The organism is Nonomuraea sp. AD125B (genome assembly GCF_041402765.1).
Lineage (GTDB): Bacteria > Actinomycetota > Actinomycetes > Streptosporangiales > Streptosporangiaceae > Nonomuraea > Nonomuraea bangladeshensis.
Map to the genome: position 1 here is coordinate 1 of NZ_JBGLOU010000027.1, position 55,195 is coordinate 55,195.

55 protein-coding genes (1 of these 55 cut by a window edge) are annotated in these 55,195 nt (G+C 71.5%); 29 read left to right on the plus strand and 26 right to left on the minus strand.

All coding sequences use genetic code 11. The features are described 5' to 3' along the window. Positions 1-351 precede the first annotated feature (351 nt). Positions 352-2,442, plus strand: coding sequence for a S9 family peptidase (locus tag ACBR40_RS44080; RefSeq protein ID WP_371252577.1), 2,091 nt, complete (start codon positions 352-354; stop codon positions 2,440-2,442). Next, a complete protein-coding gene (gene mgrA, locus ACBR40_RS44085; RefSeq protein WP_371252578.1) occupies positions 2,439-3,434 on the plus strand; it encodes an L-glyceraldehyde 3-phosphate reductase in 996 nt (331 codons plus the stop codon). The genes ACBR40_RS44080 and mgrA overlap by 4 nt, the downstream gene beginning before the upstream one ends. 31 nt (positions 3,435-3,465) lie before the next feature. Here mgrA and ACBR40_RS44090 read toward each other — a convergent pair whose 3' ends face one another. Then, complete coding sequence (locus tag ACBR40_RS44090; RefSeq protein WP_344212830.1) at positions 3,466-5,841, minus strand: lysylphosphatidylglycerol synthase transmembrane domain-containing protein; 2,376 nt, start codon at positions 5,839-5,841, stop codon at positions 3,466-3,468. A 234-nt stretch (positions 5,842-6,075) separates the two neighbouring features. On the opposite strand from ACBR40_RS44090, the gene ACBR40_RS44095 reads away from it, so the two are divergent. After that, positions 6,076-8,091: a molybdopterin-dependent oxidoreductase gene (locus ACBR40_RS44095; RefSeq protein ID WP_371252579.1), complete on the plus strand. Its 2,016-nt coding sequence runs from the start codon at positions 6,076-6,078 to the stop codon at positions 8,089-8,091. On the opposite strand, the gene ACBR40_RS44100 is transcribed toward ACBR40_RS44095, so the two are convergent. Continuing rightward, positions 8,069-8,824: an alpha/beta fold hydrolase gene (locus ACBR40_RS44100; protein ID WP_371252625.1), complete on the minus strand. Its 756-nt coding sequence runs from the start codon at positions 8,822-8,824 to the stop codon at positions 8,069-8,071. The two genes, ACBR40_RS44095 and ACBR40_RS44100, sit on opposite strands and share 23 nt — an antisense overlap. Before the next feature lie 82 nt (positions 8,825-8,906). Between ACBR40_RS44100 and ACBR40_RS44105 the strand changes: the two genes are divergently transcribed. Beyond that, positions 8,907-9,452 (plus strand): helix-turn-helix transcriptional regulator, encoded by a 546-nt coding sequence (locus ACBR40_RS44105; protein ID WP_344212836.1) that lies wholly within the window; start codon positions 8,907-8,909, stop codon positions 9,450-9,452. Here the strand turns inward: ACBR40_RS44105 and ACBR40_RS44110 are convergent. After that, positions 9,433-9,903: a GNAT family N-acetyltransferase gene (locus ACBR40_RS44110; RefSeq protein ID WP_364463872.1), complete on the minus strand. Its 471-nt coding sequence runs from the start codon at positions 9,901-9,903 to the stop codon at positions 9,433-9,435. The two genes, ACBR40_RS44105 and ACBR40_RS44110, sit on opposite strands and share 20 nt — an antisense overlap. Before the next feature lie 76 nt (positions 9,904-9,979). Between ACBR40_RS44110 and ACBR40_RS44115 the strand changes: the two genes are divergently transcribed. After that, on the plus strand, positions 9,980-10,429 hold the full coding sequence (locus ACBR40_RS44115; protein ID WP_344212840.1) for a hypothetical protein: 450 nt from the start codon (positions 9,980-9,982) through the stop codon (positions 10,427-10,429). A gap of 13 nt (positions 10,430-10,442) precedes the next feature. Here the strand turns inward: ACBR40_RS44115 and ACBR40_RS44120 are convergent, their stop codons facing one another. Both ACBR40_RS44120 and ACBR40_RS44125 read right to left on the minus strand, forming a co-directional pair. Next, positions 10,443-10,820: a VOC family protein gene (locus tag ACBR40_RS44120; RefSeq protein ID WP_344212842.1), complete on the minus strand. Its 378-nt coding sequence runs from the start codon at positions 10,818-10,820 to the stop codon at positions 10,443-10,445. Between the two features lie 42 nt (positions 10,821-10,862). Then, positions 10,863-11,660 (minus strand): class I SAM-dependent methyltransferase, encoded by a 798-nt coding sequence (locus tag ACBR40_RS44125; RefSeq protein WP_371252580.1) that lies wholly within the window; start codon positions 11,658-11,660, stop codon positions 10,863-10,865. A gap of 103 nt (positions 11,661-11,763) precedes the next feature. Here ACBR40_RS44125 and ACBR40_RS44130 point away from each other — a divergent pair, with 103 nt between their 5' ends. Together ACBR40_RS44130 and ACBR40_RS44135 are read left to right on the plus strand one after the other, a co-directional pair. Continuing rightward, on the plus strand, positions 11,764-13,569 hold the full coding sequence (locus tag ACBR40_RS44130) for an acyl-CoA dehydrogenase (RefSeq protein ID WP_344212846.1): 1,806 nt from the start codon (positions 11,764-11,766) through the stop codon (positions 13,567-13,569). Positions 13,570-13,696: 127 nt separating this feature from the next. Next, positions 13,697-13,921: a hypothetical protein gene (locus ACBR40_RS44135; protein ID WP_344212848.1), complete on the plus strand. Its 225-nt coding sequence runs from the start codon at positions 13,697-13,699 to the stop codon at positions 13,919-13,921. A 3-nt stretch (positions 13,922-13,924) separates the two neighbouring features. On the opposite strand, the gene ACBR40_RS44140 is transcribed toward ACBR40_RS44135, so the two are convergent. The 7 genes from ACBR40_RS44140 to pdhA form a co-directional block, all read right to left on the minus strand. Next, positions 13,925-14,218, minus strand: coding sequence for a Dabb family protein (locus tag ACBR40_RS44140; RefSeq protein WP_344212850.1), 294 nt, complete (start codon positions 14,216-14,218; stop codon positions 13,925-13,927). Between the two features lie 23 nt (positions 14,219-14,241). Then, on the minus strand, positions 14,242-14,886 hold the full coding sequence (locus ACBR40_RS44145; protein ID WP_344212852.1) for a response regulator transcription factor: 645 nt from the start codon (positions 14,884-14,886) through the stop codon (positions 14,242-14,244). Next, positions 14,877-15,962 (minus strand): sensor histidine kinase, encoded by a 1,086-nt coding sequence (locus ACBR40_RS44150; RefSeq protein ID WP_371252581.1) that lies wholly within the window; start codon positions 15,960-15,962, stop codon positions 14,877-14,879. Before ACBR40_RS44150 ends, ACBR40_RS44145 begins: the two co-directional genes overlap by 10 nt. Next, on the minus strand, positions 15,946-16,563 hold the full coding sequence (locus ACBR40_RS44155; RefSeq protein WP_371252582.1) for a DedA family protein: 618 nt from the start codon (positions 16,561-16,563) through the stop codon (positions 15,946-15,948). Before ACBR40_RS44155 ends, ACBR40_RS44150 begins: the two co-directional genes overlap by 17 nt. A gap of 191 nt (positions 16,564-16,754) precedes the next feature. Further along, entirely contained in the window at positions 16,755-18,230 is a 1,476-nt protein-coding gene (locus ACBR40_RS44160) for a dihydrolipoamide acetyltransferase family protein (RefSeq protein ID WP_371252583.1), read from the minus strand. An 11-nt stretch (positions 18,231-18,241) separates the two neighbouring features. Next, complete coding sequence (locus ACBR40_RS44165; protein ID WP_371252584.1) at positions 18,242-19,222, minus strand: alpha-ketoacid dehydrogenase subunit beta; 981 nt, start codon at positions 19,220-19,222, stop codon at positions 18,242-18,244. Further along, positions 19,219-20,316: a pyruvate dehydrogenase (acetyl-transferring) E1 component subunit alpha gene (pdhA, locus tag ACBR40_RS44170; RefSeq protein ID WP_371252585.1), complete on the minus strand. Its 1,098-nt coding sequence runs from the start codon at positions 20,314-20,316 to the stop codon at positions 19,219-19,221. The genes ACBR40_RS44165 and pdhA overlap by 4 nt, the downstream gene beginning before the upstream one ends. 225 nt (positions 20,317-20,541) lie before the next feature. On the opposite strand from pdhA, the gene purS reads away from it, so the two are divergent. The 4 genes from purS to purL all read left to right on the plus strand — a co-directional run bounded on the left by purS (position 20,542) and on the right by purL (position 24,436). Further along, a complete protein-coding gene (purS, locus tag ACBR40_RS44175; RefSeq protein WP_020544216.1) occupies positions 20,542-20,790 on the plus strand; it encodes a phosphoribosylformylglycinamidine synthase subunit PurS in 249 nt (82 codons plus the stop codon). Between the two features lie 218 nt (positions 20,791-21,008). Further along, positions 21,009-21,395, plus strand: coding sequence for an ATP-binding protein (locus ACBR40_RS44180; protein ID WP_344214053.1), 387 nt, complete (start codon positions 21,009-21,011; stop codon positions 21,393-21,395). A gap of 114 nt (positions 21,396-21,509) precedes the next feature. Continuing rightward, a complete protein-coding gene (purQ, locus tag ACBR40_RS44185) occupies positions 21,510-22,190 on the plus strand; it encodes a phosphoribosylformylglycinamidine synthase subunit PurQ (protein ID WP_344212865.1) in 681 nt (226 codons plus the stop codon). Continuing rightward, entirely contained in the window at positions 22,187-24,436 is a 2,250-nt protein-coding gene (gene purL, locus ACBR40_RS44190) for a phosphoribosylformylglycinamidine synthase subunit PurL (protein ID WP_371252586.1), read from the plus strand. Before purQ ends, purL begins: the two co-directional genes overlap by 4 nt. A gap of 63 nt (positions 24,437-24,499) precedes the next feature. On the opposite strand, the gene ACBR40_RS44195 is transcribed toward purL, so the two are convergent. Then, positions 24,500-25,381, minus strand: coding sequence for a hypothetical protein (locus tag ACBR40_RS44195; RefSeq protein ID WP_344212869.1), 882 nt, complete (start codon positions 25,379-25,381; stop codon positions 24,500-24,502). 195 nt (positions 25,382-25,576) lie between these two features. Between ACBR40_RS44195 and ACBR40_RS44200 the strand changes: the two genes are divergently transcribed. The 3 genes from ACBR40_RS44200 to ACBR40_RS44210 are packed head-to-tail and all read left to right on the plus strand — an operon-like array spanning position 25,577 to position 29,823. Beyond that, entirely contained in the window at positions 25,577-27,601 is a 2,025-nt protein-coding gene (locus ACBR40_RS44200; RefSeq protein WP_371252587.1) for an adenylate/guanylate cyclase domain-containing protein, read from the plus strand. 33 nt (positions 27,602-27,634) lie between these two features. Beyond that, on the plus strand, positions 27,635-28,297 hold the full coding sequence (locus tag ACBR40_RS44205) for a Crp/Fnr family transcriptional regulator (protein ID WP_344212873.1): 663 nt from the start codon (positions 27,635-27,637) through the stop codon (positions 28,295-28,297). 44 nt (positions 28,298-28,341) lie between these two features. After that, positions 28,342-29,823: an MFS transporter gene (locus ACBR40_RS44210; protein ID WP_371252588.1), complete on the plus strand. Its 1,482-nt coding sequence runs from the start codon at positions 28,342-28,344 to the stop codon at positions 29,821-29,823. On the opposite strand, the gene ACBR40_RS44215 is transcribed toward ACBR40_RS44210, so the two are convergent. Continuing rightward, positions 29,775-30,530 carry a methylenetetrahydrofolate reductase gene (locus tag ACBR40_RS44215; protein ID WP_371252589.1) on the minus strand — a complete coding sequence of 252 codons (756 nt, stop codon included), beginning with the start codon at positions 30,528-30,530 and terminating at the stop codon, positions 29,775-29,777. The genes ACBR40_RS44210 and ACBR40_RS44215 overlap by 49 nt on opposite strands. Then, complete coding sequence (locus ACBR40_RS44220; protein WP_371252626.1) at positions 30,527-31,186, minus strand: TetR/AcrR family transcriptional regulator; 660 nt, start codon at positions 31,184-31,186, stop codon at positions 30,527-30,529. Before ACBR40_RS44220 ends, ACBR40_RS44215 begins: the two co-directional genes overlap by 4 nt. Positions 31,187-31,259: 73 nt before the next feature. On the opposite strand from ACBR40_RS44220, the gene ACBR40_RS44225 reads away from it, so the two are divergent. Then, positions 31,260-32,681 carry an MFS transporter gene (locus tag ACBR40_RS44225; RefSeq protein ID WP_371252590.1) on the plus strand — a complete coding sequence of 474 codons (1,422 nt, stop codon included), beginning with the start codon at positions 31,260-31,262 and terminating at the stop codon, positions 32,679-32,681. Here ACBR40_RS44225 and ACBR40_RS44230 read toward each other — a convergent pair. Further along, positions 32,678-34,558: an ABC transporter ATP-binding protein gene (locus ACBR40_RS44230; RefSeq protein WP_344212881.1), complete on the minus strand. Its 1,881-nt coding sequence runs from the start codon at positions 34,556-34,558 to the stop codon at positions 32,678-32,680. The two genes, ACBR40_RS44225 and ACBR40_RS44230, sit on opposite strands and share 4 nt — an antisense overlap. Positions 34,559-34,593: 35 nt before the next feature. Beyond that, the gene (locus ACBR40_RS44235; protein ID WP_344214057.1) at positions 34,594-36,642 is read right to left on the minus strand and encodes a PhoX family phosphatase; all 2,049 of its coding nucleotides are present in this window, start codon (positions 36,640-36,642) and stop codon (positions 34,594-34,596) included. A gap of 150 nt (positions 36,643-36,792) precedes the next feature. On the opposite strand from ACBR40_RS44235, the gene ACBR40_RS44240 reads away from it, so the two are divergent. Continuing rightward, complete coding sequence (locus ACBR40_RS44240; protein WP_371252591.1) at positions 36,793-37,236, plus strand: sterol carrier family protein; 444 nt, start codon at positions 36,793-36,795, stop codon at positions 37,234-37,236. Here ACBR40_RS44240 and ACBR40_RS44245 read toward each other — a convergent pair. Continuing rightward, positions 37,233-38,105, minus strand: coding sequence for a hypothetical protein (locus ACBR40_RS44245; protein ID WP_371252592.1), 873 nt, complete (start codon positions 38,103-38,105; stop codon positions 37,233-37,235). The two genes, ACBR40_RS44240 and ACBR40_RS44245, sit on opposite strands and share 4 nt — an antisense overlap. Before the next feature lie 142 nt (positions 38,106-38,247). Between ACBR40_RS44245 and ACBR40_RS44250 the strand changes: the two genes are divergently transcribed. After that, entirely contained in the window at positions 38,248-38,673 is a 426-nt protein-coding gene (locus ACBR40_RS44250; protein WP_371252593.1) for a MarR family winged helix-turn-helix transcriptional regulator, read from the plus strand. Between the two features lie 9 nt (positions 38,674-38,682). On the opposite strand, the gene ACBR40_RS44255 is transcribed toward ACBR40_RS44250, so the two are convergent. Then, entirely contained in the window at positions 38,683-39,354 is a 672-nt protein-coding gene (locus ACBR40_RS44255; RefSeq protein ID WP_371252594.1) for an alpha/beta fold hydrolase, read from the minus strand. Between the two features lie 102 nt (positions 39,355-39,456). Here ACBR40_RS44255 and ACBR40_RS44260 point away from each other — a divergent pair, with 102 nt between their 5' ends. From ACBR40_RS44260 to purM, 3 genes are read left to right on the plus strand one after another with little or no spacing between them, the layout of a single operon-like run. After that, complete coding sequence (locus tag ACBR40_RS44260; RefSeq protein WP_371252595.1) at positions 39,457-40,203, plus strand: SDR family NAD(P)-dependent oxidoreductase; 747 nt, start codon at positions 39,457-39,459, stop codon at positions 40,201-40,203. Positions 40,204-40,254: 51 nt separating this feature from the next. Beyond that, a complete protein-coding gene (gene purF / locus ACBR40_RS44265; RefSeq protein ID WP_371252596.1) occupies positions 40,255-41,691 on the plus strand; it encodes an amidophosphoribosyltransferase in 1,437 nt (478 codons plus the stop codon). Beyond that, complete coding sequence (gene purM / locus ACBR40_RS44270) at positions 41,688-42,728, plus strand: phosphoribosylformylglycinamidine cyclo-ligase (protein ID WP_371252597.1); 1,041 nt, start codon at positions 41,688-41,690, stop codon at positions 42,726-42,728. The genes purF and purM overlap by 4 nt, the downstream gene beginning before the upstream one ends. Positions 42,729-42,811: 83 nt before the next feature. Here purM and ACBR40_RS44275 read toward each other — a convergent pair whose 3' ends face one another. Continuing rightward, positions 42,812-43,357 (minus strand): ABATE domain-containing protein, encoded by a 546-nt coding sequence (locus ACBR40_RS44275; protein WP_371252598.1) that lies wholly within the window; start codon positions 43,355-43,357, stop codon positions 42,812-42,814. An 85-nt stretch (positions 43,358-43,442) separates the two neighbouring features. On the opposite strand from ACBR40_RS44275, the gene ACBR40_RS44280 reads away from it, so the two are divergent. Continuing rightward, a complete protein-coding gene (locus ACBR40_RS44280; protein ID WP_344212899.1) occupies positions 43,443-44,321 on the plus strand; it encodes an alpha/beta hydrolase in 879 nt (292 codons plus the stop codon). A gap of 95 nt (positions 44,322-44,416) precedes the next feature. Here ACBR40_RS44280 and ACBR40_RS44285 read toward each other — a convergent pair whose 3' ends face one another. Next, positions 44,417-44,638, minus strand: a complete 222-nt coding sequence (locus ACBR40_RS44285; protein ID WP_329589128.1) for a DUF3073 domain-containing protein — start codon at positions 44,636-44,638, stop codon at positions 44,417-44,419. A 150-nt stretch (positions 44,639-44,788) separates the two neighbouring features. After that, positions 44,789-45,868: a Leu/Phe/Val dehydrogenase gene (locus tag ACBR40_RS44290; RefSeq protein WP_371252627.1), complete on the minus strand. Its 1,080-nt coding sequence runs from the start codon at positions 45,866-45,868 to the stop codon at positions 44,789-44,791. 110 nt (positions 45,869-45,978) lie between these two features. On the opposite strand from ACBR40_RS44290, the gene ACBR40_RS44295 reads away from it, so the two are divergent. Further along, the gene (locus ACBR40_RS44295) at positions 45,979-46,845 is read left to right on the plus strand and encodes a hypothetical protein (protein WP_344212904.1); all 867 of its coding nucleotides are present in this window, start codon (positions 45,979-45,981) and stop codon (positions 46,843-46,845) included. A 323-nt stretch (positions 46,846-47,168) separates the two neighbouring features. Further along, on the plus strand, positions 47,169-47,372 hold the full coding sequence (gene bldC, locus ACBR40_RS44300) for a developmental transcriptional regulator BldC (protein WP_013133571.1): 204 nt from the start codon (positions 47,169-47,171) through the stop codon (positions 47,370-47,372). 133 nt (positions 47,373-47,505) lie between these two features. Here the strand turns inward: bldC and ACBR40_RS44305 are convergent, their stop codons facing one another. Continuing rightward, the gene (locus ACBR40_RS44305; RefSeq protein ID WP_364463956.1) at positions 47,506-48,102 is read right to left on the minus strand and encodes a TetR/AcrR family transcriptional regulator; all 597 of its coding nucleotides are present in this window, start codon (positions 48,100-48,102) and stop codon (positions 47,506-47,508) included. A gap of 199 nt (positions 48,103-48,301) precedes the next feature. Here ACBR40_RS44305 and ACBR40_RS44310 point away from each other — a divergent pair, with 199 nt between their 5' ends. From ACBR40_RS44310 to ACBR40_RS44325, 4 genes are all read left to right on the plus strand, one after another. Further along, positions 48,302-49,351, plus strand: a complete 1,050-nt coding sequence (locus tag ACBR40_RS44310; RefSeq protein ID WP_344212908.1) for a LacI family DNA-binding transcriptional regulator — start codon at positions 48,302-48,304, stop codon at positions 49,349-49,351. Between the two features lie 119 nt (positions 49,352-49,470). Then, entirely contained in the window at positions 49,471-49,719 is a 249-nt protein-coding gene (locus tag ACBR40_RS44315) for a hypothetical protein (RefSeq protein WP_091081786.1), read from the plus strand. Between the two features lie 58 nt (positions 49,720-49,777). Continuing rightward, positions 49,778-50,629 carry an N-acetylmuramoyl-L-alanine amidase gene (locus ACBR40_RS44320; protein ID WP_371252599.1) on the plus strand — a complete coding sequence of 284 codons (852 nt, stop codon included), beginning with the start codon at positions 49,778-49,780 and terminating at the stop codon, positions 50,627-50,629. Beyond that, on the plus strand, positions 50,626-52,221 hold the full coding sequence (locus tag ACBR40_RS44325; RefSeq protein WP_371252600.1) for a beta-N-acetylhexosaminidase: 1,596 nt from the start codon (positions 50,626-50,628) through the stop codon (positions 52,219-52,221). The genes ACBR40_RS44320 and ACBR40_RS44325 overlap by 4 nt, the downstream gene beginning before the upstream one ends. Positions 52,222-52,227: 6 nt before the next feature. On the opposite strand, the gene ACBR40_RS44330 is transcribed toward ACBR40_RS44325, so the two are convergent. The 3 genes from ACBR40_RS44330 to ACBR40_RS44340 all read right to left on the minus strand — a co-directional run bounded on the left by ACBR40_RS44330 (position 52,228) and on the right by ACBR40_RS44340 (position 54,648). Continuing rightward, entirely contained in the window at positions 52,228-52,788 is a 561-nt protein-coding gene (locus ACBR40_RS44330) for a GNAT family N-acetyltransferase (RefSeq protein ID WP_371252601.1), read from the minus strand. A gap of 150 nt (positions 52,789-52,938) precedes the next feature. Beyond that, positions 52,939-53,991 carry a quinone-dependent dihydroorotate dehydrogenase gene (locus tag ACBR40_RS44335; RefSeq protein ID WP_344212917.1) on the minus strand — a complete coding sequence of 351 codons (1,053 nt, stop codon included), beginning with the start codon at positions 53,989-53,991 and terminating at the stop codon, positions 52,939-52,941. A gap of 6 nt (positions 53,992-53,997) precedes the next feature. Further along, positions 53,998-54,648, minus strand: coding sequence for a response regulator (locus ACBR40_RS44340; protein ID WP_371252602.1), 651 nt, complete (start codon positions 54,646-54,648; stop codon positions 53,998-54,000). Between the two features lie 19 nt (positions 54,649-54,667). Here ACBR40_RS44340 and ACBR40_RS44345 point away from each other — a divergent pair, with 19 nt between their 5' ends. Continuing rightward, entirely contained in the window at positions 54,668-55,042 is a 375-nt protein-coding gene (locus ACBR40_RS44345; protein WP_371252603.1) for a tautomerase family protein, read from the plus strand. 39 nt (positions 55,043-55,081) lie between these two features. Continuing rightward, a protein-coding gene (gene lpdA, locus ACBR40_RS44350) for a dihydrolipoyl dehydrogenase (protein ID WP_329589107.1) crosses the window boundary here: on the plus strand, positions 55,082-55,195 show its beginning. The gene runs 1,266 nt beyond the window's last position; only the first 114 of its 1,380 coding nucleotides appear in the window; its start codon is at positions 55,082-55,084; its stop codon lies off the right edge, out of view.

A 55,195-nucleotide genomic window follows, 5' to 3' on the forward strand; every position in this document is an offset into this window, starting at 1 on the left:
GGAGGCGTTCATTTCGTCTTCGTTGTGTCTTAATTCTTTCAGCCGTTCAAGTCTCTGTCAAATTGACCGGACTTGCTCGACCTGCTGGAATTAATCCGCGCCCCGTTTCCGGGGCAACCCCTCTAACTTACCAGCCCTTCGACCGACTAGCGAATCGATCACCGGACAGGTGAGGCACAAGGGATTACCGGCACTGGCGACACAACGCACACCAAAGTCATCTGAGTGATGAAGGAGGGTTGCGCCGCACCGCGTCGGCTTCTAAAGATTAGCAGCGCCTCCACGCTGCTCGTGCCGATTCGCCTGTCTCTCCGGCCACAGAACGATCACGGCCGACCATAGACTCCCCACGTGAGCAGCAACATGCCGCCTGTGGCGAAGAAGATCCCGGCCGAGCGTACGCATCACGGCGACACCTTCATCGACGAGTACGCCTGGCTGGCCAACAAGGACGATCCCGACACCACCGCCTATCTGGAGGCGGAGAACGCGTTCCTCAAGGAGCAGACCGCTCATCTGGCGGACCTCCAGGAGCAGGTGTTCCAGGAGATCAAGGGGCGCACCCAGGAGACCGACCTGTCGGTGCCGAGCCGCAAGGGCGCCTGGTGGTACTTCAGCCGCACCGAGGAGGGCAAACAGTACGCCGTCTCGTGCCGCGTCCCCGCCGACAGCGACGCGCCCCCGCTGATCACCCCCGGCGAGCGCCTCGACCTGGAGCAGGTGGTCCTCGACGGCAACGAGCTGGCCGGCGACAGCCCGTTCTTCTCCGTCGGCACCAGCGCGGTCAGCCCCGACGGGACGATGCTGGCCTTCTCCACCGACTACAAGGGCGACGAGCGTTTCATCCTGCGCTTCAAGAACCTGGAGACGGGCGAGGTGCTGCCCGACGAGATCGCCGACATCTTCTACGGCGGCGCCTGGTCGCCCGACGGCTCGGCGTTCTTCTACACGCGCGTGGACGACGCCTGGCGTCCCTACCAGGTCTACCGGCACACCCTCGGCACCCAGGAGGACGTCCTGGTGTACGAGGAGGCCGACGAGCGTTACTGGGTGGGCATCGGGCTGACCCGCAGCGAGCGCTACCTGGTGCTGGCCGCCGGCAGCAAGATCACCAGCGAGGTCCGCATCCTCGACTCGGCCGACCACTCCGGCGAGTTCCGGGTCGTCCGGCCGCGTACGACCGGCGTGGAGTACAGCGTGGAGCACGCCGGCGACTTCTTCTACATCCTGCACAACGAGAACGCCGAGAACTTCGAGCTGGCCACGGCGCCGCTCGACGCCCCCGCCGAGTGGACGCCGCTGATCCCCCACCGGGAGGACACCCGGCTGCTGGGCATCGACGCCTTCGCCGACCACGCGGTGGTGTACTTCCGCCGCGACGGGCTGACCGGGCTGCGGGTGCTGCCGTACCCGGACGGGGGACAGGGCTGGCGTGAGCGCGTCGAGGCGGCCGAGCGGAACGCGTACGAGATCGACTTCCCCGAGCCGCTGTACGACGTCGGCCCGGCCGGCAACCCCGAGTTCACGACGAGGCGGCTGCGGCTGACGTACACGAGCATGGTGACGCCGCCCAGCGTGTACGACTACGAGCTCGACTCCCACGAGCTGATCCTGCTGAAGCGGCGCCCGGTGCTGGGCGGCTACGACCCGGCCGAGTACGAGCAGTTCCGCGAGTGGGCCACGGCGGAGGACGGCACGCGGGTGCCGATCTCGATCGTCAAGCGGAAGGACGCGGCCACGCCGGCTCCGACCCTGCTCTACGGCTACGGCAGCTACGAGACCTCGATCGACCCGGGCTTCTCGGTGGCGCGGCTGTCGCTGCTCGACCGCGGGTTCGTCTTCGCGGTCGCGCACGTGCGGGGCGGCGGCGAGATGGGCCGGCGCTGGTACGAGGACGGCAAGCTGACCAGGAAGCGCAACACGTTCACGGACTTCGTGGCGGCGGCCAGGCACATGAAGGCGTCCGGCTGGAGCGAGCGGATCATCGCGCGGGGCGGCTCGGCGGGCGGTCTGCTGATGGGCGCGGTGACGAACCTGGCGCCGGAGGAGTTCGCGGGCGTGGTGGCCGAGGTGCCGTTCGTGGACGCGCTCAACACGATCCTCGATCCGTCGCTGCCGCTGACCGTGATCGAATGGGACGAGTGGGGCGATCCGCTGCACGATCCCGACGTGTACGCCTACATGAAGAGCTACACGCCGTACGAGAACGTGGACGGGCGGACGTACCCGCCTGTTCTGGCGATCACCAGCCTCAACGACACGCGCGTCCTCTACCACGAGCCGGCCAAGTGGATCGCCCGGCTGCGGGCGAGCGCCCAGGGCGGCCCGTTCCTGCTGAAGACGGAGATGGGGGCCGGTCACGGCGGGCGCAGCGGGCGCTACGACGCCTGGCGCGAGGAGGCGTTCGCGCTCTCCTGGATCATCGAGAGGGGCACGGCATGAGTTACCGGGCGGACGACGAGCGCTACGAGCGGCAGCCGTACAACCGGAGCGGGCGCAGCGGGCTGAGGCTGCCGGCGGTGTCGCTCGGCCTGTGGCACAACTTCGGCGACGACCGGCCGGTCGAGAACTCGCGGGCGATCCTGCGGCGGGCGTTCGACCTCGGGGTGACGCACTTCGACCTGGCCAACAACTACGGGGTGCCGTACGGGTCCGCGGAGCGCACGTTCGGCCGGATCCTGCGCGAGGACTTCCTCCCCTACCGGGACGAGCTGATCATCTCGACCAAGGCCGGGTACGACATGTGGCCCGGCCCGTACGGCGAGTGGGGCTCGCGCAAATATCTGCTGGCGAGCCTCGACCAGTCGCTCGGCCGGATGGGCCTCGACTACGTGGACATCTTCTACAGCCACCGGCCCGACCCGGACACGCCGCTGGAGGAGACCATGGGGGCGCTGGACCGGGCGGTGCGCTCGGGCAAGGCGCTGTACGCGGGCATCTCCAACTACTCGCCCGAGCAGACCGCGCAGGCGGCGCGGATCATGCGCGAGCTGGGCACGCCGCTGCTCATCCACCAGCCGTCGTACTCGATGATCAACCGGTGGATCGAGGACGGGCTGCTGGACACGCTGGAGGAGGCGGGCATGGGCTGCATCGTGTTCTCGCCGCTGGCGCAGGGGGTGCTGACCGACCGCTACCTGAAGGGGGTGCCGGCCGACTCGCGGGCGGCCACCAGCCGGTTCCTCACCCCGGACCGGATCGACAGGGAGCTCGCCCGCGACCTCGACGAGATCGCCCGCTTGCGGGGTCAGACGCTGGCGCAGATGGCGCTGTCGTGGACGCTCAGGGATCCGCGGGTGACCAGCGTGCTCATCGGCGCGAGCAGCGTCGGGCAGCTTGAGGACAACGTGGCCTGCGTGGACGGCCCCGCCTTCACCGAGGACGAGCTGCAGGCCATCGACAAGATCACCGTTCCGACTTCGTCGGCCCGGTGATCAAGATGCTGCGTCTGATGGTTCGCTTCGCTCACAGGGCCTCGTGCCGCTGGAGGTAGGTGAAGGAGGCCCAGCCGGGCAGCACCGGCAGCCAGAACGTGAGCAGCCGGTGCAGCAGCACGGCCGAGGTCGCGAGCTCGGCCGGCAGCCCGGCCACGGTGAGGCCCAGGGCCAGCGCGCCCTCGACGGCGCCCAGCCCGCCGGGGGTGGGCGCGGCCGAGCCGATGGCGTTGGCCGTGAGGTAGACGACGGCGACGGCGGTGAAGCTGAGCTCGCCGCCGAACGCCGCCACGCAGGCGTCCAGGCACACCACGAACGCCATCGTGATCATCAGGGTGCCGGCGCACGCCTCGATCATCTTGCGCGGCGACTGGAGCACGTCGAGCAGGCGCGGCAGCACGTTGCTGAACAGCCGGCGCATCCGCGAGGTGATCAGCCTGCGCAGCGGCGGCACGCCCAGCACCCCGACGACCGCCACCGCCACGGCCAGCAGCGCCAGCACCAGGCCGCGCGACGGGGTGAAGGACGTCGCGGTGTTGGAGCCGGTGATGTAGGCGAACAGCAGCAGCAGCGCGATGTGGAAGACCAGCATGATGAGCTGGGAGGCGCCGACGCTGGCGACCGCGCTGCCCGGCGGGATGCCGCGCTTCTGCAGGTAGCGCGTGTTGATCGCGACGCCGCCGACGGCCGCGGGCGCGACCAGCTTGACGAACGACGACGCGAACTGCACCAGCACGGTCCGCCAGAGCGGCAGCGGCTCGGGCACGAAGCCGCGCAGCATGAGCGCGGCGGCCACGAAGCTGACGAACGAGGCCGCGAGCGCCAGGATCGACCAGGCCCAGTTGGCCGTGGTGACCACCTCGTAGATGTTCACCTGGCTGAGCTGGGAGAGCAGGAAGTAGGCGGCGAGCGCGCTGGCGATGATGGTGACCAGCGTGCGCGGGCGGAAGCGTTCGAGCCGGACCTCCTCGACCTTGCCCTGCGGCTTCAGCGCGACGATCTGCTCGCGGATGCCGGGCAGGATCTGCTTGGCCTTGCCGACGGCCGCGCGGGTCTCCCTGGTGAGCGCGATGCGCTGGAGCAGCGGCATGGCGGCGGCCAGCGCGTCGGGGCCCATCACGGCGGACGCGGCGCGTACGGAGCGCTCGGGGCCGACGCGCAGCGCGAGGTAGGTGAGGAGCTGGGCGACGTCGAGGCGCAGCAGCAGGTCGCCGGCGGCGATCTCGCCGCTGCGCGCGTCGGTGAGGACGACCCGGCCGGCCCGGTCGAGGTGGATGCCGTCGCCGGTGAGGCGGCGGTGGGCGAGGCGCTGGATCTGCAGCAGCTCGACCTGTTCCCAGATCTGGTGCAGCAGGGCGTCGTCGATCTCGTTGTCGGGGACCTCGTCGAGCGGGCGGGTCTCGATGTGCTCGTAGGCGAGCAGGGCGGCCTCGGTGCCGATCTCGCTGGTGCCGAGCAGGCGCGGGGTGCTGGCGCCCGCGGCCTGGCCGGCGTACGCCATGAGGGCCTCGCGCTCCAGCTCGGCGCGGAGCGAGCGGATGGCGCGGCGGCGGGTCTCGGAGTTGAGCCTGATGCGCCGCCACAATCGGTACGGGAGCCCCGCCACCTGCCGGTCGCGGTCGAGGACGGTGACGTCGAGGCTGGTGCCGTCCTTGAGCCCGACGGCGTAGCGGCGGCTGCCCTGGTGGTCGTCCTCGATGCGGCGGGCGGAGACGACCTGGAACGACAGCTTGCGGAGCGCGGCCACCACGGCGCTGCCCGGCGGCCGGGTGTTGGGGCTGCCGACGCCGTAGAGGGTGGCGTAGCCGATGGCCATGCCGACGAGGACGGTGACGATGGCGCTGGGGATCGTGATCTGGCGGCCGGAGAAGAAGGCGAGGATGTAGAGCGCGATCGTGGTCCACATGAGCATCCGCCAGGTGGGGCGGCGGGAGATGCGGACCGCGGTGGTGTAGGCGACGACCGAGGTGAGCAGGGTGTTCAGCGGCTCGATGTCGCGGTTGCCGGTGAGCAGCACGCGCAGGTCCTCGACGTTGCCGCCGACCAGCCACTGCCCGAGCAGGAACGAGCCGGCCATGCCGACGATGGCGGCGATGAGCCCTTCGGCGACGCGCAGGCCGTCGCGGTGGAAGACCCGTTCGACGGCGAACGCCGTGGGCACGACGAGCACGGCGGCGCCGCCGAGGAAGGCCGCGACGCGGCTCAGCAGCGGGACGAGCTCGGCGCCCTCCTTGACGTCGGCCTCCAGGCCGATGAGGGTCTGCTTGGCGACGAGGGCGAGCAGGACGACCGCGCCGAGGACGACGAGCGTGGCGATGAAGCGCAGCAGGTCGGAGGGACGGCGCAGGCGCTGCGGCAGCAGCGGCTCTACGACGTAGACGTCGGTGTCCGCGCGTGGCTCGCCCACGGCCGGATCCCCCTCCGTGAGGTCCTCCGTGTCATCTCGTTCCCTGATTTCGGCCACCGTCAGCGATTCTGCACCTTCCCGGCAGGACCGTGAGATCTCTGGGTCGCAGTGTCCCCGTTTCGCAATGCGGACGGGCGCCTGCCGTCCCCATCGGGCAGCCTACGTCCGCGCAGGCAGGCTACACGGTGCGGCTCCAGCAGTTCACCTCTCGGCGCCCGGCGTAGGCTGTGTCCCATGTCGGGCGAATTGAGGGTTCTGGGGGCATGTCCGCTGGACTGCCCGGACACCTGTTCCTGGGTCGTGACCGTCAAGGACGGACAGGCCGTCAAACTGCGCGGCAACCCCGACCAGCCCTACACCAGGGGCGCGCTGTGCGTGAAGGTCAACCGTTACCTGGAGCACACGCAGGCGCCCGACCGCATTCTGCACCCGATGCGCCGGGTCGGTCCGAAGGGCTCGGGGCGCTTCGAGCGGATCTCGTGGGACGAGGCCCTGGAGGAGATCGCCACCCGGCTGCGCGCGATCGTCGACGAGCACGGCGGCGAGGCCATCTGGCCCTACCTCGGCACCGGCACGCTCGGCTACCTGCAGGGCTGCGAGGGCGTGGCGGGCCGGCGGTTCTGGAACGTGCTGGGCGCGTCCAAGCACTGGCTCAACATCTGCTCGGCGGCCGGCAGCAGCGGCCTCTTCCGCGCGAACGGCACCGCGGGCGGCATGGACCCGGAGAACTTCGCGCTCTCCAAGCTGATCCTGCTCTGGGGCACCAACACGCTGACCAGCGGCCACCACCTGTGGAAGTTCATCCAGGACGCCCGCGCGGACGGCGCCCACGTGGTCGCCATCGACCCGATCCGCACCAGAACCGCCGACCAGGCCGACGAATACCTCGCCATCCGGCCGGGCACGGACGCGGCGCTCGCGCTCGGGCTGCTCAACGTGGTGCTGGCCGAGAACGCCCAGGACGAGGCCTACCTGGCCGAGCACACCGAGGGCTGGGCCGGCTTCCGCGAGGAGATCCTGGCCCACCCGGTGGAGAAGGTGAGCGAGATCACCGGCATCCCGGCGGCCGACATCCACAGGCTGGGGATGAGGCTGGCGCACACCCGCCCGACCGCCATCCGGGCCACGATGGGCATCCAGCGGCACGCGGGCGGCGGCACGGCCATGCGGACGATCGGCGCGATCCCTGCCGTCACGGGCGACTGGCGGCATCCGGGGGGCGGGGTGGCGTACTCGACCAGCGGGCACGTCCACCTCAACATCGACACGCGCGACGACCTGCTGGCCAAGCCGGTGCGCACCCGGGTCATGACGAAGCTCGCCTCGCAGCTCGACGACGTGAAGTGCCTGTGGGTGTACGCGGCCAACCCGCTCGGCTCCACGCCCGACGCGAACGCCATCAGGCGGCAGCTCGCCCGCGAGGACCTGTTCACGGTCGTCATGGAGCAGTTCCCGACGGACACCGTGGACTACGCCGACATCGTGCTGCCGGCCACCATGCAGACCGAGCACCACGACCTGCACGCCGGCTACGGCCACCTCTACCTGCTGTGGAACGAGGCCGCGGTGGAGCCGCCGGGCGAGTGCCTGTCGACGACCGAGACGTTCCGGCGGCTGGCCAGGCACATGGGGCTCACCGAGCCGTCGCTCTACGACTCGGACCTGGAGCTGGCCGAGCAGTTGCTGTCCAGCGGGCATCCGTCGCTGGAGGGCGTCACGCTCGACCGGCTGCGCAAGGAGGGCTGGGTGCGGATGAACTATCCCAAGCCGTTCACGCCCTTCGCCGACGGGTTCCCGACGCGGTCGGGCCGGATGCGGTTCCCGCGGCCCGGGGAGGCGTACGTGCCGTCGCACGCGACGCTGACGGCGGACGGCTCGCCGTACCGGCTGACGCTGGTGACGCCGGCCTCGCACACGTTCCTCAACACGACGTTCGGCAACAACGCCGAGCTGCGGCGGCGGGCCAAGGACCCGGTGGTGCTGATCAACGCGGCCGACGCGGCGGCGCGCGGGCTGGCGGACGGCCAGCGCGTACGGGTCCACAACGACGGCGGCGAGTTCCTGGCCGACGTGGAGATCAGCGACCGGGTGGCCCCCGGGGTCGTGGCCTCGCCCAAGGGCCGCTGGCCGAAGCTGAGCCCCGGCGGCTCGAACGCGAACGCGGTGGTGGCCGAGCGGGACGGCGACATGGGCAAGGGGCCGGGCTTCCACGACAACCTGGTCGAGGTCAGCCCTTGTGCCGGTTCATGAACGTCTCGACGGTGCTCAGGACCTGATCGGCGTACGGGCTCGCGAGCAGCTGGGAGGCGTGCAGGCGTTCCCCCGGGATGACGAGCGCCTGGGCGTCCGGGGCCTTGGTGGCGGCGGCGCGGGCGGCGTCGAGCGCGGCGCGGCCGCCGTAGTCGTCGTGCTCGCTGCCGATCTGGAGCAGCGGGACGGTCAGCTCGGCCGCGTCCTCGGAGGCGATCTCGCCTGACAGGGCGACCACCCCGGCGATCTTCTCCGGGCCGAGCCGCAGCGCGGCCGGGACGGCGGTGGTGGCGCCGATCGAGCCGCCGACCAGGAACACGCGGCCGACGCCCTTCTCCTTGGCCAGGCGTTTCGCCATGGCGACGGTGGTGTCCTCGGGGAGGGCGGCGACGCTTCTCGCGTAGAGGAGCACGCGGTAGCCGGCGGCGACCAGGCGGTCGGAGAGCGGGCGCCAGGTGCAGACGTTGCCGCGGCGCTCGTAGGTGATGACGACGCCGGTGGAGCCGGTGCCGGTGATCACGCCGGGGAGGCCGCCGTCGTACTCGAAGATCTTGCCGTCGGCCTCGGTGAAGCAGCCGGAGACGTTGGGGCCGGTGGGCGGCGGGCTGCTGCTGGGGGCGGCGCCGGCCGTGGGGGTCGCGGGGGTCGCCGGGGCGGGGGCCGCCCCCGTGGCGCCCCCGCCGCCGCTTCCGCAGGCGGCCAGCATGGTCACGAGTCCGACGGCGCTCAGCATCCTTCGCACGACCGCCCACCTCCAATGCCTCCACACTATGTCAGAAGTGACATAGTGGGAAGGACCTTATCCTGAGGCCACGATGACCTCGACACTGGGATTCGCGATCCTCGCCGTGCTGGCCCGCGGCGAGCGCACCGGATACGACCTCGCCGCCGCCATGCGCACCCCGGTCGGCTATTTCTGGACGGCCGGCCACAGCCAGATCCACGCCGAGCTGCAGAAGCTGCGCGCCGCTGGGCTGGTGGGCTTCGAGGCCGAGCACGGTCCCGGCCCGCAGGGCAAGAAGGTCTACCATCTGACCGCCGACGGCCTGGCGGAGCTGCGGGCATGGGTGACCGAGCCGCCGCGCGCCCGGCCGGAGCGCGACGAGCTGGTGCTGAAGACGTACGCGTCGTGGCTGGCCGAGCCGGGGCTGCTGCGCAGGCTGTTCGCCGACCAGCTCGCCATGCACGAGGAGCGGCTGGCGGACTACGAGCGGGAGGAGGCGGCCTTCGGCGGGCCGCCCCCGCCCGGCGATCCCCGGTTCGGCAACTACGCGACGCTCTGGTGCGGGCTCGGCTACGAGCGGCACCGCGTCGAGTGGTGCAGGTGGATGCTGGAGCGGCTCAGCTCAGCTGGAGCTTGAAGCCCTCGTGGGAGGCGGTGAAACCGAGCGAGCCGTAGAAGCGGTGCGCGTCGGTGCGGGTCTTGTCCGAGGTGAGCTGCACCATGGCGCAGCCGCGCTCGCGGGCCCGCTCCACGGCCCAGCCGATCATCCGGCGGCCGAGCCCCTGGCCTCTGGTCGACGCGTGGACCCGTACGGCCTCGATCTGGCAGCGTTCGGCCCCGAGGCGGGAGAGCCCCGCGAGGTACGTGAGCTGCATCGTGCCCACCACCTCGCCGCCCTGCTCGGCGACGACGAGCTCGTCGTACGGGTCGGCGTCGATGCGGTCGAAGGCCGCGAGGTAACGCGGGTCGCCGGGGTCGCCCTCGCGCCGGGCGCCGAGGGGGTCGTCGGCCAGCATCGCGACGATGGCGGGCACGTCGTCACGGCGGGCCGTACGGAAGGTGATGTCTGTTACGTGCGGTTCCTGCATGTTTCGCATCATGTCAGGGACGGCTCAGGGTCCGTCCCCGATGCTCCCAAGGGGCCCCGGGAGCGACCATGGCGATATGAACGAAATCAGTCGACGCGATGAGATATCGCTCTCCGGCGCCGCGCTCCGTGGCGCCCCTTGGAAGGCCGCGGCCGTCGGCGGCGGTGTCGTCACCGCCGCCAGCTACGGCATGGGCCTGCTCACGGGCGGCGGCGACCTGGTGTGGGCGCTGGGCCTCGGCATCAGCCTGTTCGCCCTGATCGCCGCGATCGGGGCGGTGTCCAAGCCGCACGAGGGCGACCGGGTCACCCGCCAGGCGCGCGTCTGGTCGCTGCGCCACCCGTGGAAGTTCGCGCTGCTGCCCGCGGGCATCACGGCGGTGCTCGACTATCCGGTGCAGCTCGTCCTCGACGGCGAAGGGGTCTTCGGCTCGGCCGTGCACGCGCTGTGGCACGGCGCGCTGGTCTATCTGATCGCCGCCATCCTGACGCTCACGATGCAGGGCAGGGCACGCTCTGAGCGGTGACCCCACCCGGCCTTCAGGACTCCCGCTCGGCCTGGCTGCGGCACACGCAGAACTCGTTGCCCTCGGGGTCGAGCATCGTCACCCATCCGGTGCCGTCGGGCCGGCGCAGGTCGGCGTGGACGGTCGCGCCCAGCCCGATGAGCCGGTCGACCTCCTCGTCGCGGGTCGCGCCCGCGGTGCCGTTGACGTCGAAGTGCAGGCGGTTCTTGACCGTCTTGCCCTCGGGAACGCGGATGAACAGCACGTAGGGGTCGCGTTCGGTCCGCAGCATCACCTCGTCGTCGCCCGGCTGGTCGTCCTCGCCCAGAGGCAGCCCGGTGGCCCTGCTCCACCAGCTCGCGAGCGCGTAGGGGTCGGCGGCGTCGACGGTGACGGCGTGGATCTCGATCATGGCAACACCCAACCCGACACCGCCGTGGACGTCAAACCGGTGTCAGTCCCACCAGACGGTGACCCAGCGGTCCCTCGGCAACGGCCACATGCCGAGCGCGACGGCCGTCTCGGCCACCTCGTCCGCTCGGGACGGGTCGAGGCACGCCCGCCGGCAGGCGCTGGCCGCGAGCTCCTCCAGGGAGCTGAATCGTTCCAGCGGGGCCTCCCGCTCCTCCACCCGTACGGCGAAGCCGAGCGCCGCCGCCAGCGCCACGCAGTCCTCGGCGACCGGCCGCACCGGGCGGTCGATGCCGTGGAAGTGCTGCCAGAGCGGCGTCATCCAGCTCGTCGGGTGGCGGTGCGTCAGCTCCAGCACCACCCGCCCGCGCGTGTGCGCGTCGAGCGCGCGCAGAAAGCCGGCCAGGTCGGGCACGTTGTAGACGACGTGCGCGGCGATGGCGACGTCGGCCACCGGGGCCTCGCCCGCGACGTCCGGCCAGCGGCCGTGGATCGTGGTGACCGGCACCCCGAGCTTGTCGGCCCGCAGCGTGAGCCCGTCGAGCATCGCGGCCGAGGAGTCGACCGCGTACAGGTGGCCGAGGCGCCCGGCCAGCGGCAGCGAGGACGCGCCGGCGCCGCAGCCCACGTCGAGCAGCGTGCCCTGGTCGGGCAGGGCCTCCGTGAGCCTCGTCGTCGTGGGTCCGTCGTCCGGCTCGGCGAGGGCCCGGTCGGTGCGGGTGCCGAACCGTTCGGGCGAGTGAGTCCAGGGGTCGGCGGAAGCACGGGCCAGGATCTCGTCCGGGATCGCCCAGGCCTCCAGTCGCTCCCGCCACCGCGCGGCGAGTTCTTCGGCGTCCATGGAGACGAGCATGCCATGCATGGCGGGGGTTACCCGCGGGTAGCATTTCAGAGTAAGGTTACTCGCGAGTACACCCCTGACTCGGTTCAAGGAGATCGACCCCATGGGCCACTACAAGAGCAACGTTCGCGACCTTGAATTCAACCTCTTCGAGGTCTTCGGGCGACGCGAGATCCTCGGCGCAGGGCCCTTTGCGGAAGTCGACGAGGACGTCGCGCGCAGCATCCTGGAAGAGGTCAACCGTCTGGCGACCGGCGTGCTCGCCGACTCCTTCGAGGAGGGCGACAGGACGCCGCCGGTCTTCGACCCCGCGACGAGCTCGGTCACCATGCCGGAAGGCTTCAAGAAGTCGTTCAAGGCGCTGGTGGACGGCGGCTGGGCGCACCTCGACCTGCCCGCCGAGCTGGGCGGCCCCGGCATCCCGAGGAGCCTCGCCTGGGCCACGGCCGAGATGGTGCTGGGCGCCAACCCGGCGCTCTACATGTACGCCGCCGGCCCCAACTTCGCCTACACCCTGTGGCAGGTCGGCACCGAGGAGCAGAAGCGCTTCGCCGAGCTGGCCATCGAGCGCAACTGGGGCGCGACCATGGTGCTGACCGAGCCGGACGCCGGCTCCGACGTGGGCGCCGGCCGCACCAAGGCCGTACGCCAGCCCGACGGCACCTGGCACATCGAGGGCGTCAAGCGCTTCATCACCAGCGCCGAGCACGACATGTCGGAGAACATCTTCCACCTGGTGCTGGCCCGCCCCGAGGGTCACGGCCCCGGCACCAAGGGCCTGTCGATGTTCCTGGTGCCGAAGTACCACGTCGACCTGGAGACCGGCGAGCTCGGCGAGCGCAACGGCGTCTACGTCACCAACGTCGAGAAGAAGATGGGCCTGAAGGTCTCCACGACCTGCGAGCTCACCTTCGGCGAGAAGCACCCGGCGGTCGGCTGGCTGGTCGGCGAGGTGCACGAGGGCATCAAGCAGATGTTCATGGTCATCGAGCACGCCCGCATGATGGTCGGCACCAAGGCCATCGCCACGCTCTCGACCGGCTACCTCAACGCGCTCGACTACGCCAAGTCGCGCGTCCAGGGCGCGGACCTCACCCAGATGACCGACAAGACCGCCCCGCGCGTCACCATCGTCAACCACCCGGACGTGCGCCGCGAGCTGATGCTGCAGAAGGCGTACGCCGAGGGCATGCGCGCCCTGGTCCTCTACACGGCCACCTTCCAGGACGCCGTCATGATCGACCCGGATGACCGGCACGCGCACGCGATGAACGACCTGCTGCTGCCGCTGGTCAAGGGCGTCGGGTCGGAGCGGTCGTACGAGTTGCTGGCCCGCTCGCTGCAGACCCTGGGCGGCTCCGGCTACCTGCAGGACTACCCGATCGAGCAGTACATCAGGGACGCCAAGATCGACTCCCTGTACGAGGGCACCACCGCCATCCAGGGCATGGACCTGTTCTTCAGGAAGATCCTGCGCAACCAGGGCGCGGCCGTCGGCGCGCTGCTCGGCGAGATCACCGCCTTCGCCGCCTCCGAGGCCGGCAACGGGCGGCTCAAGGAGGAGCGCGAGCTGCTGGCCGAGGCCGCCGCCGACGTCAAGGCCATGGGCGACACGATGGCGACCTGGGCGCTCGGCTCGCTGGAGAAGCCGGAGGAGGTCTACAAGGTCGGGCTCAACACCACCCGGCTGCTGCTCGCGCTCGGCGACCTCGTCATCGGCTGGCTGCTGCTGCGCCAGGCCGAGGTGGCGCTGGCCCGGCTGGCGGACGGCGAGGACCCGTTCTACCAGGGCAAGGTCGCGTCGGCCACGTTCTTCGCCAAGACCGTGCTGCCCCGGCTGGCCGCCGAGCGGCGCGTCCTCGACGCCACCGGCCAGGAGCTCATGGAGCTTCCTGAGGAGGCCTTCTAGGTCCCGGCATCACACGGAACGCCCGCACGCCGTGCGGGCGTTCCGTCGTTCGGCCGGTGGGGGGGTGTGATCGTCCTCACCCGGGTATGACCGTGGGCGTACCGGCCGTTTACCAGGGAGGCTCGTCATGGGTGTCGGGGTCAGCATCTTCTTCCTCACGCTCGGCGCCATCCTGAAGTTCGCGATCGAGCCCGACGTCTTCGGCGAGAGCGTCCACATGGACGTCATCGGCCTGATCTTCATGATCGTGGGCGGCGTGGGCGTCGTGCTGAGCATCGTGCTGGCCCCGAGGCGGGGCCGCACGTCCGACGGGCGCCTGATGCACCGCGAGAACAACCCTCCCGAGATCTAGGCCCTAGACCTCGATCTGCACGGCGGCGCGGGCGGCCAGGATCGGCTTGATGTGCTCGGCGATGACCGCCTGGTGCTGCGGATGGTCGCGGTAGACGAGATAGTCGTCCACCGAGTCGAAGTCGCCCACCACCGCGTAGGCGTGGTTGCCCTCGTTGATGCCGGCGTCGGGGCCGACGGTGTAGGAGCGGATCTCCGGGATCGCGTCCGGCAGCTTGCGCAGCTCGGCGGTCACCGTCGCCTTCTGCTCGTCGGTCGCGTCGTCGGTCCAGGTGAACAGCACGATGTGGCGAATCATGGAAGCACCCTATCGACGCCGGCTCAGGAGCCGAGGTAACGCAGCACCGCCAGGACCCGGCGGCTGTAGCCGGTGGTGTGCGACAGCGCGAGCTTGTCGAACAGGGCGTTGACGTGTTTCTCCACCGCGCTCTGCGACACGTGCAGGGACTGCGCGATGGAGGCGTTGGTGAGACCCTGCGCCATCAGCTCGAGCACCTGGCGCTCGCGGGCGGTCAACTGGGTCAGCGGGTCGGTGTGGCTGGTGCGCGCGAGCAGCTGGCGCACCACCTCCGGGTCGAACGCCGTCCCGCCCGCGCCCACCCGGTCCAGCGCGTCCAGGAAGTCGCCGACCTGGGCCACGCGGTCCTTCAGCAGGTAGCCGACGCCGTCGATGCTGCCGCTCATCAGCTCGGTGGCGTACTTCTTCTCGACGTACTGCGACAGCACCAGCACCTTGACCTCCGGCCAGCGCCGCCGGATCTCCAGGGCGGCGCGCAGGCCCTCGTCGGTGTGGGTGGGCGGCATCCGTACGTCCACCACCACCGCGTCGGGCCGCTCGGCGGTCACCGCCCGCAGCAGCGCGTCGGCGTCGCCCACCGCGGCCGGCACGTCGTGACCTTCCTCCTTCAGCAGCCGCACCAGGCCCTCCCGCAGCAGGGCCGAGTCCTCGGCCAGCATCACGCGCACGGCAACTCCGCTTCGATCACGGTCGGCCCGCCGGGCGGGCTGGTCAGGGTGAACCGGCCGTCCAGGGCGGCCACCCGCTGCGCCAGGCCGGTCAGCCCGCCGCCGGTGGCGTCGGCCCCGCCCACGCCGTCGTCCTCCACTCGCACGACGACCATGGTGGCCTGCCGGCGTACGTCGATGGTCACCAGGGTGGCTCCGGAGTGTTTGGCCGCGTTCGTCACCGCTTCGCTGGCCACGAAGTAGGCGGCGGCCTCCACCACCGCCGGGGGCCGCTCCGGCAGCTCGCAGGTGACCTTGACCGCGACCGAGGACCGCTCGGCCACTCCGGCGAGCGCCTCGGCCAGGCCGTGCGCGTCCAGCCCCGACGGGTAGACCCGCCAGGCCACCTCGCGCAGCTCCACCAGCGCCTGCTGGGCCTGCTCGTGGAGCTGTCCCAGCAGCTCGGGGCGGCCCCTGCGGGCGCGGCCCGCGAGCATGGACAGCGCCACCAGCCGCTGCTGCACCCCGTCGTGGAGGTCGCGCTCGATGCGCCGCCGTTCGGCGTCGACAGCCGCGACCACCCCGGCCCTGCTCACGGTCAGCTCGTCGATCCGCCGCCGCAGCGCCTCCACCGGGTCGGGGGCGAGCAGCCGTACGGCCAGCCGCCGCTCCAGCGCCTCCACCCCCACCAGGCCGCACACGTCCAGGAACAGCAGGACGCAGCCCGACACGGACAGGTAGGCCACCAGCGGCGCGGTGGGCAGCATGCCGTCGAACGCCTCCCCACGCGCCCACGACCACACCAGCATGACCGCCATGCCGAGGCCGACCACGAGCAGCAGCACCACGAGCCCGCCCAGCACGCCCACGGGCGTGCGGGCGGCGAGGTAACGCAGCTCGCCCTCCTCGTTCTTGACGGGCAGGTCCAGGCGCAGCCGCCACAGCTCGAACCGGGTCAGCCGGGCGGCCGCCGCCCGCACGGCGGGACGGTCCGCGAACGGCGCCGCCGCCAGGACGAACAGCAACCCCACGAGGGCGGTCACCGCGCCGGCGGCCACCGCCCCGACGAGCCTCGGCCCGCTAAGCACCGACCGCATGCCGCCCCTTGCGCCGCTGAGCCAGCCGCGTGCCCACGAAGACCAGTACCGCCAGCGCCACCGTGACGATGACCGCGTTGGTGCCGACGCCGACGTAGGTCTCCACCAGCGCCCAGTTCTCACCCAGCAGCCATCCGGCCAGGACGAAAACGGTGTTCCAGAGCAGGCTGCCTGCCGTGGTCAGGAGCGTGAAGACGCCCAGCGGCATGCGCTCCACCCCGGCGGGAACGGAGATCAGGCTGCGGAAGATCGGGATCATCCGCCCGAAGAACACCGTCTTGCGCCCGTGCTTGAGGAACCACGCCTCCGTCCTGGCGATGTCGGAGACCTTCAGCAGCGGGATCCGGGCGGCCAGGGCCAGCGTGCGCTCCCGGCCGAGCATCGCGCCCACCCCGTACAGCGCCAGCGCCCCGATCACGGAGCCGGCGGTGGTCCACAGCAGCACGGCGAGCAGGTTCATCTCTCCCTGGGAGGAGGCGAAGCCGGCCAGCGGCAGGATCACCTCGCTGGGCAGGGGCGGGAAGAGGTTCTCCAGCGCGATCGCGATCCCGGCTCCGGGGGCGCCGAGCATCTCCATCAGGTCGATCAGCCATTCCGTCATGCGCCAGAGACTAGGAACGACCAGGGTACGGCCACCATGAGGCGGACGGCCGAGTGAGGGTGCGGAAAACCACAGGAGATGTATCAGATCGGGCGGGCGGCCTCTCCGACGTCATGAAGGCAAGCGTGTGGCACGCCTCGCAGGGTGATCGCCGGGGGAGGGGTCCTCCCGGCGATCACCCTGGTTTCAGCTCAGCTCCACGCCATGATGCGGAGCGGGTCCTCCAGCATGTCGCCGACGTCGCGCAGGAAGCGCGAGCCCAGCTCGCCGTCCACGATCCGGTGGTCGAACGACAGCGACAGCGTCGTCACCTTGCGTACGGCGAGCTCGCCGTCCACCACCCACGGCAGGTCCCGCACCTGGCCGAAGGCGAGGATGGCGGCCTCGCCCGGGTTGATGATGGGGGTGCCGGTGTCCACGCCGAACACGCCGACGTTGGTGATCGTGATCGTCCCGCCCGCCATCTCGGCCGGCTGCGTACGTCCCGCGCGGGCCGTCTCCGTCAGCTCGGCCAGGCTCCGGGCCAGGTCGGGCAGGGAGAGGGCGTGCGCGTCCTTGATGTTGGGCACCACCAGGCCCCGGGGGGTGGCGGCGGCGATCCCGAGGTTGACGTAGTGCTTGACGACGATCTCCTGGGCCTGCTCGTCCCAGGAGGAGTTGATCATCGGGTGCCGGCGGGCCGCCGTCAGGACGGCCTTGGCGACCAGCAGCAGCGGGCTCACCTTGACCTCGGCGAAGTCCGGCAGGGCGCGCAGCCGCCTGACTGCCTCCATGGTGCCGGTCACGTCGATCTGGAGGAACTCCGTGACGTGCGGGGCGGTGTAGGCGCTGGTGACCATGGCCTGGGCCATCATCTTGCGCACGCCCTTGACGGGGACGCGCTCCTCGCGCTGCCCGGGGGCGGCGGGGGCGTGTTGCGGGACCTGTTGCGGGGCCTGTGCTGCGGCCGCGGCGGCGTGGACGTCGTCCCGCGTGATGGAGCCCTGCGGGCCGGTGCCCGTGACCGTGGTGAGGTCCACGCCGAGGTCCTTGGCCAGCTTGCGGACCGGCGGCTTGGCCAGCACCGTGATGGGGCCGGGAGCCTCGTGGACGGGTACGGGCGCCACCTCCACGCGCCTCGGGTTGGCCACCGGAGCGGCGGGGATCGGGGTGGCGGGCGCCTCCGCGGCCGGAGCGCCCGTGGCGGCGGCTTCCGGGGCGGGGGCTTCCGGGGGCGGGCCGTCGGTGGTGGTGGCGGCGGGTTTGCGGGGGCGGCGTCGGGTGGCGCCGGTCTTGACGCCGTAGCCGACCAGCACCGCCTGGCGTTCCTCCTTGGGGGCCGGGCTGCCGTGGGCGCCGGGCTCGACCGCGCCCTCCGCCGGGGGCTTGGGCACCAGGTCGTCGGCCAGGGCCTTGACCTGGTCCGCCGTACCGGCCTCGCCGGGCTCCTCCGTCGTGTCCACGGCGATGATCGGCCGGCCCACCTCCACCGTCAGGCCCTCGTCGGCCAGCAGGCCGGACACCACGCCGTCCCACGGGATCGGCAGCTCCACGATCGACTTCGCGGTCTCGATCTCGACCACGATCTGGTTGACCTTGACCTCGTCGCCCGGCTGGACGTGCCAGCGGACGATCTCGGCCTCGGTCAGCCCCTCCCCGACGTCGGGGAGCCTGAACTCGCGTCGCATGAACCCCCCTCTCAGAACCCGAAGGCCCGGTCGACGGCGTCGAGCACCCGGTCGAGGTCGGGCAGGTAGTGCTCCTCCAGCTTCGACGGCGGATAGGGGGTGGAGAACCCGCCGACCCGCAGCACCGGGGCCTCCAGGTGGTAGAAGCACTGCTCGGTGACGCGGGCGGCCAGCTCGGCGCCGAAACCGTTGTAGACGGGCGCCTCGTGGACGACCACGACCCGGCCGGTGCGGCGCGCCGACTCCATGATCACCGCCTCGTCCAGCGGGTTGAGCGAGCGCAGGTCGACGACCTCCAGGGAGCGGCCGTCGTCCTCGGCCGCCGCCGCGGCCTCCAGGCAGGTCTTCACCATCGGCCCGTACGCCAGCAGCGTGGCGTCGGACCCCGCCCGTACGACCTTGGCCGCGTCGAACGGCGTCCACCAGTCGGACGAGGAGGTGTCGATGTCGCCCTTCTCCCAGTAGCGGCGCTTGGGCTCGAAGAACACCACCGGGTCGTCGCAGCGGATGGCCTGCTGGATCATCGTGTACGCGTCCGCCGGGTTGGAGCAGGCGACCACGCGCAGCCCGGAGGTGTGGGTGAAGTACGCCTCGGGGGACTCGCTGTGGTGCTCGACCGCGCCGATGCCGCCGCCGCACGGGATGCGTACGACCACCGGCAGCTTGATCGCGCCCAGCGACCGCATGGGCATCTTGGCGAGCTGCGTGATGATCTGGTCGGCGGCCGGGAAGACGAACCCGTCGAACTGGATCTCGCACACCGGCCGGTAGCCGCGCAGCGCCAGGCCGATCGCGGTGCCGACGATGCCGGACTCGGCGAGCGGCGTGTCGATGACGCGGTCCTCGCCGAAGTCCTTCTGCAGGCCGTCGGTGACGCGGAAGACGCCGCCCAGCTTGCCGACGTCCTCTCCCATGATGAGGACCTTGGGGTCGTCCTCCATGGCCTTGCGCATGCCCTCGTTCAGGGCTTTCGACAAGCTCAGAACGGTCACTTCTCGAACCCCTCCAGATACGCGGCGAACTGGGCGCGCTCCTGGTCGATCAGCGCGTGGGGCTCGCGGTAGACGTGGTCGAAGATGTCGAGCGGCCGCGGGTCGGGCAGCGCGAGGCAGCGCCGCCGCAGGTCGGCGCCGAGCTGGCCGGCCTCCTCGTCGACGGAGTCGAAGAACTCCTGGTCGGCGAACTCGTTCTTGAACAGGTAGGCCTTCACCCGCTCGATGGGGTCCTTGAGCTTCCACGCCTCCAGCTCGCTCGCGACCCGGTAGCGCGTCGGGTCGTCGGTCGTGGTGTGGGCGCCCATCCGGTACGTGAACGCCTCGATGAGCGTCGGCCCCTGCCCGGTCCGCGCCGCCTCCAGGGCCTTGCGTGTGACGGCGAGGCAGGCGAACACGTCGTTGCCGTCCACCCGGATGCCGGGGAAGCCGAAGCCGGAGGCGCGGCGGTAGAGGGGGATGCGGGTCTGCTTCTCCAGCGGCTCGGAGATGGCCCACTGGTTGTTCTGGCAGAAGAACACGATCGGCGCGTTGAACACGCTGGCCCAGATGAAGGACTCGTTCACGTCGCCCTGGGAGGTGGCCCCGTCGCCAAAGTAGACGATCGTGGCGGCGCTGGCGTCGTCGCGCTGGATGCCCATCGCGTAGCCGACGGCGTGCAGGGTCTGGCTGCCGATGACGATCGTGTAGAGGTGGAAGTTGTGCTCCTGGGGGTCCCATCCGCCGTGGTTGACGCCCCGGAACAGCCCGAGCAGCTTGACCGGGTCGACGTCGCGGCACCACGCCACGCCGTGCTCGCGGTAGGTGGGGAAGGCCATGTCACTGTCGGTCAGCGCGCGGCCCGAGCCGATCTGGGCGGCTTCCTGGCCGAGCAGCGAGGCCCAGATGCCGAGCTCGCCCTGGCGCTGCAGCGCCACGGCCTCCAGGTCGATGCGCCGGACGAGCACCAGGTCGCGGTAGAGCGACCGGACCTCTTCCGGGGTGAGATCGACGTCGTAGTCAGGGTGCTCGACCCGCTCCCCCTCGGGGGTGAGCAGCTGGACGAGCTCCGGAGGTGCTTCTTGGTGAGCACCGCGAGAGGCGTCGAGTGTCACGTGCCACTCTCCTGTGCGTCGGGGCTGGTCCGGACGGGGTTGCCACCTTAGGCCAGCCTTCTTGGCGATGAACCAACTGGTGGTGGTTCGTACGCGTTTGGGAACATCGTGGCAGACGTCACAGCCCTCCGCGCAAGCCCCATCTCTCCCCCGTTCCCGTTGTGCCGTCGGCCACACGCCCCCGGTAGGCTGGCTTTCCCAACCCCGTCGCACGCAGGAGGAACAGTGGCGCGCGTCATCGTCGAGGTCATGCTGAAGCCCGAGATCCTCGACCCGCAGGGCCAGGCGATCGCGCGGGCGCTGCCCCGTCTCGGCTTCTCCGGCGTCTCGTCGGTCCGCCAGGGCAAGCGCTTCGAGGTCGAGCTGGACGGCCCGGCCGACGCGGCGGCGCTGGACGAGGTCCGCAAGATGGCCGAGACCCTGCTGGCCAACACCGTGATCGAGGACTACGCCGTCCGGGTCGAGGAGCAGTAGGGAGATTTGGCGTCCCGTTTTCCTCGTGGCCGCTTAAAGCCGGGTTCCGACGTGCCACAATGCCACGGGGTCACCAACAGTGAATAACAACAGCGTGATTTTGCGGTTAGCCCCGTTTTCACAGGGAAATCTACTCCAGGTGACATTCTGGCGCCCGGAGGAGTCCGGTGGATATTGAGTTCTCGTTGGCACTGCCTCGGGATGCGATCGGCATACCGATGGTCAGGCGGGTGCTCGGCGATGCCATGAGGTCGCTCAACGTGAGCGAGACCTGCATCGCCGACATGCTGCTCGCCGTCTCCGAGGCATGCTCCAACGCGGTTCGGCACGGGGGGCCCGCCAACCGCTACGAGGTGAGCGCGTCGATCGGCTACGGCCAGTGCGACGTCCGGGTGGCGGACAGCGGCACGGGCGTGCCGTCGATCCCGCCGGGCTTCCCCCCTCCCGACACCGAGAACGGCCGTGGGCTGCTGATCATGCGCTCCGTCGTGGACGAGATCTCGTTCGGCATCACGCCGGGCCGCGGCACCACCGTCCACCTGCGTAAATCCCTCGACTGGGACGAAGAGGCCGCGGCCCGCCCCCGGGAGCTCGCCGCCGTCTGACCGCGATACCGCGCATCTGAGCGCCTCCGATACGCTGAAGTGACCGCCGCAGACCACCGTCACCCCGCATCGACGGTGGCGCGCGCGTGCGCATCCTCGGAGGGGACGACTGTCATGAGCGCTGCCCGTGTGGGCGTAGTCACGTTTCCAGGAACTCTCGACGACCAGGACGCCGCCAGAGCCGTGCGCCTCGTGGGCGCCGAGGCGGTGCCGCTGTGGCACGCCGACCACGACCTGAAGGGAGTGGACGCCGTCTTCCTGCCCGGCGGCTTCTCCTACGGCGACTACCTGCGCTGCGGCGCCATCTCGCGCTTCGCGCCGCTGATGGACGAGCTGATCCCGGCGGCGAAGGCCGGGCTGCCGGTCATCGGCACCTGCAACGGCTTCCAGATCCTCTGCGAGGCGCACCTGCTGCCCGGAGCGCTGACCCGCAACGCCTCGCTGCACTACGTCTGCCGCGACCAGCGGCTGCGCGTCGAGCGCGCCTCGACCTCCTGGACCAACTCCTTCGACGAGGGCCAGGAGATCACACTGCCGATCAAGCACGGCGAGGGCCGCTACGTCGCCTCCGCCGACACCCTCGCCGAGCTGGAGGCGGGCGGCCAGGTGGTGGTGCGTTACCTCGGCAACCCCAACGGCTCGCTCAACGACATCGCCGGCATCAGCAACGCGGCCGGCAACGTCGTCGGCCTCATGCCGCACCCCGAGCACGCGGTCGAGGACCTCGTCGGCGCGCCCAGCACCGACGGCCTCGGCTTCTTCACCTCCATTCTCAAGAGCCTGGTGAACGCATGACCGACACCGTTGAGCGGGCGTCAGGGACGCCCGACGAGCCGATGCCCTTCGCCGAGCTCGGCATGAAGCAGGACGAGTACGACCGGGTCAAGCAGATCCTCGGCCGCCGCCCGACCGGCTCCGAGCTGGCCATCTACAGCGTCATGTGGTCCGAGCACTGCTCGTACAAGTCGTCCAAGGTGCATCTCAAGCAGTTCGCCACCAAGGCGCCCAAGTCCGAGGCGCTGCTCGTCGGCATGGGCGAGAACGCGGGCGTGGTCGACATCGGCGACGGCTGGGCGGCCACGTTCAAGATCGAGTCGCACAACCACCCGTCCTACGTCGAGCCCCACCAGGGGGCGGCCACCGGCGTCGGCGGCATCGTCCGCGACATCATGTCGATGGGCGCGCGCCCGATCGCCGTCATGGACTCCTTGCGCTTCGGCGCGGCCGACGCGGTCGACACGCGCCGGGTGCTGCCCGGCGTGGTCGAGGGCATCAGCAGCTACGGCAACTGCCTGGGCCTGCCCAACATCGGCGGCGAGGTCGTCTTCGACCCCTGCTACCTCGGCAACCCGCTGGTCAACGCCCTGTGCGTGGGCCTGCTGCGCAAGGACCAGATCAAGCTCGCCACCGCGCCCGGCCCCGGCAACAAGGTCGTGCTGTTCGGCGCGTCCACCGGCCCCGACGGCATCGGCGGGGCGAGCGTGCTGGCCAGCGCCACGTTCGAGGACGAGTCGCAGGCCAAGCGGCCCGCCGTGCAGGTGGGCGACCCGTTCATGGAGAAGCTGCTCATCGAGTGCTGCCTGGAGCTGTACGCCGCCGACGTGGTCGTCGGCATCCAGGACCTCGGCGCGGCCGGCGTCTCCTGCGCCACGACCGAGCTGGCCGCCAAGGGCACCGGCGGCATGCAGGTCGACCTCAACCTGGTGCCGCTCCGCGACCCCTCGCTCCGCCCCGAGGAGATCCTCATGAGCGAGTCGCAGGAGCGCATGATGGCCGTGGTCCGGCCCGACGACATCCCGGCGTTCATGGAGATCTGCGCCAAGTGGGACGTCCCCGCCACCGTCATCGGCGAGGTCACCGACACCGGCCGGCTCGTCATGACGTGGGACGGCGAGGTCATCGTGGACATCCCGCCGGGCACGGCCGCCGACGAGGGGCCGGTCTACGAGCGGCCCTACCACGAGCCGGCCGGGCAGTCCGCGCTCAACGCCGACACCCCCGACCGCCTGGAGCGGCCCGCGGACCTGCGGGAGACGCTGCTGCGGCTGCTCGGCTCGCCCAACCTGGCCTCCAAGGAGTGGGTGACCGACCAGTACGACCGTTACGTCCGCTCCAACACGGTCCTGGCGCAGCCGGCCGACGCCGGGATGCTGCGCATCTCCGAGGCCATCGCCGGCGCCGAGCCGACGACCCGGGGCATCGCCCTCGCCACCGACGGCAACGGCCGCTACGCCAAGCTCGACCCGTACGCGGGGGCGCAGCTCGCGCTCGCCGAGGCCTACCGCAACGTCGCGGTGACCGGGGCCGAGCCGCTGGCCGTCACCAACTGCCTCAACTTCGGCTCGCCCGAGGACCCCGAGGTCATGTGGCAGTTCGCCGAGGCCACGCGCGGCCTCGCCGACGCCTGCCGGACCCTCGGGGTGCCGGTGACCGGCGGCAACGTCTCCTTCTACAACCAGACGGGCGCGACCGCCATCAACCCGACCCCGGTCGTGGGCGTGCTCGGCGTCATCGAGGACGTCGCCAAGCGGGTGCCCACCGGGTTCGTCGCCGAAGGGCTGCGCGTGGTGCTGCTCGGCGACACGCGCGAGGAGTTCGGCGGCTCGGAGTGGGCGCACGTCGTCCACCGTCACCTGGGCGGGCTGCCGCCGCAGGCGGACCTGGAGGCCGAGCGGGCGCTCGGCGCCGTGCTCGTGGAGGCGGCCAGGCGCGGGCTGCTGGAGGGCTCGCACGACCTGTCCGACGGCGGGCTCGCGGTGGCGCTGGCCGAGTCGTGCCTGGCGCGGGGCGTCGGGGCGAAGGTGACGCTGTCCGGCGACCCCTTCGTCGACCTGTTCAGCGAGTCGGCGGCGCGGGCGCTGGTCGTGGTGCGGCCGGAGTCGTACGACGAGTTCGCCTCGCTGTGCGGGCGGCACGACGTGCCGTGTTACGGGCTCGGGGTCACCGGCGGGGCGTCGCTGGTGGTCGAGGACGTGTTCGAGGTGCCGGTCGAGGAGCTGCGGGAGACGCACCGGGGGGCGCTGCCCGCGCTGTTCGGCTGATCCTGGACGAGAGAAGGGCCGGTACGGGGTTCCCGTGCCGGCCCTTTCGCGCGCGTGTGGGGGTTACGCCTTCTTCAGGCAGATGACGTAGGCCGAGCCGTTGACGGACGTGCCGTTGCCGCCGCCGTGGCCCGGGTTGTCGTTGCCGCCGCCGTTGTCGTCCTTGGCGACGCTGACGGTCCAGCCGGTGCCGTTGCCGCTCGGTGCGCTGGCCATGACGACCGCGTTCTTCAGGGTGCTGAAGCTGAAGCCGCCGCCGGTGGCGGTGCCGCCCTGGCTGCAGGAGGCGGTGGCGGAGCCGAGGCCGTTCAGCGAGGCGGTCTTGACGTAGGTCGTGTAGGCGCCGCCGCCGTCCTTGCCGTCTTTGCCCGCGGGGCCCTGCGGGCCGGCCGGGCCGGCGGGGCCCTGCGGGCCGCGGGGGCCCTGCTCGCCCTGCTTGCCGGGGAGGCCGTCCTTGCCGTCCTTGCCCGGGAGGCCGTCCTTGCCGTCCTGGCCGTTCTTGCCGGGAAGACCGTCCTTGCCGTCCTGGCCGTTCTTGCCGTCGTCACCCTTCGGACCCTGCGGGCCCTGGGGGCCGGCGGGGCCGGTGTCGCCCTTCGGGCCCTGCGGGCCGGTCGCGCCCTTCAGACCGGGGCGGCCCTGCGGGCCCTGGGGACCGGCGTCACCCTTCGGGCCCTGCGGGCCCGTGTCGCCCTTGGGGCCGACCGTGACGGAGTTCGTGGTGGCCTCGCTGCCGCCGCCGATGAGCACGCGGATCTCGGTGGTGCGGCACTTCGTGGTCGGGTTCACGATGCGCGCGTAGCGGGTCTTCTTGTTGACGCACGCGGTGACCTGGTTGCTCGCCGACGATGCGGTGGCGACGCCACCGACCGCGAGCAGCGAGGCGGCGAGCGCTCCGACAGTGGCGAGGGTGAGCGCACGCCCACCGCGGATCTTGATAGCCACGGCTGTCCTTCCAGCGACGGATGTTTCATAAGAGATGCATGAGAAGCACGTTTCGAACGGTCCAGAGGTTGGCAGAAACTACATAACGTATTTGTCACACTCCAAAGCGTTACTTACCAGGTTGACTGATTGTCGATGACTTGGGTGAGTAAAACGGCACAGTCGCCGCACCGGTCCCGCGTGGATAATCGGCTTGTGCCTAGCGCCGAACCCGCCCCCTACCTGCCGCCGGCCACCCAGCCGGTGCGCGGCGCAGTCTGGGCGATCCACCTGGTCCTGCCCATGCTGGGCCTCTGGCTCCTGCTCGCCAACGACTCCGTCAACATCCCCTGGCAGCACAACCCGAGCCACTTCTGGCTGATCGTCGCGGTCGCCGGGATCAACGTGGCCCTCGGCCTGATGATCAGCGAGGCCTCGCGCCGCCGCCGCGACGCCCGCCTGTTCCTCGTGTCCATGGTCTTCCTGAGCAGCGCGGGCTTCTTCTTCATGCACGGCCTCGCCACGCCGATGATCATCCTGCACACGGGCTCGCTCGGCTTCGACATCGGGCAGCAGGTGGGCCTGTCGGCCGCCGCCGCGTTCGCCTTCGCCTCGGCGCTGCCGCTCGGCGAGCGGGCGGCCGCGCGGGTGCTGGGCGCGCAGCAGGTGATCCGCGCGGCGCTGGTCGGCTTCATGGTGGTGTGGGGCGTCGCCTCGCTGGTGCCGGGGCTGACCGCGCTCAGCGAGCCGCCCTCCGTGACGCCGGTGCCCTGGCTCGCCTGGGGCTCGATCCCCGGCCTGCTGCTGTACGCCGCCGCCAGCGTGATGATGTTCCTCGTCCACCGGCGGCGGCCGTCGGCCATGCTGATCAGCCTCATCACCGCGTACGCGCTGCTCGCCGAGTCGATGGTGGCCGGCATGTCGCAGCTCAACTGGCACCTGTCGTGGTGGGAGTGGCACCTGCTGCTGACCCTGGCCTTCGTGTTCGTGGCCTACAGCGCCTACCTGCAGTTCCGGCGCGAGGGGTCGAGCGCGGGGCTGTTCGACTCGGTGACGCTCGCGGCGACCGTACGGCGGATCAGGCAGGACTACGACCGGGCCCTGGAGGAGCTGGTCGAGGCCGTACGCAGGGGCGAGCCGCTGGCCGCGACCCGCCTGTCGGGCAAGTTCCGGCTCAACGAGAGCCAGGTCGCCGTGCTGGACCGGGCGGGCGCGGCCCTCGCGAACGAGCGCGAGCTGTCGGCCCGGCTGGCGGCCCTCGTGGACGTCAGCGCCCGGACCAAGGTCGGCCTGCCGGAGGACGAGCTGCTGGCCTCGTCGCTGGAGCGGGTGCGGCAGGCGTACGGGGACGTCAAGATCGGGCTGGTGGCCGACGGCCGGACCCAGGTCGGCTCGCGCGAGTACGCCTTCACCGGTGACGAGCCGATCCGCCGCGACCACCTGCTGGCCTTCCCGCTCACCGTGAAGGGCAGGCTGGCGGGCGTGCTGGAGGTGCCGATCGGCCGGACGAACCAGGACGAGGCGCTGGCCGCCACACTCGCCGGTCAGCTCAGCCTCTCGCTGGAGAACGCCCGCCTCTACCGCGAGCTGCACACGCTGTTCCACCAGTACATGTCGCCGGACGTGGCGCACGCGCTGCTGGCCGACCCGGCGCAGGCGGCGCTCGGCGGCGAGCTGCGCGAGCTGACCGCGCTCTTCGCCGACCTCAAGGGCTTCACGACGTTCTCGGAGAAGGTCACGCCGGGCGAGATCGTCGAGATGCTCAACCGCTACCACACGGCCGCCGTGCCGTGCATCCTCGACAACGGCGGCACGATCGTGCAGTTCGTCGGCGACGCGCTGCTCGCGCTGTTCAACGCCCCGGCCGCGCAGGAGGACCACGCGCGGGCCGCCTGCCGGGCCGCGCTGGCCATGCAGCAGGCCGCGGCCGAGGTGGCCGAGGAGATGGCGTGGAAGCGGGTGGACGACGTGCCGTGGCCGACGTTCCGGGTGGGGATCAACACCGGGCCCGCGCTCGTCGGCAACATCGGCAGCCCCGAGCTGCGCGGCTTCAACGCGATGGGCGACTGCGTCAACGTGGCCGCCCGGCTGGAGGGCGTCGCCGAGCCGGGCACGGTCGTCATCGGCGAGACGACGCTCAAGCAGCTCGGCGAGGGCGCCACGGTCAGCCCGCTGGGGCGGCTGAGCCTGAAGGGCAAGGAAGAGCTCGTGGCGGCGTACGTTCTGACGAGTTTGCCGTAGCTGGACGGGCTTCGTACCGACATAATCGGGCGCATGGAGCCAGAGCCGGGCGAGTTCCTGTCCATGCTCACCGACGAGGAGGCGCAGGCCCTGCGCGCCGCCGGGCGGCTGCGCCGCTGGGATCGCGGCACCGCGGTGATGAACGAGGGCGACGTCGCCGACTGGGTGCTCGTGCTGCTCGACGGCCGGGTCAAGGTGTCCTCCCACACGAGCGGCGGCACCGAGGTGGTGCTGGCCGTACGCGGGCCCGGCGGGCTGCTGGGCGACATGTCCGCCATCGACGGCTCGCCGCGCTCGGCCACGGTCACCGCGCTGGAGCCGATCAGCGGCATCGTGGTGCGCGACTTCCAGGCGTTCCTGGAGGCCCACGGGCGGATCGCGGTGCTGCTCATGAAGCTCGTCACCGGCCGGCTGCGCGACTCCGACAGGAAGCGCATCGAGTACGGCGCCTACGACACGACCGGCCGGGTCGCGACCCGCCTGATCGAGCTGGCCGAGCGGTACGGCGAGAAGACCAACGGCGGGGTGCGCGTGGCGCTGCCGCTGTCGCAGGACGAGCTGGCGGGCTGGACCGGCGCGTCGCGGGAGGCGGTCAGCAAGGCGCTGCGCACGCTGCGCGACCGGGGGCTGATCGAGACCGGGCGGCGGCGGGTGGTCATCCACGACCTCGACGGCCTCAGAAAGCGCGCCAGGTAACACCCCCACCAAATCGGACGTACGTCGTACGTCATAGTGGGAGCATGGTCGCGGTCACCCCCCAAGACGACAACCGCCTCCGCTACGCCTGGAAGGCGTGCTCGGTCACCAGCCTGGGGCTCGTCCTCATCGGCATCGCCGGCAGCACGCTCAACGTGGCCTTACCCACCGTCGTGCGGCACTTCGCGGCCGGGCCGACGGAGTCCGGCTGGATCCTGCTGTCGTTCCTCCTGGTCAACACGGCGAGCCTGGTGTTCTTCGGCCGGGTGGCCGACCTGCTGGGGCGGCGGGAGGTGTACCTGGCGGGGTTCGCCCTGTTCACGCTGGCCTCGCTGCTCGCCGGGCTGTCGCCGGACGTGGGGTTCCTCATCGCGATGCGCGTCGTGCAGGCGGTCGGCTCGGCGATGATCCTGGCGAACGGCACCGTGATCATCACCGACGCCTTCCCGCCCGAGCGGCTGAGCCAGGGCATGGGCGTCTACATCGGCACGCTCTCGGTGGCGCAGCTCGCCGGGCCCACGGTCGGCGGCCTCATCGCCGAGACGGCCGGCTGGCAGTGGATCTTCTGGGTGAACGTCCCCGCCGGGCTGCTCGCGCTCGGCTGGGGCGCGGCGATCCTGCGCAAGATGCCACGGGGGCCGCGCGAGCCGGTGGACGCGCCGGGCAACGTGCTGCTGTTCGCCGCGCTGTCGGCGCTGCTGCTGGCGCTGTCGGAGGCGGGCTCGCGCGGGCTGTCGAGCCCGGTGGTGCTGGCAGGGGCCGGGCTGTTCGTGCTGCTGGTGCCGCTCGTCGTGCTGGCCGAGCGTCGGGCCCCGAACCCGGTGCTCGACCTGCGGCTGTTCGGCGGGCGGCTGCTGGCGTACGCGAACGCGGCCTCGTTCTGCAACGCGCTCGCGCGCTCGGCGCTGATCCTCGTGGTGGCGCTGTACTTCCAGGCCGCGCGGGGGCTGGACGCGTTCGCGGCGGGGCTCAGCGTGCTGCCGGTGCCGGTCGGGATCGGGCTGGCCTCACCGCTGGTGGGGCTGCTGGGGCGGTGGGTGTCGCCGTACGCGCTGTCGATCGGCGGGGCGACGCTCAGCGCGCTGGGGCTCGGGACGCTGATGCTGACGGCCGATCCGGCCACGCCGTACTGGGTGACCGGGATCGGCCTGTTCGTGGCCGGGTGCGGCAGCGGCACGTTCCTGACCGGCAACACCACGCAGGTCATGGCGGCGCTGCCGAGCGGCAGCCTGGGCGTGGTGAACGGCTTCCGCATCATGATCATGAACATCGGGGTCGTGATCAGCGTCGGCCTGTCGCTCAGCGTGGTGACCGCCTCCGTGGGGCCGGAGCTGCGCGCCCAGGTGTACGCGGGGACGTTGTCCACGCTCTCCCCCGTGGCCGTCGGGCAGCTCATGGACGGCTTCCAGCGGGCGTACGCGGTGCTGTTCGCGGTCGCCGTGGCGGGCGCGCTGCTGGCGGCGCTGGCGCGGGGCCGTCAGGACGGTCGGAGCAGGGCGGAGAGCCTGGACTCGACGTCGCGGTAGCGGGAGACCGGGATGAGGTGCACCCCGGCGAACGCGCCCGACTCGCGCAGCGCGAGCACTTGCTCGCAGGCGGCCTCGACGCCCGCCATGCGGTCGGCCGCCACCCGCCTGACGAGATCGTCGGGGATGCCGATGTCGGGGATCGCGCCGGCCAGCGTGTGGGCGTGGCGCTCGCTGGCGAGGACCATGACCCCGGCGTAGACCGGCACGTCCGCCGGATGCTCCTCACGCCACCGGAGCTGGGCCTCCACCGAGTAGCTGACCTGCAGGAACAGGAAGTCGGCCGCGTGCTTCCAGGCCGGCAGGGAGCGCAGCCCGGCCGCCGCCCCGAGCCGGAGGTCCGGCGAGAACGCCCGCGCCTCCTCGATCATCGAGCGCACGGTGAGGTCGCTGGTCCGGTTGCCGCTCGTCGGCTTGTCGCCGTAGACGAACAGGAACTGGTCGACCCCGTACGCGGCGGCGGTCAGCAGGTCGCGACGGAAGCCGAGCAGGTTGCGGTCGCGGGAGTTGAGGCAGGCAATGCCGCGCCCGCCCATCGCCTCGACCTCGTGCGCCACGGCCACGCTCGACACGGTCGCGCGGCCGATGTGGTTGTCGGGGATGAGGAAGGAGTGGGCGATCGTGCTCATGGTGCCGATCTGGTGCCTGACGTGCTTCAGATCGGGCTTGGTGGGGGGTTCGATCTCGCAGATCAGCTCGAAGGTCACGACGACGACCCTAGCCGCCGGGCGGCCAGGGCTTCGATGCCCGCCAGGACGAGATCGACGCCGAAGGTGTCGTAGAGCTCCGGGTCCGGGCCCTCGACCAGGGGCACGGCCATCTCCACGATGTGCGGATAGGTCTCGACCGGCACCGACTGCAGGCCGATGAGCTTGGCCTGGACGGCGGAGGCGGCCTCGCGGCCCGCGCGGTGGTGCGCGGGGGCGTCGGCGATGGCGATGGCGCTGTTGAGCAGGTAGCGGCTGATGAGGCAGCTCTCGTCATGGCTGAACCCGGCCTCGCGGCCGACGCCGAGCGCCTGGTTCCACACGGCCAGGAAGTTGGGGACGGTGATGACGTCCACCTGCTCGATGACGCTCCTCGCGCAGGGATGCGTGCGCAGCGTGCGGATCAACCCGACCATGAGGTCGCGGAGCTGCTCCTGCCACGGGCGCTGGTCGGCGGGCTTCGGCGCGAAGCCGGCGATGAGGTGGTCGGCCATGCCCGCGATGAGCTGGTCCTTGTTCTTGAAGTGCCAGTAGAGGGCCATCGGGGTCACGCCCAGCTCGGTGGCCAGGCGTCTGATCGTCACGGCGTCGAGTCCTTCGGCGTCGCCGATCTCCAGGGCGCGCACCGCGATCGCCCGCGCGGTCAGTTTTCCCATCACGGTTGACAACTATACGCCGTACAAGCTGAACTGTACGTCGTACAAGTACGGCGTACAGGAAGGCGTCGCCATGCGGTGGTGGGCGTTGGTCGCGGTGACTCTGGGCACCTTCATGACCTATTTGGACAACAACGTGGGCAATGTGGCGTTGCCCACGATCCAGCGGGAGCTCGGGCTGACCGTCTCCGGGCTGGAGTGGATCGTGAGCTCGTACATCCTGGTCTTCGCCGGGCTCATGCTGGTCGGCGGGCGGCTGGCGGACGTGTTCGGAGCGCGGCGGGTGTTCCTGGCCGGCCTCGCGGTCTTCACCGTCTCGTCGCTGGCCGCCGGGCTGGCCACGAGCGGCGGCATGCTGATCGCGGCCAGGGCCGTGCAGGGCGTGGGGGCCGCGCTGCTCACCCCCACGGCGCTGGCGCTGATCGGGCAGATCTTCCCCGACCCCGGCGAGCGCGGGCGGGCCGTGGGCGTGTGGAGCGCGACGGGGGCGCTGTCCATGGCGCTCGGGCCGGTCACCGGCGGGTTCATCAGCGAGAACCTGCACTGGGGCTGGATCTACCTGGTCAACGTGCCGATCGGCGTGGCCACGGTCGGGCTCGCGCTCTGGGCGATCAAGCCGTCCCCGCGTGGGCGGCGGCACAGCCTGGACGTCCCGGGGCTGGTGACCTCGGCGCTGGCGCTGGTCGCGCTGACGTACGGGCTGATCGAGGGCGACGCGGCCGGCTGGACCTCCCCGGAGATCCTGGCCGCGTTCGGGGTGGCCGCGGTGGCGGCCGTGGCGTTCCTGGTGATCGAGTCGCGGGCGGCCGAGCCGATGCTCGTGCTGTCGCTGTTCCGGTCGCGGGTGTTCAGCGGCGGGCTGCTCACCAGCGGGATCTGGTCGTTCGGGGTGTTCGGGATCTACTTCTTCAGCGCCCTGTGGCTGCAGAACGTGCTCGGCTTCTCCCCCACGGAGGCGGGCGGCTCGTTCGTGCCGATGGCCCTGGTCACCGCCGCCGTCGCGCTGCTGTCGCAGCGGGCGACCCGGCTGTTCGGCCTCGGCCCGACGGTCGCGCTCGGCCTGGCCCTGATGGGGTCGGCGGTCTACCTGCTCTCCGGCGTCGGCGGCGAGGCCGGCTACGCCGACGTCGGCCCGTGGTTCATCATGTACGGCCTCGGCGCGGGCCTGCTCGTGCCGCTCACCGCGGCGGTCCTGAACAGCATGCCCGCAGGGCGCTCGGGCGTGGCCTCGGGCATGCTGAACGTCTCGCGCGAGGTCTTCGGCCTGCTCGGCATCACCGTCCTGGGCGCGATCCTCAGCTCCCGGCAGAGCGCGAGCGGCCTGCCGGCGCTGGCCGCCTTCCTCGACGCGTACCGGTTCACGCTGGTCATCGCGGCGGTCGTGATGCTGTGCGCCATCCCGGTCGCCCTCTGGGCCCTCCGCACCCGCCGCACCCCGGCGGCCGACGAGCCCCGCACCGCCGCCCCGGCCACCGCCGGGCACGGCGCCGTCTAGGCGAACGCCTCGGCGGTCGTGGGGTCGTCGAACTGGGTGCGGTAGAGCTCCTCGTAGCGCCCGCCGGCGGCCAGGAGCTCGGCGTGGGTGCCCCGTTCGACGATCCGGCCGTCCTCGACGACCAGGATGAGGTCGGCGGCGCGGATCGTGGACAGGCGGTGGGCGATGACCACGGCGGTCCGGCCCGCGAGCGCCTCGCCGAGCGCGGCCTGCACGGCGGCCTCGGAGGTCGCGTCGAGCGCGGCCGTGGCCTCGTCCAGGACCACCACCCGGGGCTGGGCCAGCAGCAGGCGGGCGATCGTGAGCCGCTGGCGCTCGCCGCCCGACAGGCGGTAGCCGCGCTCGCCCACCACCGTGTCGAGGCCGTCCGGCAGCGACGCGATGAGGGCGCCGAGGCGGGCCCGGGTGAGCGCGTCCCACAGCTCGTCCTCGGTCGCCTCGGGGCGGGCGAGGAGCAGGTTGGCCCGGATCGTCTCGTGGAAGAGGTGGCCGTCCTGGGTGACCAGGCCCAGGGTGTCGCGGATGGAGTCGAACGACAGCTCGCGCACGTCCACGCCGCCGAGCCGGACCGCGCCCGAGTCGACGTCGTACAGGCGGGGCAGGAGCTGGGCGATCGTGGACTTGCCCGCGCCCGAGGAGCCGACGAGCGCGACGACCTGTCCGGGTTCGGCACGGAACGAGATCCCGTGCAGCACCTCCTCGCCGCCGCGCGAGTCGAGCACGGCGACCGCCTCCAGCGAGGCCAGCGAGACCTTGTCGGCCGAGGGGTAGGCGAAGCGCACGTCGTCGAACTCGACGGCGACCGGGCCTGCCGGGACCTCGCGCGCGCCGGGCCGCTCCTGGATGAGCGGCTTGAGGTCCAGGACCTCGAAGACGCGCTCGAAGCTGACGACCGCGCTCATGATGTCCATGCGGGCGGAGGCGAGGGCGGTCAGCGGGGCGTACAGGCGGGTGAGCAGCATGGCCATCGCGACGACCGCGCCGGGCTGGAGCTGCTCGCGCAGGGCGTAGAAGCCGCCGAGGCCGTACACGAGGGCCAGGGCGAGCGCCGAGACCAGGGTCAGCGCGGTGACGAAGGCCGACTGGGTCATGGCCGAGCGCACGCCGATGTCGCGGACCCGGCGGGCCCGCGCGGCGAACTCGGCCGACTCGCGGTCGGGCCGGCCGAACAGCTTGACCAGCGTCGCGCCCGGCGCGGAGAAGCGCTCGGTCATCTGGGTGCCCATCGCGGCGTTGTGGTCGGCCGCCTCGCGGCGCAGCCGGGCGACCCGCGTCCCCATGCGCCGCGCGGGCAGCACGAACACCGGCAGGAGCAGCAGCGCGAGCAGCGTGATCTGCCAGGAGATGCCGATCATGGCGGTGAGCGTCAGCGCCAGCGTCACGAGGTTGCCGACCACGCCGGACAGGGTGTCGGTGAACGCCCGCTGCGCCCCGATCACGTCGTTGTTGAGCCTGCTGACCAGCGCGCCGGTACGGGTCCTGGTGAAGAAGGCGATCGGCATCCGCTGCACGTGGTCGAACACGGCGGTGCGCAGCCCGAGGATCAGGTCCTCGCCGATGCCGGCCGACAGCCACCGGTTGACCAGCCCGAGCCCCGCCTCGGCGACCGCGATCCCGGCGATGGCCACCGCCACCGCGACCACCACCCCGAACGGCTCGGCGTTGAAGATCGCGTCCACGACCCGGCCCGCGAGCAGCGGCGCGGCCACCGCGAGGCCGGCCAGCACCACGCTGAGCAGCACGAACAGGGCGAGCTTCGCCCGGTGGGGCCGGGCGAAGCCGCCGATGCGCCGGAGCGTCGCCCGCGACAGGCGGCGACGCTCCCGCTGGTCGTTCATCGAGTACAGCTGGTGCCAGGCCGTCATCTCCATGCTCATGGCATGGGACGCTATTGCCTCAAGTTATGTTGAGGTCAAGCGCCGATCTTCTTGTTCCTGCCGTGCCAGACCACGGCCACGGCCGGGCGCGGCTGGTCGCCGTCGGGCCAGCGGCTGGCCGGCTTGTCGGGCGTGGCGCCGTCGAGCTCGCCCGGGTGCTGCACGGCCACGAAGACGCTGCGCTGGTCCTCGGTCACCAGCGGGCCGCAGGTCTCCGCGCCGACCGGCACGGTCAGGAACTGCCGCAGGTGGCCCCGCTCTTTGCCGCGCACCGGCATGACGAACAGGCCGTCGTTGGAGCCGAGCGCGTTGCCGTCCGTGGAGATCCACAGGTTGCCGTCACGGTCGAAGGTGACGTTGTCCGGGCACGAGATCGGCGAGACCTTGCTCTTGTCGTAGCCGGCGAAGTACGTCGCCGGGTCGGCGGGGTCGCCGCAGACCAGCGGCACCGACCAGACGAACGTCGTCGCGGCGGCGTCGTCGCGCTTCTCCACCAGCTCCAGCACGTGGCCGTGCTTGTTGGACGGGCGCGGGTTGGCCTCGTCCACCTGGGCGGCCGTGCGGTTGCTGTTGTTGGTGAGCGCCACGTAGACGCCCCCGGTGACCGGGTTGCGCTCCATGTCCTCGGGGCGGTCCATCTTCGTCGCGCCTGCCTTGTCGGCGGCCACGCGGGTGTAGACCAGCACCTCCTGGGCGGTCATGCCCTCCACGTACGACCGGTCGCCCGACACCAGCGGGATCCACTCGCCGGAGCCGTCGAAGGCCCCGTCGGAGGGCAGCTTGCCGGAGCCGTCGAGCTCGGCGGCCGGGCTGTTGCCCGTGAACCTGGCCACGTACAGGGTGCCCTCGTCCAGGAGCGTCCGGTTGTGCCGGTCGTTGCCCGGGTTGTAGCGGTTCTTCGAGACGAACTTGTAGATGTACTCGAAGCGCGAGTCGTCGCCCATGTAGACGACCAGGCGCCGGTCGCGGGACAGCGTCGTGGTGGCGGCCTCGTGCTTGAAGCGGCCGAGCGCCGTGCGCTTGATCGGTGTGGAGTCGGGGTCGAACGGGTCGATCTCCACGATCCACCCGAACCGGTTGGCCTCGTTCGGGTGCTTGGCCAGGTCGAAGCGCTCCTCGACGCGGTCGAAGCGCCGGCTGCTCGACGGGGTGCCGGTGGTGATGGTGTAGCGGGTGATGTACGGCTTCTGCGCCTCGGGGACCTTGTCGCCGTTGACGAAGTACTGGTCGACGTTCTCCTCGGCGGTCAGCACGGTCCCCCACGGGGTGGTGCCGCCCGAGCAGTTGTTCAGCATGCCGACCGGCTGGACGCCCTCGGGGTCGGCGGCCGTCTTGAGCAGGTCGCTGCCCGCGGCCGGGCCGGTGAACTTCATGGGCGTCTGCGCGGTGATGCGCCGGTTGTAGCGGCGGCGGCCCTTGGTGACCAGCTTCCACTCGCCGGTGCCGCCCGCGCGCTCGACCTCCACGACCGAGCCGCCGTGCGCGGCGAGGGCGATCCTGATCTGCTCCTCGGTCGCGGCGGCCCCGCCCGTGTAGCCGCGGAACATGAGGCTCTCGTCGGTGTACTCGTGGTTCACCCACAGCAGCGCGCGGTCGTTGCCGAGCGGCAGCAGCGTCACGTAGTCGCAGTTGTAGCCGAACTGCTTGGCCTGCGCGTCGGCCGTCTGGTTGTCGAAGTCGAAGGCCGGCGCGTCGGGCAGCACCGGGTCGCCCCAGCGGACGACCACGGAGGAGCGGTAACCGGAGGGGATCGTCAGCGCGTCCTCGGTGTTCGGCGCCACAGGGGTGAACGCCAGATTGCCGCCACCCTGCGGGCCCGGGGCGTTCCCCGGCTTGTCGGCGAAGGCCGGGGCCGCTCCCGCCACGCCCACGCCCGCCACCAGCGCGCCGAGCGCGCCGGCCCGCAGCACCCCGCGACGCGAGATCGCCTCACGCACCACGTCGCCGAAGTAGGCGTTGTCCGAGGTGTTGGCCACGTCGTGCGCGCACGCGTCCCCACATCGGAACCGGCAGGTCAACGCGGAACGGCCGCCTTTGTGCGGGGTGGAGAGCAGCGGCAGCAGCGGTCGCCGCCCGTCCCCCATGAGGTTCGCCACAGATCCTCCATGTATGTGCGCGTCTGTACGGTTCGGAGGCTACGGTCGGCGACGAAACCCGAGGTGAACGACGACCTCCGTCCCGGTGAACGCTCTCGGGAGAAGGCAGGGAGACAGCGGCCGGGAGACAATGGCGGGGTGCCACCTCGCAAGCCGGACCCGGAGAAACTGAGAGCCGCCCTCGACGCGCAGCTCGTAGCCCTGGACGAGCCGCCGTACGACGGGCCCGCCGCCGCCCTGCCCGGCGCGCTCGTCGCGGCCGTGCTGGCCGCCTACGACCGCGGGCTCACCCCCGAGCGCGACGCCGCCAGGCAGGCCGTACGCCACCTCCTCGACCGCCTCGCCACCGCCGCCCCCGGAAGGACCGTCGAGGTGCGCGTGCCGCCGTACGCGGCCGTCCAGGCGATCCCCGGCCCGCGCCACACCCGCGGCACGCCGCCCAACGTGGTCGAGACCGACGGGCGCACCTGGATCGAGCTCGCCGTCGGGCGGCTCACCTGGGAGGAGGCCGTGGCCAAAGGCACGGTCTCGGCCAGCGGCTCCCGCGCCGACCTGTCAGCGCACCTGCCCCTGGGTGACTAGCCCCGGCTGCCGTTCATCCAGGGGAAACGCTCCTCGAAGCAGCGGTCGGCCGCCTGGCCGGTCAGGTGGGCGCAGTCCTGCACGACGTTCCAGAACCAGATCGCCACGATCGCGAACAGGATCAGGGACAGCGCGCTGATCACGATCCCGGCGACGGCCCGGCCCTTGCCCGCCTTCCGCGCGAGGGCCACGCAGCCGAACACGATCGACAGGATCGCGGTGATCAGGCCGGTGAAGCAGACGAACACCAGGAAAGGGCTGGCCACACCGAGCACGAGCGAGGCCGTGGCCAGGCCGTTGCCGGTGCGGTCCGGGGGCGGCGGCTGGCCTCCGTACTGGTAGGGGGCGCCCGGATAGCCGTAGGAGGGCGGATTGTAGCCGGGCGGGCCACCGTACGGGCTGGACGGGCTGGTGCCGGGGACGGGCTGCCCCGGCGGCGGCCCGGCGGGCGGGACCTCGCCGCCCCCGCCGGAGTGCCCGTAGCCGCCGTAAGGGTGCTGCGGGCCGGAGGGGCGGCCCTCGGGCGGCTGCTCGTACCGGGAGGGCGTGGGCCTGGGCGGCGGCTCCTCCCGCGGGGCGCTCTCCCAGCCCGGGTAGGCGGGCGTCGCGCCCGGCACCGGGAACGCCTGCGTCTCCTCCGCGTCCTCCCCCGATCCCGCGCCCACGGATGGCTCCGGGGTCTCGGGTGACGTGGGCAGGTCGGGGTGCCGGGGCTCCCCCACGGGCCCGCGCGGCGGCTCGTGCGGCGGCTCGTGGGGCGGGGGCACGACGGGCGGCGCGGGGGCGATGGGCTCCTCCCCCTCGTACGGCTCGGAAGCGTCGGATCCCTCCTCGCGCCGCGGGACGTTCGGATCGCCGGATGTGGTCACGTCTGCGCCTCCCGACCAGTCTGCATTCCGGACACTTCACCCTGTCGCGGAGGCCGCCCGCCCAACCACGCGACACGGCAAAAGCGCGCTCATCCTTGGGTCACCATGCGCCCAACCCGCACGCGGCGGGCAAGATGAGGGCATGCTGGACGAGACCCTGTCGTACGCACTGATCAGCCTCGTGAAGCGGCAGCGCAACCAGCTCGCCGCCGCCCTGGTGCCGCTCGGGCTGCACGCGGGACAGGAGATGCTGCTCAACCAGCTCTGGCGCGAGGACGGCCTGACCCAGAGCGAGCTGATCGCCCGCCTCGGCGTCGAGCCGCCCACGGTCACGAAGACCCTCCAGCGCCTCGAACGCGCCGGCTTCGTCCACCGCTCCCCCGACCCCGACCGCCCGCGTCTCATCCGCGTGCACCTGACCGAGGCGGGCAAGGCCCTGCGCGACCCCGTGGAGCGGATCTGGCACGAGCTGGACGAGGACCTGCAGCGCGGCCTCGACGCCACCGAACGCGACGTCCTGTCGCGCCTGATCCGCGCCCGGCCCGCGCGTCGCCGCCCTGACCGGTGAGCGGGGCCGCTATTCGCCGAGCAGAAGGATCTCCAGGAACTCCCGGGGAGCGTCCCGCCACACGTCATGGCCGCTGTCCAGGGTGTGGACCCGCCAGCCCGGGTCGCCGGCCAGCCGGTCACGGACGGCGGTGAACGGCGTGCCGTCCCACCCGGACAGATACACGTAGTCCCGGATCTCGACGTCGCGCAGGCCGCCCGCGTCCAGCCGGATCCGCTGGAGGAACGAGGCCAGCGGGTGCGCGGTCACGCGCGGGTCCCTGCCCGGAGGCGGCTGGACCGCGAATCCGTCCGCCGCCGCGCCCTCCAGGAACAGCCTGCGGTAGGCGTCGGTGGTCAGGTCCCAGCAGGACTGGCCGTCCTCGGGCACGTACGCGTCGGCGTAGACCAGGCGGCGCACCGCGCCGGAAGGGGCGCGGTCGGCGGCACCTGTGATCACCATGCCGCCGTAGCTGTGCCCGACGAGAACGGCGTCCCTGACCTGCTCGCCGGCAAGCACGCCGAGCACGTCGTCGATGTGCGTGTCGAGATTGACGGTGGCGGAGCTCAGATGGGCGCGGTCACCGACGCCGGTGGGGGTGACGGTCAGCGCCCGGTGTCCGGCGGCGCGCAGCCGGTCGGCCGGCTCGGAGAAATACCAGCCGCCGCGCCAGCCGCCGGGGACGAGAACGAAGGTCGTCATGCAAGGCGTGAACGAGGCCCCGCCGACGCTGATTCCCGGCTTGCTCCGCGCACCCCCTTCTGGTTAGCTGGCTAATTAGCCGACTAATCAAGGAGCTCACAGATGCACGTCCTCATCACGGGCGGATCGTCCGGCATCGGCGCCGCCACCGCCCTCGCGTACGCCAGGACCGGCGCCCGCGTCACCCTCACCTACAACACCGGCCCCGACCGCGCGGCGGAGGTGGTCAAGCGCATCGAGGCGGAAGGCGGCGAGGCGGCGGCCGTCCACCTCGACCTGACGAACCACGCCACCATCGCCGCCGCCGTCGCCCAGGCAGGGCCCGTGGACGCGCTGGTGGCCAACGCCGTGCGCTGGGGCGGCGTCATGCCCGGCAGCATGCCCTTCGAGGACGTGCCCGCCGCCGAGTGGACCGCGGCCGTGCACGCCAACGTCGTCGGCAACGCGCTGCTCGTCCAGGGCGTGCTGCCGGAGATGCGGCGGCGCGGGTTCGGCCGGATCGTGTTCGTCTCCTCGGGGGTCGCCGAGGAGGGCGTGCCCGGCCCCGGCCCGTACGGCACCGCCAAGATGGCCCTGCACGGCATGGCCCGCGCGCTCGCCTGGGAGGCGGGCAGGGACGGCATCCTGGTCAACGTGGCGGTCGCCGGCCTCACGCTCACCGACACCCGGCGGCCGATCCCCCAGTCCGTGCTCGACGAGATCGCCGCCCGCACGCCGAGCCGCCGGCTCTCCACGGCCGACGACATGGCCGCCCTGATCGTCTTCCTCGGCTCGGCCGCCAACCGCAACGTCACGGGCGAGCTGGTCCGCGACGGCTCGAATGCGGGCAGGTCATCGCACGCGATGTGATGGCGGACCCGGATGCGCGAGCACGGAAGACGCCGACCTAGACTGAACCATGTGCTGAAGGGCGACGGCCGGCTCGGCCATGACCTGGACCCCCAAGACCGCGCGCCTAAAGACGCCTGCGGCGTCTTCGGCGTCTGGGCACCAGGCGAGGAAGTTTCCAAGCTCACCTACTACGGGCTGTACGCGTTGCAGCACCGCGGCCAGGAGTCCGCGGGCATCGCGGCCAGCGAGGGCAGCCGCATTCTCGTCTACAAGGACATGGGTCTGGTCTCCCAGGTCTTCGACGAGTCGGTGCTGGGCACCCTGCGCGGCCACCTGGCCATCGGCCACTGCCGCTACTCCACGACCGGATCGAGCGTGTGGGAGAACGCGCAGCCCACGTTGAGCTCCACCGAGGTCGGCGGGCTCGCGCTCGCGCACAACGGCAACCTGATCAACACCCCGGTGCTGGCCGAGCGCCTCGCGCCGGGGTCCACCAGGGCCACCACCGACACCGAGGTCCTGACCACGCTGCTCGCGCAGGACCGCACCCGCAGCATCGAGGACTCCGCCGCCGAGCTGCTGCCGCAGGTCAAGGGCGCCTACTCGCTGGTGTTCATGGACGAGAAGACGCTCTACGCGGCCCGCGACCCGCAGGGCATCCGCCCGCTGGTGCTCGGCCGCCTGGAGCGCGGCTGGGTGGTCGCCTCCGAGACGGCGGCGCTCGACATCGTGGGCGCCACGTTCGTCCGCGAGATCGAGCCCGGCGAGCTGCTCACCATCGACGAGCGCGGCGTCCGCTCGCGCCGCTTCGCGCTGGCCGAGCCCAAGGGCTGCCTGTTCGAGTACGTCTACCTCGCCCGCCCCGACACCACGATCGCCGGGCGCGGCGTCCAGGTCACCCGGGTCGAGGTGGGCCGCGTGCTGGCCCGCGAGCACCCGGTGGAGGCCGACCTCGTCATCCCCACCCCCGAGTCCGGCACCCCGGCCGCCGTCGGCTACGCCGAGGAGAGCGGCATCCCCTACGGGCAGGGCCTGGTCAAGAACTCCTACGTCGGCCGCACCTTCATCCAGCCGTCGCAGACCATCCGCCAGCTCGGCATCCGGCTGAAGCTCAACCCGCTGCGCGAGGTCGTCGAGGGCAAGCGCCTGGTCGTCGTGGACGACTCGATCGTGCGCGGCAACACCCAGCGGGCCATCGTCAAGATGCTGCGCGAGGCGGGGGCGCGCGAGGTGCACGTCCGCATCTCCTCGCCGCCGGTCGCCTGGCCGTGCTTCTACGGCATCGACTTCGCCACCCGAGCCGAGCTGATCGCGGGCTCGCTCACGGTCGAGGAGATCCGGGCCTCGCTCGGCGCCGACTCGCTCGGCTACATCTCGCTGGAGGGCCTGACGAAGGCCACCACGCTGCCGGCCGAGCGCCTGTGCCGGGCCTGCTTCACCGGCGAATACCCGATCGCCATCGACCAGGACAACGTCGGCAAGTTCGTTTTGGAGAGCAAGGCGTGAGCGAGCGCACAGCGAGCACCTACGAGGCCGCGGGCGTCGACATCGCCGCCGGCGAGCGGGCCGTCGACCTGATGAAGGACAAGGTCGCGCGCTCGCGCCGGCCCGAGGTCGTCGACGACGCCAGCGGCTTCGCCGGCCTGTTCGACGCCTCGGCGCTGCTACGTTACCGGCGGCCGCTGCTCGCCACCTCGACCGACGGCGTGGGCACCAAGGTGATGATCGCCCAGCGCTACGGCAAGCACGACACGATCGGCATCGACCTCGTCGGCATGGTCCTCGACGACCTCGTGGTGTGCGGGGCCGAGCCGCTGTTCATGACCGACTACATCGCCTGCGGCAAGGTGGTGCCCGAGCGGGTCGCCGAGATCGTGGGCGGCGTCGCCGAGGGCTGCCGGCTGGCCGGGGCGGCGCTCGTCGGCGGCGAGACCGCCGAGCACCCGGGCGCGATGGAGGCCGACGAGTACGACCTCGCCGGCGCCGGCACGGGCGTCGTGGAGGCCGACGCGCTGCTCGGCCCCGACCGCGTGCGCGCGGGCGACGTCGTGCTGGGCCTCGCCTCCTCCGGCGTCCACTCCAACGGTTACTCGCTGGTCCGCCACGTCCTGCGGGAGGCCGGGCTGTCGCTCGACGCGGAGCTGCCCGAGCTGGACCGCCCGCTCGGCGAGGAGCTGCTCGAGCCGACCCGCATCTACTCGCTCGACTGCCTGGAGCTGGCCCGCTCCGTCGAGGTCCACGCCTACGCGCACATCACCGGGGGTGGCGTCGAGGGCAACCTGTCCCGCTCGCTGCCGTCCGGCCTGGACGCGGTGCTCGACCGCTCGTCCTGGACGCCGCCGCCGATCTTCGAGGTGCTGGCGGGTCACGGCCGGGTGGCGCAGCAGGACATGGACCGTACGTTCAACCTGGGCGTCGGCATGGCCGCCGTGGTCGCGCCCGACGCGGCCGACGCGGCGCTGCGCCTGCTCGCCGAGCGCGGGCTGCCGGCCTGGGTGCTGGGCGAGATCGTCGAGGGCTCCGGCCAGGCCCGCTACCGCTGACCGACCGCTCCGCCACGCTGACCGGCCCCAGGCCCGCTGCCGCCGACCGCCGGGGCTCACGCCCTGCCGCTGACCGCCGGGGCTCACGCCTCCTTGCGCCGCCGGTAGTGCCGGGCCACCCGCACCCGGTTGCCGCACAGGTCGGGCGAGCACCAGCGGCGGCGCGGGTGCGCGGGCAGGAAGAGCAGCAGGCAGCCGGGCCCCTCGCAGCCGCGCACGCGACCGGCCGCCGGGTCGGCGAGCAGCTCGACGGCGGCCTCGGCGAGCTGCGCGAGCAGCGCGGCCGGGGCGTCGCCGTCACGTTCCGCACGCACGCGCGGGCCGCCGTCGTGCCACTCCAGCACCCGGTACGCGGGGGCCGCGCGGGCGGCTTCGTTGATCGCGGCCAGCGCCGCCGCAGGAGGCGATTCTCCCGCGCGCACGGCGTCGAGCGCCGCCGCCACGTGCCCGCGCAGCCGCCGTACGGCGGCCAGCCCCTCCGGCCCGAGCGGCCCGGACGGCGGGTCGAGCCGCCCGGCCTGGCGGGCCAGCCACGTCTGGAAGTCGCCGGGCGTGTCGAGGACGTCGAGGTCGCGGGTGCGGGTGTTGAGCAGGTCCAGCGCCAGCGGCTCGCCGATCAGCAGCTCCATAGGACTAATGCTACATCTGGCGATTGACCCGTTAGCCGTCGCATGGCTATAACTAATGCATCTTCGAGCGAAAGAGGCATTAGCTATGGACATCCCCGAGGTGCGGCACGGATTCGTGGACGTGGCCGGCGTGCAGGTCTTCTACCGCGAGACTGGCCCGCGCGATGCCCTGCCCGTGCTCCTGCTGCACGGCTTCCCGTCCGCCTCGCACCAGTACAGACGGCTCATGGACGCTCTGGGCGGCCGGTTCCGGCTGATCGCCCCTGACTACCCGGGCTTCGGGCACACCCGCGTCCCCGACGGCTTCGTCTACTCCTTCGACGGCCTCGCCGACGTCGTGGAGGGGTTCGTCCAGGCCCTCGGCCTGACCCGCTTCGCCTGGTACGCCTTCGACTTCGGCGGCCCGGTCGGCTTCCGGGTGGCCCAGCGGCACCCCGAGTGGATCGCCGCGCTCATCGTCCAGAACGCCAACGCCTACGAGGAGGGCCTGTCGGACCAGGCCCGCCGGACCATCGCCGAGCCGCCCGCCGAGCTGTTCACCCTCGCGGTCACCCGCTCGCAGTACGAGGACGGCGCCGCCGACCCGTCACGGGTCGCGCCCGACGGCTGGACCCTCGACCAGCACTTCCTCGACCTGCCCGGACGCAAGGAGGCCCAGCTCGCGCTCGCCCGCGACTACCCGAGCAACGTGAAGCTCTACCCGGCCTGGCAGGAGTGGCTGCGCGAGCACCGCCCGCCCACGCTGGTGCTCTGGGGACGGGGCGACGCGTTCTTCCCGGAGGCGGGCGCGCACGCCTACCGGCGTGACGTGCCGGAGGCCGAGGTGCACGTGCTGGACACCGGGCACTTCGCGCTGGAGGAGAGACTGCCGGAGATCGCCCCGCTGATCGCCCGCTTCCTCGGCGAACTCGACACCGAACCCGACGCCGAACTCGACAGCGAGCTCGACGCCGCGCGGGCATGACGAAGCCCCACGGTCACCCGTGGGGCCCGACGCGCATGAGCCGAGGTTCCGGCGCGAACGCCGGGCCCTCGGTCATGTGTCAATCCAGAGTGCGCCTATCGGCGGCCGGACGGACGGTCGTCGTCATCGGCGCCGTAGTCGTCGGCGTAATCGGCATAGCGATCCGCCAGCTCGTCATTGCGGTCGTCGGCGTCGTCATTGCTGGAGTCTCCGACCCCGAGTTCGTCGCGAAGACGGTCAAGATCCGTGCCACCGCTGTTGTACTTCAGCTGGCGAGCAACCTTGACCTGCTTGGCCTTTGCTCGGCCGCGCCCCATTGGCTCGACCCCCTCGTCGGGGTCGTCCCCGACCCCTCGTCGCTAACGCACCACACACTGACGCCGCCTGACTTTGGACGTCAGCCTATCGTTCGCCTATTACCGTACCTGTTTTGTGCCCAGCTCGGTACGTCGGATGGGCGGGGGGCGTCACTGGCCGAGCCAAATGGCCCTAATACGCCCGACTTCCGACATTCTGCGCTCCGCTAGCCTATCCGCTGCGACGGCGGGAGGAACTCCCTCCTCGGCAGCGATTCGGAAGATCTTCGAAGTCGTGTCGTAGATCTGGGCGGCCTTGGCCCGCGCCCGCTCCATGTCGAAGCCGCCGATCTCGTCGGCCACCTGGATCACGCCGCCCGAGTTGACCACGTAGTCGGGCGCGTAGAGGATGCCGCGCTCGGCGAGCTGCTTCTCGACCCCGGCGTGGGCGAGCTGGTTGTTGGCCGCGCCGCAGACGATCTTCGCGCGCAGCGCCGCCACCGTCGTGTCGTCGAGCGCCCCGCCGAGCGCGCACGGCGAGAACACGTCGAGGTCGGCCGCCTTCAGCGCCGCCGCGTCGGCCACCACCTCGACCTCGGGGTGGCGGACCCGCAGCCGCTCGACGGCCTTGGGGTCGACGTCGCAGACCACGACCTCGGCGCCGTCCTCGCGCAGCAGCTCGACCAGGCGGTGGCCGACCTTGCCCACGCCCTCGACGCCCACCCGCCTGCCGTGCAGCGACGGCGTGCCGTAGACCAGCTCGGCCGAGGCGCGCATGCCCTGGAAGACGCCGTACGCGGTGAGGATGGAGGAGTCGCCGGCGCCGCCGTGCGCGAGGGTGCGGCCGGTCACGAAGCGTGACTCCCGGGCGATGACGTCCATGTCCTCGCTGTAGGTGCCGACGTCGCAGGCGGTGTAGTAGCGCCCGCCCAGCGACTCGACGAACCTGCCGTACGCGCGCAGCAGCGCCTCGCTCTTGTCCTTGGCGGGATCGCCGATGATGACGGCCTTGCCGCCGCCGTGGTCGAGGCCGGCGAGGGCGTTCTTGTACGCCATGCCCTTGGCCAGGTTGAGCACGTCGGCGAGGGCCGCCTGCTCGCTCTCGTAGGGATAGAAACGTGTGCCACCCAGCGCCGGCCCGAGCGCGGTGTTGTGGATGGCGATGATGGCGCGCAGGCCGCTCTGCTCGTCGGCGCAGAAGACGACCTGCTCATGCACGTCCTTGTGGGACGAGCCGAAGACGTCGGTCACGGTGGTGACTCCCTGTCCGGTCCGCCGCATCTTCGCGACGGAGATCACACTGACACTGTAGTGACGGCGGAACGATGCGATGGAGGTTCGCTTCGTGACACGATTCCTCCGTGCTGCCCTATGCCGCCTACCTCCGCGTCTATGAGCCACTGACCGCGTTCGCCGAGTCCGAGCGCAAGGTGTGGGCCGACTACGCCGACTCACGCGACCGCCCGCGCCGCGCCAACGCGCTCAGTGCGGAGCATGACGAGTCGGTGATGCGCCTGCTCGGCATGCCCCCTCAACCCGTTCCCGCCCAGGAGAGCCCCAACGCCTATCTACGCCGCGTTGAGGACCGCCTGTACGTCTGCCCCTGGCAGACCCGGTTGCGCTCCTGGCTGGCCTTCTCACGGCGGCGTGGGGCCACTCCGCAGAAGCTGATGGACCACCTCGTCCCGCGCAACGTCGCCGACCAAGTCGCCGACGACTTCGACCGGTTCAAGCGGAAGGCCGGATCGTCGGCGTTGCGCACGCACATCCGCACCACGGCGTGGCACGTCCCGCCGTCGTGGTTCGTGCCGTTTGATGGGAACGAGCGCTGGCTGGTGCTCGGCTCCTCCGTTCCTGGACAGGATGTGAAGACGACCGCTACGGGGCGCAACCTCATCTACGTCACCTCCATGGCCCAGGCCAGGCGGCGGGCGGCGCGGGCGCTCAACGTCCTGCGCAAGCACCTCGGCGACCTCGCGGCCGGCTTCGAGGTGGAGGAGATCGCCCGGTGGCTGGAGGAGTTCCACCCGCACTCCCTCGTCGAGCTCGACTACGGCGGGCTGGTGCACCTGATGGACGACGACGCGCTGCAGGCCGACCAGTCGGTCGCGGAGATGGCGGCGGCCCTGACGGGCCTGGACACGGGTCAAGAAGAACTTGCCTACGCCATGTATCAGCGGGTCATCCTGCGGTGGAAGTCAATGCAACAGCTGGAATCTGCCAACTGAGCCCCAATACGGCCGTCTGACCTGCATGAGTAGGTCACGGCTCGCGGCTGCTCTCTTCTGCGAACTGAGTAGTTTGCCGTTTTCACTGCGATACCACGAAACGTGTCGCTAGAATCACCGAGCGTGACATGGCCACGGGGGCGGGCAGTTGGGTCAAAGAAGGGCTCGCCAATCGCTCTGCGTGGCGGTATGGTCACATCGGGTGATGCCGCATATGGCTTAGAAAAGCCGCACGCTCTGCGCCATAGGCGGACATCCGTGACACGCGCAAACGGCAGTCACAGGATCGCGAAGCCGGTCCACACGGAGGAGAGGCCGCACAAATGTCAGCTCGTACACCCGAGGCCGAGCCACTGCTTACGCCCGCTGAGGTCGCCACCATGTTCAGGGTCGACCCCAAGACCGTCACGCGGTGGGCCAAGGCGGGCAAGTTGACGTCCATCCGCACGCTCGGTGGCCATCGGCGTTACCGGGAGACGGAGGTCCGGGCACTGCTCGCGGGGATTCCGCAGCAGCGTTCCGAGTAACCGAGGGTCGTCATTTCACGAACCTCAGGGGGGTGAAGGGTGGGCCAGGCCGGCACTGGGGCCCGGTCCACCTCGAAGAGTTGGCGTCGCCCGCCCGGCGCCATCCTTCCCGTCCGGCCTGCCCGCGGGCGCGCTACGCCAGCCGCTCCAGCAGGGCGGCCACGTCGGCGTCATAGCCGGCCGCGACTCCGAGCAGCGCCACCATCTGGTCCACGAGCATGCGTTCGAGGGCGGGGCGTTCGAGATCGCGGTGCTCCAGCCAGTCGAGACCGGCCGTCTCCACGGAGGCGATCCATGAGCGCAGGGTCGCGCGCAGCACCGGGCTGGGCTCCTCGACTCCCATCTGCTCCTGGATGAGGCGGAACAACCGGCGCCGCACGCCGTCGACGATCTCGCCGACCTCGCCGGAACGATTGGCGGGGCCGCCGCGCAGCAGCGCCGCGAAGCCGGCCGCGTGCTCCTCGACGAAGTCGAAATAGCGGCCGAGCCCGGAGGCCAGGTCGTCCAGAGGCCGGCCGCCACCCTGCGGCCGCAGCCGCGACTCCAGCTGCTCCGCCGCGCTCTTCAGCGCGGCCACGTAGAGCTCCTGCTTGCCGCCGAAGTAGTGGTAGACCAGGGCGCGCGAGGCGCCCGCCGCCGACGCCACGTCGTCGATCGAGACATCCTCCGCGTCGCGGGTGCTGAACAGCTCCAGCGCCGCCGCCATCAGCTCTTCGCGACGACGGTCCACGCTGAGCCTGCGCCGTGCCGGCCGTGCCGTCTCGGCTGACTTCCCGGATGTCACCCCTGTACGGTAGCCGACCCCTTGGCCTGTGCGTTTCCGGTCAAGGTCCACTTCTGTCCGTCAAACCGCGATGGAGGCCGTACCCTGCGGCGAACTCGATCGTTTTGTGAGACAGGTGCCCGTATCCGCATCGCGGGGGAGACAGATGTCAGGACCGCCCGTCAAAACTTCAACGATCACTGAGCTGAGAGAGGTAGATGCCTTGCCTCGGCCCAGACCGACCATCAGGAACGTCGCCGAGCGAGCCGGCGTCTCGAAATCGCTGGTCTCACTCGTGCTGCGTGGATCCCCGCACGTGAGCGAGCACCGGCGCCAGGCCGTGCTGCAGGCCGCACGCGAGCTGGGCTACCGCCCGAACGCGGTGGCGCGCAGTCTGGTCGAAGGACGTACGCATCTCGTCGGCGCGCTCGTGGCCGACCTGCACAACCCGTTCTACGCCGAGTTCCTCGACGGCCTGCAGGAGAGCCTGCACGGCGACGGCTTACGCATGCTCATCGGCAACAGCCAGTGGGACCCCGCCTTCGAGGACGAGGCCGTCGAGGCCTTCCTGGAGCTGCGGGTCGACGGGCTGGTGCTGCTGGGCATCCCCCCGACCAGCGAGACGCTGATCGAGGCCACCGCGTACACGCCGACGGTCGTCGTCGGGGAACGTGACATCGAGCTCGACGGCGTCGACATCGTGGTCGACGACGACCAGCTCGGCGCCCGCCTGGCCATCGACCACCTGGTCGAGCTGGGACACAAGCGCATCGCGCACATCGAGGGGCCGCGTTCGTCACGGTGCGAGGGATACCTCGTGGCGATGCGCAGGCACTCGCTGGCGCCGTACATCATGGTCGAGGCGGCGGACGCCTCGGAGGAGGGCGGCCGGGAGGCGGCGACGGCGCTGCTGACCCGCGACCCCAGGCCCACGGCGATCTTCGCCGCCAACGACGTGGTCGCGCTGGGCGTGCTTTCCGCCGCCGCCGGCCTGGGCCTGCGCGTCCCCGAGGACCTGTCCGTGGTCGGCTACGACAACACCCAGATGTCGGCCTCCAGCCACGTCTCGCTGACCTCCGTCGACCAGGCCAGGCGGACCATGGGGCGGTCGGCGGCGGCGCTGCTGAGCGACCGGATCGGCGACCCGGGCAAGGGCGCGCGGCTGCGCGAGGTGCGGCCCGAGCTCATCGTGAGGCGGAGCACGGGTCGCGTCTGAAAAGGGCCAAGGCTGGGTCAAGCCGTGCGGCGGCGCGGCCGCACGGCGGTTAACTCGGCAGCGTCATGCTATTGGTGGCCGGATCCGTTCCGGCCACGATCTGATCCGGGGGAACAGTCATGCGTGATCCGGAACTGGTGTCCTGCGCCCAGCGTGCGGCTGCCGAGCTCGAACGCGCCTGGGGGCACTGGCGCACCAACAGGGGGCGGGGCGCCGACGGCGGTGCCGAATCCGTCGCCAGCTACGTCGCCCACTCCCTCGACCACCCGTGGGGCCGCCCCCGCGTCGTGCTCGGCCTGGACGCCGAGGACGCGCGGGAGCTGGCCGCCCTGCTGGAGCGCCAGGAAGTCGGCGAGCACGTCTGGTAACGCGCCGGACACGCCGTATGCGGGGTTTGAGCACGCGGTCTGACGTAAGTTGGACGCCATGCGTGCTCTAGCAGCCTCAGTCCTCGCCGCTTGCGGCCTGATCGCCTCCGCGTGCGGCGGCGCCGGTTCCGGCGGCGCCGCGACCGGTCAGGCCGCTCCCGCGACCGCCGGCTCGCCGCAGGCGCAGACGACGCAGGAGACCTCGCCGGCCGAGCAGAGCCCAGGCAAGCAGTCGCCGCCGAAGGGCAAGCCGCTGGAGGGCAAAGTGATCGTCCTCGACCCGGGACACAACGGCAACAACTACCGGCACCCGGAGATCATCAACCGCCAGGTCGACGTGCTGACCGAGAAGAAGGCCTGCGACACCACCGGCACCTCGACCAACAACGGCTACAGCGAGGCCGCCTTCACCTGGGACGTCTCCACCCGGCTGGCCAAGATCCTGCGCGAGCGCGGCGCGACCGTCAAGCTCACCAGGAGCAACAACACCGGCGTCGGCCCCTGCATCACCGAGCGGGCCGCGATCGGCAACAAGGCCGGCGCGGACGCCGCGATCTCCATCCACGCCGATGGGGCGGGCCCGCGGGACCACGGTTTCCACATCATCATGCCGAAGAAGATCAACGGCCCAGTGGACAAGGTCGTGGCCAAGTCGTCCAGGCTGGGCATCGACGTACGGGACGCCTACCGCAAGGGCACCGGCATCCCCTACTCCACCTACATCGGCAGGAACGCGCTCGACTACCGCAAGGACCTCGGCGGGCTCAACCTGTCCACGGTGCCGAAGATCTTCATCGAGACCGGCAACATGCGCAACGCGGGCGACGCGGCCAAGCTGTCGAGCCCGGCGTTCCGGCAGCGGATCGCGGTGGCGCTGGCGAACGGATTGCAGCACTATTTGGGGACATGATCCCTCGTCCCGTACTTTCTTCTCACCTGTCCGGTTCGTACGAGCTGACCATCGGCGCGACCGTGTCCGGCGACCTCGTGGACGCCGTCCGTCTCGCCCTTCCCCGCCTGGACCCGCGTCCCGGCGACACCGGCGAGATCGACGTGCGGCGCGACCCGGCGCTGGGCGAGGAGGCGTACCGGCTGACGGTGGGCTCGCGGGGCGTGGAGATCGTGGCCGGCGGGCGGGCGGGGGCGTTCTACGCGGCCCAGACGCTGCACCAGCTGCTGCCGGCCGCCTCCTACCGGCACACCGAGCGGGCGTCCTGGCCGGTGCCCGGCGTGCGGGTGGAGGACGCGCCCCGCTTCCCGTGGCGCGGCCTGCACCTGGACGTGGCCAGGCACTTCTTCCCCAAGCGCGAGGTGCTGCGCCTGATCGACCTCATGGCGCTGCACAAGCTCAACCGGCTCCACCTGCACCTGGTCGACGACCAGGGGTGGCGGATCGAGAGCCGGGCGTACCCGCTGCTGCACGAGGTCTCCTCGCACCGGCCGCGCACCGCCGTCCACCCGCACGGGGAGCCCGCGGCCTACGACGAGGTGCCGCACGGCGGCTACTACACGCTGGACGACCTGTCCGAGATCGGGGCGTACGCGCGGGCGCGCTGCGTGACGGTCGTGCCGGAGATCGACGTGCCGGGGCACGCCTCGGCGATCCTCGCCGCGTATCCGGCGTTCGGGGCGACAGGGGAGCCGTACGAGGTGCTGGACCGGTGGGGCATCTCCCCTGCGATCCTGTCGCCGCTGCCGCCGACCGTGGAGTTCCTGACCACGATCTTCGACGAGGTGATCGGGGCGCTCGGCGAGACCCCGTACGTGCACATCGGCGGCGACGAGGTCGTGCTCGACCACTGGACGGCCTCGCCGGAGATCACCGCGTACCGGGAGTCCCTGGGCCTGGCCACCGTCAACGAGCTGCAGGCGTGGTTCCTGCGCCGGCTGGCCGACGCGCTCGCCGAGCGGGGGGCGCGGGCCGTGGTGTGGGACGAGGCGTTCGTCAGCGGCGGCCTGCGGCAGGACACGGTGGTCATGCCGTGGCGCGGCATGGGCGTGGGCCGGCGCGCGGCGGCGGCCGGGCACGACGTGGTGGCGACGCCGGTGTTCCCGCTCTACTTCGACTACGCCGAGGCGTCCGGGTCTGACGAGCCGCTGGCGATCGGCGACGCGATCACCGTCGCGGACGTGGCCGCGTTCCTGCCCGCGCCGGAGGACTGGACGGACGAGGAGCACGCCCGGGTGCTCGGCGCGCAGGCGCAGCTCTGGACCGAGCGGGTCACCGACCCCCGCACCGCCGACTACCGGCTGTGGCCGCGGGCCTGCGCCCTGGCCGAGGTCGCCTGGTCGGGCTCCGCCCAGGACGGCTTCGACGGGCGGCTGTCCGAGCACCTGGGGCGGCTGGACGCGCTCGGCGTGGAGTACCGGCCCCTGGCCGGGCCGCACCCGTGGCAGCGGCGCCGGCCGCACCGGGCGAGCCCCGTGCCGATCACCGAGCGCATGGCCCACATCGAGGCCATGACCCACGACCCGGAGTCGACCAGGCCGAGCGTGTCGTGAGCCGGCTCAGAACGTGAAGGCGGGGCGGTCGTTGAGAATCCGCTGGAACAGCCGGTGGTCCTGCCAGCGGCCGTCGATCTCCAGGTAGCGGGGCGCGGTGCCGAACTGCTCGAAACCGGCCTTGCGCAGCACGCTCTGCGAGGCCGCGTTGTCGAGCAGGGTCGCCGCCGCGATCCGGTGCAGGCCGAGCTCCTGGTCGGCGAGCCGGCACACCTCCAGCACCGCCCTGGTGGTGAGGCCACGGCCGGTGTAGCGGGCGTCGGTCCAGTAGCCGAGGTCGGCGTTGAGCCACGGGCCGCGGACGATGTTGTTGAGCGTCATGCCGCCCACGATCTCGTCGCCGTCCGCCAGCACCCAGGGCATGGTCCGGCCCTCGGCCTTCTGCCGCAGCAGGTCCTTGAGCCGGTGCGACTGGCCGGCGAGGGTGTAGAACTCGGCGGGGCGCCGCGGCTCCCAGCGGCGCAGGTGGTCACGGTTGCGGGTGTAGGCCTGGAGCAGGGCCTCGTCGTCCTGCTCGGTCAGCGGGCGCAGGACGACGCCGTCGGGGAGTGCTACCGTCTCGATCACTCCCCCTAGCTTAGGCGGTGCGGCCGACGGCCTCGGCGATGCTCTCCGTCCCGTGACGGCGGACCCGGACGGCGAGTTGGCTAGGCGGTGCGGCCGACGGCCTCGGCGATGCTCTCCGTCCCGTGACGGCGGACCCGGACGGCGAGCTGGCTAGGCGGTGCGGCCGACGGCCTCGGCGATGCTCTTCATCCCGTGGCGGCGGACCCGGCGGGCGAGCTGCCGGTGGATGCCGGCCGCCCACAGCGGGCCGCCGTAGATCCAGCCGGTGTAGCCCTGCACCAGGGTCGCGCCGGCGAGGACGCGCTCCCAGACGTCGTCGGCGTCCTCGACGCCGCCCACCGACACCAGCGTGAGGCGGTCGCCGACGCGGGCGCGCAACCGGCGCAGCACCTCCAGCGAGCGCTCCTTCAGCGGGCGGCCGGACAGCCCGCCGGTCTCGCCGCCGTGCCTGATCGTGGTGTTGGTCGCGACGATGCCGTCCAGGCCCAGCTCCAGGGCCAGGTCGGCGACCGCGTCGATGTCGTCGTCGGCGAGGTCTGGCGCGATCTTGACCAGCAGCGGGGTGCGGCGCGGGGTGCCGTCGGCGACCTCCTTGACCGCGGTGAGCAGCGGGCGCAGCAGCTCGACCGCCTGGAGGTCGCGCAGCCCCGGGGTGTTGGGCGAGCTGACGTTGACCACCAGGTAGTCGGCGAGCGGCGCCAGCTCCTTCGCGCCGGCGACGTAGTCGGCGACGGCCCCGGACTCGGGGACGACCTTGGTCTTGCCGATGTTCACCCCGACCACGACCGGCACGCCGCGGGGGCGGCGTAGCCGGCGGGCGGCGGCCCTGGCGCCGTCGTTGTTGAAGCCCATCCGGTTGATCACCGCGCGCTGCGGCACCAGCCGGAACAGCCGCGGGCGCGGGTTGCCCGGCTGGGCGTGCGCGGTGATGGTGCCGACCTCGACGTGGCCGAAGCCGAGCGCCGCGACGGCCTCCGCGCAGGCGGCGTCCTTGTCGAAGCCCGCGGCCAGCCCCAGCGGGCCCGGGAAGTGCACGCCGAACGCGGTGATCCGCAGGACCGGGTCGTGCGGCGCGAACGCCCGGTGCAGGAGCCGCTTGAGCAGCGGCAGGCGGGCGAGGAGCGCGAGGGCGCTCACGGTCAGACGGTGCACGGCCTCGGCGTCGAAACGCCGCAAGACCTGCGTGAACACGAGGCGATACATCACGCGTCAGGCTACCAACCCGGCCTCGTGGGCGATGATCGCGGCCTGTACGCGGTTGCGCACGTCGAGCCGGGTCAGGATGGCGCTCACGTACGCCTTGACCGTGCCCTCCACGATGTGCAGCCTGCTCGCGATCTCCGCGTTGGACAGCCCCGCCCCGACCAGGGCCAGCACCTCGCGTTCGCGCTCGGTCAGCGCCTCGATGCGGTCGCGGGCCTGCGCGCCGCGCGCCATCCGGCCGCCCGACAACTGCGCGATGACCCGCTGGGCGACCCGTGGCGCCAGGTAGGCCGCCCCCTCCGCCACGGCGTGGATGCCGGCGATCAGCTCGCGCGGGTCGCCCGACTTCAGCAGGAACCCGGCCGCGCCGACGTCGAGCGCCTTGGCGATGTAGTCGTCCTCGCCGAACGTGGTCAGCATCACCACGGCGGTGCCCGGCGCGGCCCTGCGGATCTCGGCGGCGGCGGCCAGCCCGTCGAGCCTCGGCATGCGGATGTCGAGCAGCGCGACGTCGGGGTGGTGGCTGATGGCCAGGTCGACGGCCTGCCGCCCGTCCCCCGCCTCGGCCACCACGTCGAGCTCGGGGTCGGAGGCGAGGATGGCGCGCACCCCGGCGCGCATCATGGCTTCGTCGTCGGCGAGGAGGATGCGGATCACGCCTTCTATAGTGGCGGGTATGGCGCAGGTGAAGGTGTACGGACGCAGGGACGTGTGGGCGGGGCGGCAGCGGGAGCTCTCCGACCTGTTGCAGGAGTGCCTGGTGAGCGCGTGGGGACTGCCGGAGGACAAGCGGTTCCACCGTTTCCTGCTGCTCGACCCCGACGACTTCGTCTGCCCTCAGCGCAGCGAGCGCTACCTCATCGTGGAGGTCGTCTGCTTCACCGGCCGCAGCGACCACGCCAAGCGGACGCTCATCAGGGAGCTGTACGCCCGCTGGCCGCACGACCCCGAGGACATCGAGCTGACGATCATCGAGATGCCGCAAGTCAACTGGGGGATTCGCGGGGTTCCCGCCGATGAGCTGAGCCTTCCGTACCAGGTGGAGGTCTAGCGTCAGGGGTGGTTCCGGGCGGGCGGTATGGTCCGACTCATGAGCACTCACTATGACGTCGTCGTTCTCGGCGCGGGTCCGGGAGGATACACGGCCGCGGTCCGCGCCGCCCAGCTCGGGCTGCGCACCGCGGTCGTCGAGGAGAAATACTGG

Coding starts and splice junctions, on each gene's coding strand:
- mgrA (WP_371252578.1), top strand. CDS start 2,439: ATGAGTTACCGGGCGGACGACGAGCGCTACGAGCGGCAGCCGTACAAC.
- ACBR40_RS44095 (WP_371252579.1), top strand. CDS start 6,076: ATGTCGGGCGAATTGAGGGTTCTGGGGGCATGTCCGCTGGACTGCCCG.
- ACBR40_RS44100 (WP_371252625.1), bottom strand. CDS start 8,824: ATGCTGAGCGCCGTCGGACTCGTGACCATGCTGGCCGCCTGCGGAAGC.
- ACBR40_RS44105 (WP_344212836.1), top strand. CDS start 8,907: ATGACCTCGACACTGGGATTCGCGATCCTCGCCGTGCTGGCCCGCGGC.
- ACBR40_RS44110 (WP_364463872.1), bottom strand. CDS start 9,903: ATGCAGGAACCGCACGTAACAGACATCACCTTCCGTACGGCCCGCCGT.
- ACBR40_RS44115 (WP_344212840.1), top strand. CDS start 9,980: ATGAACGAAATCAGTCGACGCGATGAGATATCGCTCTCCGGCGCCGCG.
- ACBR40_RS44120 (WP_344212842.1), bottom strand. CDS start 10,820: ATGATCGAGATCCACGCCGTCACCGTCGACGCCGCCGACCCCTACGCG.
- ACBR40_RS44125 (WP_371252580.1), bottom strand. CDS start 11,660: ATGGACGCCGAAGAACTCGCCGCGCGGTGGCGGGAGCGACTGGAGGCC.
- ACBR40_RS44130 (WP_344212846.1), top strand. CDS start 11,764: ATGGGCCACTACAAGAGCAACGTTCGCGACCTTGAATTCAACCTCTTC.
- ACBR40_RS44135 (WP_344212848.1), top strand. CDS start 13,697: ATGGGTGTCGGGGTCAGCATCTTCTTCCTCACGCTCGGCGCCATCCTG.
- ACBR40_RS44140 (WP_344212850.1), bottom strand. CDS start 14,218: ATGATTCGCCACATCGTGCTGTTCACCTGGACCGACGACGCGACCGAC.
- ACBR40_RS44150 (WP_371252581.1), bottom strand. CDS start 15,962: ATGCGGTCGGTGCTTAGCGGGCCGAGGCTCGTCGGGGCGGTGGCCGCC.
- ACBR40_RS44155 (WP_371252582.1), bottom strand. CDS start 16,563: ATGACGGAATGGCTGATCGACCTGATGGAGATGCTCGGCGCCCCCGGA.
- ACBR40_RS44160 (WP_371252583.1), bottom strand. CDS start 18,230: ATGCGACGCGAGTTCAGGCTCCCCGACGTCGGGGAGGGGCTGACCGAG.
- ACBR40_RS44180 (WP_344214053.1), top strand. CDS start 21,009: ATGGTCAGGCGGGTGCTCGGCGATGCCATGAGGTCGCTCAACGTGAGC.
- purQ (WP_344212865.1), top strand. CDS start 21,510: ATGAGCGCTGCCCGTGTGGGCGTAGTCACGTTTCCAGGAACTCTCGAC.
- purL (WP_371252586.1), top strand. CDS start 22,187: ATGACCGACACCGTTGAGCGGGCGTCAGGGACGCCCGACGAGCCGATG.
- ACBR40_RS44205 (WP_344212873.1), top strand. CDS start 27,635: ATGGAGCCAGAGCCGGGCGAGTTCCTGTCCATGCTCACCGACGAGGAG.
- ACBR40_RS44210 (WP_371252588.1), top strand. CDS start 28,342: ATGGTCGCGGTCACCCCCCAAGACGACAACCGCCTCCGCTACGCCTGG.
- ACBR40_RS44220 (WP_371252626.1), bottom strand. CDS start 31,186: ATGGGAAAACTGACCGCGCGGGCGATCGCGGTGCGCGCCCTGGAGATC.
- ACBR40_RS44225 (WP_371252590.1), top strand. CDS start 31,260: ATGCGGTGGTGGGCGTTGGTCGCGGTGACTCTGGGCACCTTCATGACC.
- ACBR40_RS44230 (WP_344212881.1), bottom strand. CDS start 34,558: ATGAGCATGGAGATGACGGCCTGGCACCAGCTGTACTCGATGAACGAC.
- ACBR40_RS44235 (WP_344214057.1), bottom strand. CDS start 36,642: ATGGGGGACGGGCGGCGACCGCTGCTGCCGCTGCTCTCCACCCCGCAC.
- ACBR40_RS44250 (WP_371252593.1), top strand. CDS start 38,248: ATGCTGGACGAGACCCTGTCGTACGCACTGATCAGCCTCGTGAAGCGG.
- ACBR40_RS44255 (WP_371252594.1), bottom strand. CDS start 39,354: ATGACGACCTTCGTTCTCGTCCCCGGCGGCTGGCGCGGCGGCTGGTAT.
- ACBR40_RS44260 (WP_371252595.1), top strand. CDS start 39,457: ATGCACGTCCTCATCACGGGCGGATCGTCCGGCATCGGCGCCGCCACC.
- ACBR40_RS44275 (WP_371252598.1), bottom strand. CDS start 43,357: ATGGAGCTGCTGATCGGCGAGCCGCTGGCGCTGGACCTGCTCAACACC.
- ACBR40_RS44280 (WP_344212899.1), top strand. CDS start 43,443: ATGGACATCCCCGAGGTGCGGCACGGATTCGTGGACGTGGCCGGCGTG.
- ACBR40_RS44285 (WP_329589128.1), bottom strand. CDS start 44,638: ATGGGGCGCGGCCGAGCAAAGGCCAAGCAGGTCAAGGTTGCTCGCCAG.
- bldC (WP_013133571.1), top strand. CDS start 47,169: ATGTCAGCTCGTACACCCGAGGCCGAGCCACTGCTTACGCCCGCTGAG.
- ACBR40_RS44310 (WP_344212908.1), top strand. CDS start 48,302: ATGTCAGGACCGCCCGTCAAAACTTCAACGATCACTGAGCTGAGAGAG.
- ACBR40_RS44315 (WP_091081786.1), top strand. CDS start 49,471: ATGCGTGATCCGGAACTGGTGTCCTGCGCCCAGCGTGCGGCTGCCGAG.
- ACBR40_RS44320 (WP_371252599.1), top strand. CDS start 49,778: ATGCGTGCTCTAGCAGCCTCAGTCCTCGCCGCTTGCGGCCTGATCGCC.
- ACBR40_RS44325 (WP_371252600.1), top strand. CDS start 50,626: ATGATCCCTCGTCCCGTACTTTCTTCTCACCTGTCCGGTTCGTACGAG.
- ACBR40_RS44335 (WP_344212917.1), bottom strand. CDS start 53,991: ATGTATCGCCTCGTGTTCACGCAGGTCTTGCGGCGTTTCGACGCCGAG.
- ACBR40_RS44345 (WP_371252603.1), top strand. CDS start 54,668: ATGGCGCAGGTGAAGGTGTACGGACGCAGGGACGTGTGGGCGGGGCGG.